Origin of the sequence: Streptomyces sp. NPDC127190 (assembly GCF_042672505.1) — a bacterium.
Classification (GTDB): domain Bacteria; phylum Actinomycetota; class Actinomycetes; order Streptomycetales; family Streptomycetaceae; genus Streptomyces.
In genome coordinates, this window is sequence record NZ_JBHXVE010000029.1 from 1 (window position 1) to 55,068 (window position 55,068).

Here is a 55,068-nt window from a genome sequence, read left to right on the forward strand (position 1 = left end):
CCGCCTCCAGGCCATCGAGCGGGACACCGACGTGGCCTGAGCTGTGGTGCACACAACTTCGTACTCGGCGGTGCACTCAGAGGAGTACCTGGACAGCTGACGTCACAGCCGCTGTCACCGCGGTCAAAGGCCCACGCGCCCACGAGCGCGCTGTGGCGCTCCGGTCGCTCTTTCGAGCCCTGAAACACACCAAGCTCGTCTTCGCCGACCCCACCCGCGGCGTTCGCATAACCCGTCAGGAACGCTTGCCCACAACTCTGGCCCCCGACCGGCTGGCCGGGCTCTTGGAGACCAGCTCCAACCCGGCTACCCGTCTGGTTCTCGCCTTGGTCGCCCTCCACGCAACAAGCGGCACCGACCTGCGCGACCTCGTCCTCTCCGACGTGCTGCTCACCCGACGGCAACTTCTGATCCGCCGCCCCCACGGCCGTCACGTCGTACACCTCGACGACACCACAGCTGCCCTACTGCACGCCTGGCTCCGCTACCGCCATCAGCGTTGGCCACGCACCGTCAACGCGCACCTCCTGGTCACTCAACAGACCGCCAGCGCGACCGATCCTGTCTGCGCGGACTACATCTACAGGCGCTTCGATCCCGCCGGCCTGACTCTGCGAGCAGTTCGCGCCGACAGAATCCTGACGAGGCCCGCGAGACCGAAGATCCCGTCCACCTCGTCCGTGTCTTCGGAATCTCCATCACCACTGCCATGAAGTACATCCACGCTGCCCACCCCCACCGCGCCGGACCTGTTCCTCACTGAGGCAGACGGCCACCCCGGGAAGCACGTGCACCCCCAATAGGGTCACTCCAGGACCCCGACCTGCCTTCACGATGGCGGCAGCCCAGTACTGAGTCTCTCGGCAGGCACTCGCTCGATGCGGGTCCAGCCCCTCCAGCCCCGCTCCTCCAGGACTGCCAATAGCCGCGCGGCGTGCGGTGAGGACTCGACCATGGTCGAGTCCAGCAGGTCGACGAACTGGTCGTCGATGCCGTCGTCGGCACCCACCTCGCCAGCCTCCACGGCGCGAACCATCAAGCACTCCCCTTGGCGGCCCGCATCCCGGCCAGCCACATACGGCAGGCTTTCGCCTCGTCCAGCGAAGGCCAGCGAGTGTGCTGCAGAATGAGCTTGTTCTCTATCTACCAAGATCGGCCAGGTCGTCCGATGGCCTTGAGGTCTCGGGGCGTTTGACGGTCTTACCGACGTCGTAGCGGGGTGCGGGATGGCGGTTCTTGGTCCTGGGAGGTCGTCCGGGATCGGCGCCGCGAGGGTGGGGAACACAAGCCGGGCAGAGCAGGTGGGCCCGGATGTTCCTGAACCCCCGGCGGACCCGGGCCGGGGTGAGGCGTTCGGGCTTGGCCGGCTTCGCTGCTGCGCGCGGAACTGGCCACCGAGGCCGGGCTGCCGGCCGGCGTCGTCAATGTCGTCACCGGCGGGCTGACCGCCGGACAGGCACTCGTCGAGCACCCGGACGTCGACAAGATCGCGTTCACCGGCTCCACCGCCGCGGGCCGGACCATCGGCCGTGCCTGCGCGGAACGCTTCCGGCCCGTCACCCTGGAACTCGGCGGCAAGTCCGCCGCGATCATCCTCGACGACGCCGACCTGGCGCAGGCGGCCCAGCAGCTCGCGTTCCTCAGCTTCGCCAACACTGGACAGTCCTGCTACCTCAACTCCCTTGTCCTGGCGCCGCGTTCCCGCTACGAGGAGGTCGTGGAGATGCTGCGGACCCGCCGGCGCCTTCGTCCTCGGCGACCCGACCGACTCGGCCACCACCATGGGCCCCCTGGTGACGAGCCGTCAGCGCGAGCGCGTCGAGGCCCATGTCGCCGCCGCGATCGAGGACGGCGCCCGGCTGGTGACCGGCGGCGCCCGCCCGGCGGACCTCGCCCAGGGCTGGTACTACGCCCCCACCGTCTTCGCCGACGTCGACCCCGACTCGCGCCTCGCCCAGCAGGAGGTCTTCGGCCCCGTGGTCGCCGTACTGCCCTACGACGGTGACGACGAGGCTGTGGCTCTGGCTAACGACACCGACTACGGGCTGGCCGGCTCCGTCTGGACCCGGGACCAGGAGCGCAGTCTCGCCGTGGCCCGACGTGTGCACACTGGAACCATCGGCGTGGGCGGCTGGATGCTCGAGAACACGGCTCGCTTCGGCGGCCGGAAGGCGAGCGGACTCGGCCATGAACTCGGCCCCGAGGGGCTCGACGCCTACGTGGCGCTCAAGTTCATCAACGTCCCTGCCCTCTAGGCCCTTGGAACCCCTTGAGCCCTCACGAAAGAGCACGTCATGCGCATCCAAGCCGCCCTCGTCGAGGCCCCCGCGGGCCCCTTCACCGTCCGCGATGTCGACATCGAACCGCCCCGGCCGGACGAGATCCTCGTCCGTGTCACCGCAGCCGGGATCGGCCACACCGACCTGACGATCCGGGTCATGTGGCCTGGGTCCATGCCGTCGGGTTCTCCAACGGCGGCCAGATGGTGATCCGGCTCGTGCACGAGGTCCCCCACCTACTGGCGGGGGCCGCGGTCATCGGCGCAACGCAGCCGGTGGAGAGCAACTTCGCCCCAAAGAACCCCCAGGACGAGCCAGTGCCGATCATGTTCATCCACGGCACCAGAGACCCGATCGTGCCCTACGAGGGCGGCATGGCAAGCATGTGGGGCTTCAACCCGCGAGGCATCGGGCTCTCGGCCGTGCAGACCGCCCACTACTACGCCCGGCGCAACGGGATCACCGCCGACCCCGTCCGGGAGCACATCACCCCGGCCAGGAAGAGAACCGGGACGGCGGTGGAGGCGGTCCACTACCGCCAGCCCGGACACGCGCCCGTCTCCTTCTACGCCGTCCACCGCGGCGGCCACACCATCCCCCGGCACGCGCAAGGCTCCGTTCGTCCTGGGACGAACCGACATGGCCTTCGACACCGTCACGGCGATCGCCGACCACTTCGCGCTGCCCGTCAGCTGAGGCCGGCGTACGCCTCAAGACCCACATGTGACCGAGCGCCAACCGCCAAGGCCTGAGCATCACCCAAGCTTCAGAGGGCGGGCCCAGACCATTCCGCCACCGTGTTCAGGGATGACGAGGTGGCCCATCGCTGATCCCTCGCGGCTCCCTCTCGGACCGGCCCAGGTGCTCGACGATCGCGTCCGCCAAAGCGCTCATTCCGGCGCTGTTGGGATGGAAGGCTCCGACGACGCCAGAGGGGCGAAGTCGTTCCGGCAGTCCGGTCACCCATGGTTCGGCCGCGCCGAGACCGTGGGCGTGGCTACGCCGCCGCATCGCTACCAGTTCCGCCCCGGAACGGGCGGCGGCGCGCGTGAACACCTCCGCGACCTGGTCCCCAGTCGGCGGAAATCCTCCAGGTCCCCCGTGTCGAAGGGGGTCGCACGGCTGGGGCGGGTGTCGGGTCCGACGACCGTGAGGTAGTCGACCAGGACCACCCGCGCGTGCTCGGCCCTGCGCCGCGTCTCCTCCACGACGCGGGCCAGACCGGCCGCCGCCCTTTCGACATCGACCTCCGACGGTCGCGGCACTCCGTTGTGCTTCCATGCGGTACCCAGCGGCCGGGAGAGCGCGTAGGACGACAACCGGCCCGCCACACCGAGCCGCACCATGCTGCCGATGTAGCCGAGGTCGTTGCCGCCGGCGGTGAGCGTCACCAGGTCGGCGTCTTGCGGCAGTCCGGCCAGCTGGGGCGGAAAGGTGTGGAACAGCACCCGTTGGGACGTGGTGGTGATCGTGTCCGTCGTCGCTCCGCTCACCGTGAGGTCCGTGAGCTCGGCACCGAGCCGTTCGGCCAGCAAGTGTGGGTAGTTGCGTGCCGAGCGGCGCGCCCGGCGGTCAGCGAGCGGTTCGATGCCCGGCCCCGCAGCGTACGAGCTTCCGAGTGCCGCGATCCGCCGGATCGGGGTGTTAGTCATCAGGGGTTTCTCCTTCGTGGCGGAACGCGCATCTGCGCGGCCCGCGCGAGGGTTGGTGGCCGCACACCTGCCGCATTCACCTTCATGCAGACCATCGCCGGCTTCAGCACACACGTCGCCCGCCTTCGCGGCACCACCGCGATGGGCGTTCGTGACCAGGTCATCGACCTCTTCGTCCACGGACTGCACCCGGGCACTCGGCACGGATGAGCCGCGACATACCCCGGTTCGGCATGGGCGCTCCTCCCGTTGGTCTCGGAAGGCGGTGCGATCGTGGTGCCGGTCGAGTGCCGCCTGGCGGCGGCGCCTCTCGCCGGTCGCGAGGAGCGGACACGGGATCGGAGGAACATGGCAGCGGTCCTCACGATCCATCACTTCGCCCCGGACCAGATAGTTGGTCGCGACATCGACTCGCCAGGCCAGCGAAGCTCCTTCGCCAGGCACGGCGCCACCCACCTGGCGGGCATTTTGACCGCACCAACGCTTTCGGCTGGGAGCCCCAGGTATGGCCCCTGTGACCTCAGTGTGACGCAGCATCGAGGCAGCAGGACTTGGGGCAGCATTCACCACGCCCGCCTCGGCGATCGCCCCGAGTCGGAGATGGTGTCCCAGGCGGAACGACTTCCCAGGGAACGGCCGAGCCGGAATGCACTTCACAGTCAAGGGTTCTTGGCGACCGGGGAACACATGGACTGGTGAGCCAGGCGGCCTGCCGAGTCCTGTCAGAAATTGGTCCCGGGTTCTCGCGCGATGCTGAGACGGTTGATGTCGGTGGTGTGCAGGACGAAGGGGCCCTCGCCAGTGAGACGGGCTGCGGAGATCATGGCGCGTCCCAAGTCGTCGGTGGTGGTCACAAGGTTCGGGATCAGACGCCGTAGCAGGGGGAACAGCCGGCCAGTGAGCCGGTAGAGCACGCGGTAATGCGCGGTGCGGGAAACGGCGCCGCTCACGGGCTGGATGAAGCCGGGGCGAAGCATGTAGGCCGTGAACGGCATTGCCAGCAGCTCGTTCTCGGTGCGGCCCTTGACCCGGGCCCACATGGCACGCCCCTTCTCGGTGCTGTCCGTACCCTGCCCCGACACATACACGAACGTCGTTGAAGGGTTGGCCACGCTCAGAGCTCTCGCGGCAGCGATGGTGTAACCGTACGTGACGCGGGTGTACTCCTCCTCGCTGTGGCCGACGGCCGAGACGCCGAGGCAGTAGAAGCAAGCGTCGACATCCTTCAACACGTGCAAGATGGCCGCGTAATCAGTGAAGTCGGTGTGGATGATCTCCCGCGCCTTGGGGTCCTGAAGGCCGAGCGGCCTCCGGGTGACAACCAGCACCTCGGTGACCCGACTGTCCAACAGGCAGGCGCGCAGCGCGCCGTGTCCGACCATCCCGGATGCTCCGAAGACTACAACGCGCACAACTGCTCCAGGTGAGGGTGGAAGTAAGCGATGGGGCGATCACAGGTTCGAGGAGGGCTGGTTGTCTCGGCCTTGGTGACAAGCCGTTCACCTGGACCAAGTCAGCCGACGAAATCTTCGAACGCCTCGCCGGCTACTTGCACCGCCTGCCGAACCCCAAATCCTAGCTATGCAGCTCTTCCGGGACTCAGGACACTAGCTCGTCATCGATTGGATCAAGCGGTCGAACGCCCGGTCGGGGAGAAACTTGCGCAAGAAGAGCGCGGGCTTCGCCTGGTAGCCGGTGGCGTATCGCGTTCGCGGCCGGGCGGCCGTCGCGGCCTTGACGACCGTCTTGGCGACGACTGACGGATCGGAGAGCCGTTTGCCTGCGAACAGCTTCGCCGTGCCGTCGGCCGTCTTGTTCGCCGCAGCGGCATAAGGGCCCGACCCTGAAGCCTTGCGAAGATTCTCGACGAGCGTGTCTCCGAACGGGGTACGGATTCCACCCGGCTCGATGATGACGACATCGACACCGAAGGGTGCCATCTCGACCCGCAGTGCGTCCGACCACCCCTCGAAAGCGTGCTTGGCAGCGTGGTACCAGGCCGCGAAGGGCGTGTGGAACTTGCCGCCCACCGACGTAATGTTGATGATCGTTCCCGAGCGTGCTGCCCGCATCACCGGCAGGACGAGCTGAGTCAGGCGCGCCGGGCCGAAGACGTCGACCTCGAACTCGTGGCGGGCATCTGCGATGGACACGTCTTCGACCGCGCCGTAGGCCGGATAGCCCGCGTTGTTGACGAGGACGTCGATGCGGCCCTCGCGGTCAAGGATCGTCTCGACGCAGGCCTCGATCAAGGCGTTGTCGGTGAGATCGAGAGGCAGGACATGGATGCCGTGCGCTTCCAGCGCCTTCATCCGATCCACCCGGGGGGCAGCGGCGTACACCGTGAAGCCTTGCTTCTTGAGAAGGCGTGCGGTGGATTCGCCGATTCCGGATGAGGCGCCGGTGACCAATACGGTTCCTGAGCTCATGAGAGTCCTCTTCGGTTTCGTTTGCGACATGCGGGTCAGTGAGCGACTCGGACGGGGAAGGTGACGCCGGTCATTTCCTGGGAGACGGTCCACAGCGGCGGGCGGTGGCGGGGTCGCTGGCCGCGGCCGAGCGGGCGACCGCCGACTACGCTGTTGGCGCCGGTCACGACGGCGGTACGGCCGCTCTGCCGGGGATGTCGGTGGTGTTCCAGGGCTGGGCGTTGTCTGCCACGATCCCAATGTATACGGCGATCACAATGTAATCAAGGACCACAATGTAGCTACTGCTCACACTAGATTGGTCTGGGCCCATTGCAGAGAACCGCTCCCGCCACGAGGGAAACCTCTTTACGGCACTGCTCTTCACGCGGGCCGGACAGACGCTGCGCGAGCGGGGATCGGGCACGCTGTTCCTGCGGGAACGGGCCCTCGGCATCGGGGTGAGCCCCGCCGCGCCCGGTCGCCACTTCAATACCAAGCAAGCTCTTCTGGACGCCCTGACGCTGCCCCGCTTCGAACGCCTGACCGAGGCCATGACGGCGCCTCCGGACGAGGCATGTCAACGGCCATTGAGATGCAGTGGTGTTCCTGGGGTGGGAGGGCAGTTCAAGGGGACCACTCCATTCCCGGCGAGGGCCTCGGCGAGGCGGTGCGAGTCACCGGTGGTGGTCACGAGGTGAGGGTGGTGCATGAGGCGGTCGGTGGACGCGCCCGCGAGAGTCTTCGGCATGATCGTGTCGAAGCCATCTGGGGCTGGATATTGCTGGTCACCGCGATGGAGCGACGCTCGTCGGCAGCGTCGATGATCCGGTAGAACGCCTCGGCGGCGTCCTCGCCGACCGGCAGCAGGCCGATGTCGTCAATGACGATCAGGTCGGCCCGGCAGATCCGGTCGACGGCGCGGGCGGTAAACCCGTCGACCTTCGACTTGATGATGGCGGTGCTCAGCGTCTCCAGGGCGAACCAGGACACCCCCATGTCCTTCTCGATCGCGGTCTGGGCGAGGCCCTCGGTGAAGTGCGACTTTCCCGTGCCGGACGTCGGGGCCGGCGATCACCAGGTTCTCGGCCCGGCCGATCCATTCCAGGGTGATCATGGGGCGTGCTCTATGCGAAGCGATGGCTTGTTGCGCCGCTGTGCAGCAGGACATCGAGGGCTTGGAGAACGCGTTCGCGGCACGAGCGGACCGAACCTACCTCTACCGCCAACGCGACCTCCTCGAACGCGTCCACGCCGCCGCAGCCGCCCCACCGGAAGGAGGCCGGATCGCGGCCGTCGGCCGTGCCTCGCTGCGGGCAGACCTGACCAACGCGCTGGAACGAAACAGGAGGCTGACAGTCCGGGTCCGGCAGTTGGAGCGGCGTCTGTCCGAGAGCCTCGGTGAAAACGCCTGGAAGGAATCCGGCCTTGGCGCGTCCGCCGACATCGACCAGCTTCAACGCCGCATCACATTGCTTGAGCAAGATCTGGCCGACATAAGCGGTCAACTCGATGAGCGGACCGAGGAACTCGATGCGGCGCGAGCGGCCAACCGGAAACTGACCCGGGCACTGAACCAGGTCCACTGACGCATCTGCGCGGCTCCGGCGTCCTTGCTTCAGTGCCCGTTTCTGTAACCAGCCGCCTCTGTCGCCAGTCTGTGAAAAATGACCCTCAGCCAGTTCTGGTTGGTCCTTCTGATCACCCTGTGCGGCTGTACTGCGGCGCGCAGCCGCGCAGGATGGACGCGATCAGGTCGTCCAGGCCGTGCTCGGCCACCTCGGGCGGCAGCATGCCGCTGACCGTCAGGCCGGCGTATCCGTGCAGCGCCGCGAAGACCGGTAGTGCAACGCGTTCCAGCTGCCCTTCGCGCACTTCGCCCCGGCGTTGCCCGTCGCCGATCAGCTCCAGCAGGTGTTCGGACCACAGCTGGGCGGCCGCGCCCAATGCCTCCGACGCCTCCGGGCTGTGCTTGACCGAGAACATCAGGTCGAGCAGTGCGGCGTTGGCCACGGCGAAGCCCACGTAGCCGCGGGCCGCGGCATCCATCCGGGCGGCGAACGTCTCACCGGCACCTTCCTGCGAGGCTGCCAAGGTCTCGGCGAGCCGTTCGAACCCGGTCATTGCCAGGGCGTCCAGCAGTGCCTGCTTGGACTTGAAGTGGCGGCTGGGTGCGGCGGGGCTCACCCCGATCTCTCGGGCCAGCTCGCGCAGGGACAGCGCGCCCGATCCCTTCTCGCGCAACGTCTGCTCGGCCCGCGTCAGGAGCGCGGCGGGGAGGTCTCCGTGGTGGTAGGGGCGGTTCTTCATGCCCTCAGCCTAGCCGGGAATGAGCGACGCCTACATTGTTTATGTTGCCCACATTGTGATCGGTGTATACATTGGAGTCATGGCAAAGCACACGCACACCCAGCCCTGGAACACCACCGACATCCCCAACCAGACCGGCCGCACCGCCGTCGTGACCGGCGCCAACAGCGGCCTCGGCCTCGCCACCGCACAGGCACTGGCCGACGCGGGCGCCCACGTCGTCCTCGCCGTACGGGACACCAAGCGCGGCGAGACCGCCGCCGCGACGGTGAACGGCAGCGTGGAGGTCCGCCGGCTCGACCTGGCCGACCTCTCCTCCGTGCGCGAGTTCGCCGCCGGCTGGCACGGTGACCTGGACCTGCTCATCAACAACGCCGGCGTCATGAACGTCCCCGAGGGCCGCACCAAGGACGGCTTCGAGACGCAGTTCGGCACCAACTACCTGGGGCACTTCGCCCTGACCAACCTGCTGCTGCCGCACATCACGAACCGCGTGGTGTCCCTTTCGTCCACCGCACACAAGGCCCCGGGCAGCCCCCGCATCCACTTCGACAACCTCGACCTGACCGGCGAGTACGACCCGATGACCGCCTACAGCCAGTCCAAGCTGGCGATGCTGCTGTTCACCCTGGAACTCCAGCGACGGCTCACCGCAGCCGGCTCGCCCGTCCGCGCGCTGGCCGCCCACCCCGGCTGGTCCTCCACCAACCTCCAGGGCAACGACGCCAGCACCCTGCGGCGCCTCCTCTGGCGCCTCGGCAACAAGTTCATCGCCCAGGACGGCCCGGCGGGCGCGCTCAACTCCCTCTACGCGGCCGTCCAGGACCTGCCCGGCGGCAGCTTCGTCGGCCCCGACGGCATGTTCGAGATGCGGGGCACCCCCGCCCTGGCCGGCCGCTCGGCAGCGGCTAGCGACCCGGCCTCCGCCCGCCGCCTGTGGACCGCCTCCGAAGAGCTGACTGGCGTCACCTTCCCGGAGACGATCGCGGCAGTTCAGTCCTGAAGCCGTGTCCGGCCCGTCGGGTCGGCGGTCCTGCGGTGGTACGGGTGGCCGCACTCGGTGGCACGGAGGCTCGGGCAACCGGTGCGCCGGCAGCCGCGTCGCGGGGCTCGACTGTCCACCTCGCTTTGTCTTCAGGGCACTTCACGATGGAAGGAAGGCCGAACCATGCCCGAAAACGTAGTTGTCGTCGGAGCCGGGCAGGCCGGCAGTGAGCTCGCAACAACGTTGCGTCAGCGCGGCTGGAACGGCGGCATCACCCTCGTCGGGGACGAGGTGAGCCCGCCGTACCAGCGTCCGCCGCTCTCGAAGGGCTTCCTCCTCGGAAAGCTCTCCCGGGAGAAGCTCTACCTCAAACCCGCCGCGACGTACGAGCGCTTCAACATCGCACTGCGGCTGGGCACATGGGCGGAAACGATCGACCGGGCGGCGAAAGAACTCGTCGTCAGCGACGGCAGCCGACTGCCGTACGACAAACTCGTCCTGGCGACCGGAGGCCGCGCGCGCCGCCTGACACTGCCGGGCGTCGACGTGGACCAGCTCGACAACCTCTTCACCTTGCGCCGGATCGACGACGTCGACGCGCTGCGCCCGCAGTTCGTCCCCGGCCGCAAGCTCGTCCTCATCGGCGGTGGCTACGTCGCCCTGGAGATTGCCGCCGTGGCCACACAGCTGGGCCTCGACGTCACCGTCGTCGAGGCGGCTCCTCGACTGCTGGCGCGCGTGACCGGGCCGGAGGTGAGCGGCTTCCTTGAGGACGTTCACCGCTCCCACGGCGTCCGCTTCCGGCTCGCCGCTACGGTGGCCAACGTGGCCATGGATGCGTCGGGACACCGGGTGACCGGCGTGGAGGTGTCGGCCTCCGGGGTCGTGGAGCGGCTCGACGCCGACCTCGTACTCGTCGGAATCGGCATGGAGCCGAACACCCACCTGGCCTCCGCAGCAGGTCTGGAGGTCGACAACGGCATCGTCGTCGACGAATTCGCACGCACAAGCGACCCGGACATCCTCGCCATCGGCGACTGCGCCAACCAGCCCAGCGCCTACGCCGGCAGGCGCATCCGGCTGGAGTCGGCGCCCAACGCCATCGAGCACGCCAAGGTCGGCGCAGCGACCATCCTCGGCCGACCACAGGCGTCCACGGCAACGCCGTGGTTCTGGTCGGAACAGTACGACCTGAAGCTCCAGATGGTGGGCCTGTCAGCCGGCCACGACCGGTGCATCACCCGAGGCGGCACGGGCACGGCCATGTCCGCCTTCTACCTCACGGGCGACCGGGTTGTCGCCGCCGACGTCATCAGCCGGCCGGCCGACTTCGCCACCGCGCGGCAGCTCGTCACCAGCGGCCGGCCCGTCGACCCCGAGCGACTGGCCGACAGCGAGATCCCCCTGGCCCAGGCCGCACTCTGATCCCGGCCGCGCCCACGGTGCGGTGACTGCTCCGTGAGCCCGCCGACGAGGCCTGCACAAGGGCCGCCTGTTCATGAAACACACCCACGCAAGGAGAGGCAGTTCCACCATGCCCAAGATCACCTTCATCGAGGACGACGGCACCGAGCACGCCGTCGAGGCCAGCGCCGACGAGTCGGTCATGCAGGCCGCGATGGACAACCTCGTCCCCGGCATCGTCGCCGAATGCGGCGGCTACGCCAACTGCGCCACCTGCCACGTCTACATCGACCCGGAGTGGGCCGACAAGCTGCCTGCACCCGAGGAGGCCGAGGAAGTCATGATCGAGGCCGCCTTCGACGTCCGGCCCACAAGCCGACTGTCCTGCCAAATCCAGGTGACCGAGGACACCGACGGCCTGATCGTGCAGCTCCCCGCCTCCCAGACCGGCGCCTGACCCGCCCATTCCTTCCTGCACCACCCTGACGAGAGAGGTGACACGATGACCACAAGCTCCACGACGGGCATCCCCGCGCACGTTCCGGAAGACCGCGTCGTCGACTTCGACTACCTGCGGCCGACCGGCATCGACGAGGACCTGCACCTGGCCTGGAAGAACGCGCAGGACACCCTGCCCGACATCTTCTGGACCCCCCGCAACGGCGGCCACTGGGTCGTCACCCGCGCCGACGCCATCAAGGCAATCCAGCTCGACCACAAACGCTTCTCGCACGCGCGCCTCACGATCGGAGGCGAGTACGTGCGCGAGGGAGCCGTCGTCCAGATGGACCCGCCACGGCACGCCTCGTACCGGATGCTCATATCTCCCACGTTCTCCCCCAAGGCTGTCGCAGCCCTGGAGCCGATCGTGCGGGAGACCACGATTTCGATCGTCGAAGAGCTGCGTCCCAAAGGAGAGTGCGAATTCGTCGGTGACTTCGCCAAGATACTGCCCGTCGTCGTCTTCCTCGGCACCGTCGACCTGCCGCTGGAAGACCGCGACTACCTCCTGCCGCATGCGGAGAAGATGCTCCGGCCGCGCGATGCGCAGGAACAGCGCGAAAGCCACACAGCCCTGGCCGAGTACGTCGCCCGAGCCCTGGCCGCCCGGGCCGAGCAACCGGGCAGCGACCTCCTCAGCAAGATCGTGACGGCGAAGATCGGTGGCGAGCCCATCGCCTTCGAGGCGGCCGTGGCTCTGTCCCAGGTCGTCCTGGCCGGCGGTCTGGACACGGTCGCCTCGATCCTCGGCTTCGTCATACGGTTCCTCGCCCTGAATCCGGGACACCGACGGCAGCTGATCGACGACCCCTCCCTCGTGCCCAACGCCGTCGAGGAACTCATCCGCCGCCACGGGCTCATCAACACCGCCCGGCTGATCACGCAGGACACCGAGTTCCAGGGGATGCAGCTCAAGGAGGGGGAGCAGATCCTCGTCCCCAACCACCTCTACGGCCTCGACGAGCGACAGGTCGACAACCCGCTCGTCGTCGACTTCACCCGGCCTCATCCCGAACAGCACTACGCGGCCTTCGGCAACGGCCCCCACAGGTGTCCGGGCTCCTTCCTCGCCAAGACCGAACTCACGGTGTTCCTCCAGGAATGGCTCGCCCGGATCCCGGACTTCGTCATCAAACCCGGCACGACGCCGCGCATGGCATCCGGCGCCGTCAACACCACCCACGAGCTCCACCTCGCGTGGGACACCGACCCCCGCTGACCCACCGCTCAGCCCACCCCGCCGGCAGATCAGCGCCATCACACCGGTCCTCCGGCACCAAGAACTCAGGAGCAATCATGTCCCAGATCACCTTCACCGATCGTGTTGTCGCGATCACGGGCGCCGGCCGAGGACTCGGCCGCGAGCACGCCCTGGACTTCGCCCGCCGGGGAGCGGCCGTCGTCGTCAACGACCTCGGAGGCACCGGCGCCGGGGCGGGGGCCTCGACGAGCGCCGCCGATGAGGTCGTGGCCGAGATCCGGGCCGCCGGCGGCCGGGCCGTGGCGAACTACGACTCCGTCAGCACCCGATCGGGCGGCCAGGCGATCATCGAATGCGCGATGGACTCCTTCGGCCGCATCGACGCGGTCGTCAACAATGCCGGTTTCCTGCGCAACAAGGTGTTCGAGGACCTGGGGGACGCCGAACTCGACGACATCATCGACGTGCATCTCAAGGCGGCGTTCTACGTCACTCAGCCCGCCTACCGTGTCATGCAGCATCAGGGCTACGGGCGGATCGTGTTCACGTCATCGGCCTCCGGCGCCTTCGGCAGCCCGGAGCAGACCAACTACGGCGCGGCCAAGGCCGGTCTGCTCGGCCTCACCAACTGCCTCGCCTGGGAAGGGCGCAAGCACGGCATCCTCGTCAACGCCGTGCTCCCCACCGCCGGTACCCGGCTGGCCAAGGAGATGAGCCAGCAGTGGTACGAAGAGATGGTCGGAGAGATCCACCCCGACGCGGCCATCCTGGCACCCACCAACGCCCCCTCCTACGTCACGCCCGTCGTGGTCTACCTCGCAAGCGAGCAGAACACGTCCACGCGCGGGTTCTACTCAGCCACCGGCGGCCGATTCGCCAAGGTCGTCCCCGCGGTGACGCACGGCTGGTCCGGCCCGCTGGAGCGTCCGGCCACCGCGGAGGAGATCGCCGAACACTTCGCCGACATCGAGTCCGACGAACACGGCTACGACCTCCCGGAGAACGTGATCGACGAGGGCCGCCCCGTGCTGGCGCGCAGGCTTCAGCAGACGGGTTCCGCATCCGTCGGGGCCTGATCTCCCGTCGCAGGTCGCTATCACTGCTGGTCGCAGCCTTACAACTGAGCACAACACGCAACACCACCCCGTAAGGCGGCCGAAGCCATTGCACCTGGCTTCGGCCGCCGCGCGCAGTCTACGGACGACGCACTCTGTCCGTCCCGGCCCGAACCTCGCCTCCGGCGTCGCGCCAACCGCGTGCAACATCGCCCTGTCCCGTAGGGCGGCCGACGACGCGCCGAAGACCTGTCCGAATTGATCGACGGGGCTTCGCTTTGGTGGAACCCGTGTTGAACACGGATTCCTGACCTTGGACACGCGGTCGCCGGCAGAGTGTTGCGGCTACTAAGTGGGGACGGACAGCTGCTGCATAACGGGCATCGTGCCAGGAGTCGTCCCGATTCACCGCAAGTATCCCGGAGTGCGGACGACACGGCCACCGATCCTCTGCACACACGCCCCCTTACACCAGATCACCCGAGTGGTCGCCATGTCCCCTTCAGGAACAGGCACTCATCGCGATGTCCAGCCGGCGGCGCATCCCACCCGAATACGTGGACACTCGCCGCGCGCCCGCCTCGCTCAACGAGAAACGCCTCAGCAGGTCATCCGCAGTCGCGCCAGGGTCCTTGAGGTGGCGCAGCCTGGCGACCAGGGCGAGGTTCTCCCGGCCGCTGAGGATCTCGTCGACGGCCGCGAACTGCCCGGTGAGACTGATGGACTCCCGCACGTTCGCCGCTTGCGTGGCGACGTCGAAGCCGTTGACGCTCGCCCGCCCCCGCGTCGGCTTTCAGGAGCGTGGCGAGGATCCTCACGGCCGTGGTCTTGCTTGCCCCGTTGGAGCCGAGCAAGGCGAAGATGCTGTCCGGCACCACGTCGAAGTCCACACCGCGCAGCACTTCGAGCTTCCCGTACGACTTCTTGAGACCTTGCACGCGAATCGCCGGACCGGGGATCGATTGGGCTGTCATAGTCATCTGCCTCCTTCGCGGAGCTGTTCCAGCCGACTGCACGCCCGACCACGGCACTCAGATCGCCGACCGGCCAGACACACTGCAGCAATGACGGGCCGCTCGCCCCGAGCTCGTTCGGCCGCGAACCCGCCATACTCATAGGTGTCGGTGAACCACTCACGCGTCGGTTCCTGCGACTCACCGGCCAGAAATCGACGAACCCGCCTGCTTCTCCCGGCGGCAAGACCCGCGGCCCAGAAGGCTTCGCCGCCGCGGCGGTCCGCGAGCTCGCCGAGGAGACGGGCCTGGTCGCCGACCCGGCGGATGCGTACGTGGTGACGATGCTGGTCGACGACAGCCACGGCATTCCACGCCTCACCGCCGTCGTCCGCATCACTGCGTGGACGGGCACCCTGACCAACCCGGAGGAGGACAAGTTCGACCGCTGGGAGTTCTTCGACCTGCACGCTCTCGCCTGTGTCGGAGACATCTTCGTCCCCGCCGCATCCGCGTTGGATGCCGTATGGCCCGGCGTCATCCCGGACCTGCCGCCCGTGATCTCCTACCCGCTCGCCGCCGACCGGCCGCCGGTGCCGGGTGAGCCGGCCGAGGCCGTCCGGCTGCGGCAGGCGATGGCCCAGATGGTGATCGACGGCGGCTGGGCCCCGTCCGAGCCGGTGCGTGACGCGCTGCGGACCGTGCCCCGACACCGCTTCGCCCCGGAAGCGCATATGGCGGCCGCGTACGACGGCGGCGACCGCGCCCTCGTCACCCGCCGCGACGAGACCGGGACGGCGATCAGCTCGGTGTCCGCGCCCTGGCTCCAGGCCGACATGCTCGAAGGCCTGTGCCTGAAACCAGGCGCGATCGTGTTCGAGGCGGGCTCCGGTGGCTACGACGCCGAGCTGATCGCTCACGTCGCCGGGCCCGAGGGGCGAGTGGTGACCGTCGACATCGACCCGTGGGTCGTACGCCGCACCCGCGCCTTCCTCACGGAGGCCGGCAGTGGACGCGTCACCGCCGTCGAGGCCGACGCAGCGCTCGGCGCCCCGGCCCACCTCGTGCCCCGCGGCGGCTTCGACGGCAGCGTGATCACGTACAACTGCTGGGACGTCGCGCCGGCCTGGCGCGAGCAGCTGGCCGAAGGCGGGCACCTCGTCCTGCCGCTGGAGCTGGGCGGCTACACCCGGACGATCGCGTTCGAGCGGCGCGGCGAGGTGCTGCATGCCCGCCGCTTCACCTACTGCGGCTTCGTCCGCGACCAGGGGCAGCAGGCCCATGCCGTCCCGGTCGTCCCTCTCCTCGGCGGCGCGCTGACCCTTCGCTTCGACGACGGCGCCGCCGCCGACACGGAGGGCCTGGAGGAGGCGCTGCGCGGACGGCGGCACGAGGTCGCGACCGGCGTGACCATGGGAGCGGGCACCTATTTCGGCTCCCTTCAGCTGTACGCGGCCACCACCCTGCCCGCCTTCTGCCGCCTGGTTGCCCATCAGGACCCGGGAGATGGGGTGACCGGCGTCGCGGTGGACCGGGACGCACCCGCCATCGTCGGCGACGCCTCGCTCGCCTATCTGATCCAAATCCAGACGAAGGACGGTGACCGCCCGGAGGACAAGGAGTGGGAGTGGGTCGTGCACGCCTTCGGCGCGGGGGGCCCGCAGCTCGCCGATCAGCTCGCGGCCACGGTCCGGGCCTGGGACCGCCATGTCCGCGCCGAGGACAACGACCAGCACGCCGATCCCGTGCTGACGGTCCACCCGGCCGGCACGCCCGACCATCTGCTGCCCGCCGGGGACGTCTTGGACAAGGAGCACTCCCGGCTGGTGTTCCGGTGGCCGGGCCGGGACGGACACCTCCCGGCCCCGGCCCGGGGCGCCGACACGGTCACGGCGACCATGGGAGAAGCATGATCGTCTGGCTGAACGGCCCCTTCGGCGGCGGCAAGACCACCCTCGCCGACGGGCTGTGCCGCACCGTGCCCGGCGCGACGGTCGCCGCCCCGGAGACCGTCGGCGACCTGCTGCGCAGCACGCTCGCCGGACACGCCCTGCGGCCCAGGGACTACCAGGACCTGCCGGTGTGGCGGCAACTGACCGGCGCCTTCGTCGCCGGCCTGGCCCGGCACACAGGCGGCCACGCCATCGACACCAGCTCCCTCACCCCCGAGCAGACCCTCCACACCGACCCGTCCACGCCGGTCGGCGCCCGTCCACGACCTTCCGGGCCGAGCGCGCGGAGCGGGGTCGAGAGCACGGCGGCCGGTTCCCCCTCCGCGGTGGTGTTCGTGCCACCGCACGCCCCCGACGACCAGGTCCGCCCTGGCATGCGGCACGGCGGCGCTTGCGTGAGCCTCTGAGCGCGCCCGCGCCCGGCCTCCACAAGCGCCGCCCGTCCGGAGCGTTCAGCTGCCGGCGCGCGTGTAGGTGAGGAACACTGCGCCGCTCTTGAGGACGGTGTGGTCTGCGAGTGTCCAGGTACGCGGGTCGAAGGCGGCCTTGCGGGAGAACAGCGGGATGCCGTCGCCGATGGTCAGCGGGCCGACTTTGAGGATGAGCGTGTCGATCTCGGCGTACAGGGAGCCCGCGAGCTCGGCGCCGCCCAGCAGCCAGATGTCCTTGCCTTCCTGCTGCTTGAGTTCGCGCACGGTCGCCACCGGGTCGTCGGCGACCAGTTCGACGGCCGAGTCCGGGCTCTCGGTCAGGGTCCGGGAGAACACCAGGTGGCGCAGGTGGGGGTAGGCGTCGGGGATGCCGGCCGCAAGGCCGATCTCGTAGCTGCGCCGCCCCTCCAGCACGGTGTCGAAGTGCGTGCCCTCCGCCGTGACGGACAGTGCCTGCCGGGCCTGGACGGGCAGTGTCTCCGGGTACTCGGCCACGAGGTGCTGTATGTAGTCCTCCGTTATGGGCCAGAAGCCGTTGGGACCGGTGGGGTCCCCGCCGTCCGGGCCCGCGATGAAGCCATCGAGCGTGGTGGCGATGTAGTGGACGAGTTTGCGCATGCCGGGTCCCTCCGTTGGTCACGCTGTCGCGTTGCGGCCCGGCACGGCCGGGTGGCGTGCCAAGATGCGAGGCCGCTGCATGATCATGGCACCCGTCCAGCCGACGCGAGCACCGTGCCGTCAATCTCGTGAGCATTCGTCCGTGTGCTCGGGTCGCTTTGCCCACTGCAAGTGACAGCGTCTGGTGGCCATTTGGGCAGTAGTTGAACCCTGGTGCGGTCGGGGGCTTCGTGCTTCCTGGAGCCGCTTCACCGCCGACCTTCATCGCCCCCGACATCCTCACCGGCGGGCTGTTGGAGTCGCTGTGTGCGAGGAAGACACGGTGGGCGAACACCTACCTCATCGCGCGCTCCCGGCACCAGCGAAGGGAACCTGGGCCGCGGGGGCCGCCTGCTGGCCCGGCGGGTGCCTCCACAGGCCCTGTGTCCGGAGCTTCGGCAGTACGCCCTCGCCGAACCAGTACGCCTCCTCCAGGTGCGGATACCCGGAGAAGATGAACTCCTCGATCCCCAAGGCGGCGTACTCCTTGATCCGTTCGGCGACCTCGGTGTGACTGCCGACCAGGGCGGTTCCCGCCCCTCCGCGCACCAGTCCGATGCCCGCCCAGAGATTGGGGTGAATCTCCAGCCCGTCCCGGCTCCCGCCCCCGTGCAGGGCCAGCATCCGCTGCTGGCCCTCGGACTCGCTGCGGGCGAGCCCCGCCTGCACCTGCCGTACGGTCTCCGCGTCGAAGCCCGCCAGCAGCCGCTCCGCCTCGGCCCAGGCCTGCTCGGAGGTGTCGCGGGTGATGACGTGCAGCCGGATTCCGAAGCGGAGGCTGCGGCCCTGCTGCGCGGCCAGCTTCCTGATCCGGGCGATCTTCTCGGCGACCTGTGCGGGCGGCTCGCCCCAGGTGAGGTAGACGTCGGCGTGGCGCGCGGCGATCTCTCCGGCGATCGGCGAGGACCCGCCGAAGTAGACCTCCGGAATCGGGTCGGGCAGCCGCGCCAGCCTGGCGTCCTCGACCCGGAGATGCTCGCCGTGCAGGTCGACGGTCTTGCCCTCCCACAACTCCCGTACGATCTGAAGGAATTCGCCGGTACGGCGGTAGCGGGCGTCCTTGTCGAGGAAGTCGCCGTAGGCCCGCTGCTCGTGGCTCTCGCCGCCGGTGACGACGTTCAGCAGCAGCCGTCCGCCGCTCTGCCGCTGGAAGGTGGAGGCCATCTGGGCGGCCAGCGTGGGCGAGATGAAGCCGGGGCGGAAGGCGACCAGGAACTTCAGCCGCTCGGTGTGCCGGCTGACCATCGCGGTGGTCAGCCACGCGTCCTCGCACCAGGCGCCGGTCGGGGTGAGCACGCCGACGAAGCCCAGGTCCTCGGCGGCGCCGGCGATCCGGCTGAGATGGGCGACCGTCGGTGGCCGGTCCTGTCCGGAGGCGGTGGCGGGGGTGCCGTGACCGCCGCCGACGACATGGCGGCTGTCACCGTTGGTGGGCAGGAACCAGTGGAAGGTGAGGGTCACGCGGGGACTCCGATCGGCCGGTTGTCGGGGTGCGTCACAGAAGGTGGTGGCGGGGCGGCCCTGAGGCAGCGTCGCCCAGGACCGCCGCGCCACTCAGCCGGTGGCCGCCAGCAGCGTCGTACGACCGCCCAGCGCGGCCGAGAACTGGTCGGTGACCTGGAACAGCGCCTCGGCCGAGCCCGGCGCGACGGTCACCGTGCCGTTGTCGCCCACGGTGATGTCCTTGTCGAGGGTGAACCAGCCGGGGGTGATGTGGGCGGGGCCCATGGAGGCGAGGACCGGGCGCAGGGCGTAGTCGATGGCCAGGACGTGGGCGGTGCTGCCGCCGGTGGCCAGCGGCAGGACGGTCTTGCCCACCAGCGCGTACTGCGGCAGCAGGTCCAGCAGCGCCTTCAGCAGCCCGGAGTAGGCGGCCTTGTAGACGGGGGTGCCGATCACGACGCCCTCCGCCTGCTCGAACAGGGCCGCGGCCCGGACTATCGCGGGATGGCCGAAATCGGCGTGCAGCAGGGCCTCCGGCGGGAGGGTGCGCACGTCCAGCGGGATCACCTCGTGTCCCTGGGCGGTGAGCCGCTGGTCGAGGTGGCGGAGCAGCCGTCCGGTGCGGGAGGTCGGGGAGGGGCTTCCGGAGACGGACAGGATGGTGGCCATGACGGGACCTTTCGGTTGGTCGGGGGGAACGTCCTCGGGACGGGCGTGGGCATCAGCTCGGCGGCTGGGACGAATGCCCCCTTCGGCGCCATTCCTCCGCGAGGAGTTCGTACGAGCGGACCCGGTCCTTGTGGTCGTGGGTGATCGTCGTGATGAGCAACTCGTCGGCGCCCGTGGCCTCCTGGAGCTGTTCAAGCCGGTCGGCCACCCGGCCCGGGGAGCCGACGAACTGGGTGTCGAGACGGTCCTGGACGAGGGCCTGGTCCTCGTCGGTCCAGGTGCGGGCGCGCGCCTCCTGCGGGGTGGGGAACTCGATGGCGCCCTCGGCGGTGCGGATGCTGCGCACCCACGGGCCGTAGCCGGTGGCGAGTTCGCGGGCGGTGGCGTCGTCGTCGGCCACGACGACGTCGGCCGAGACGCTGACGTAGGGCTTGTCGAGCACCTCGGAGGGCTGGAAGTAGGCCCGGTAGCCCTCCACCGCCTCCAGGACCGTGGCGGGGCTGACGTGGTAGTTCGCCGCGAACCGCAGACCGTTGCGGCCCGCGACGGACGCGCTCTCGCCGCCGCTGCTGCCCAGGATCCACACCTGGAGATCGGCGCCCTCTCCGGGCACGACATGCGCTTCGACACCCTCCGGGGAGCGGTAGGTGCCGGCGAGCAGGGCCAGGATGTCGTCGATCTGCTCGCCGTAGTCCTGCGATTCGGCGCCCGGCAGCAGGAGCAGCCTGCGCTGGAGGGCGATGCGGGGGGAGCCGAGCAGCTGCGCGAAGGAGAAGGGGGGCGGGATCAGCAGGCCGTTCGGGGCGCGGCCGTCGACGACCGGGGTGGTCGTGGGCGGCGGTGTGTCCGACGGTCCGGGCGGGCGGCCCCCGGAGCGGCCCAGGCCCAGATCGAAGCGGCCCGGGTGCAGCGCGTCGAGCAGACCGAACTCCTCGACGGTGGACAGCGCGGTGCGGTGACCGAGCTGCACGGCGCCGGAGCCGAGCCGGATGGTCGAGGTGGCGGAGGCGGTGAGGGCCAGGACGACGGCGGGTGAGGTGCCGGCCACGCCGGGGTTGAGGTGGTGCTCGGCGAACCAGTAGCGGGCGTATCCCAGGCGCTCGGCCTGCTGCGCGAGGTCGATCGAGTTGCGCAGGGCATCGGCCGCCGTCGAGCCGGACGGGATGGGTACCAGGTCGAGGACGCCGAGGGCGATGTCAGACATGGACGGACTCCTGGGTGAGTGGTTGCGTCGGAAGCACGGGGCCCCACGCGAAGGGTGGGTCGGGGATCTCGCGCCGCAGCACCGGGGCGACGTCGGACTGGAACAGCTCGAGGGAGGCGCGATGCGCGGCGTCGGACAGTCCGCCGGCGTCGGCGTGGAGATGGAGCACCGTGTGCCCGAACTCCTCGTGGTAGCGCCGCACCTTCTCGATGACCTGCTGCGGGCTTCCGATCAGGGCGGAGCTGCGGGTGACGAAGTCCTCCAGGGTCTCGAAGACCACCGGCAGGCCCGCCTGCTTGGCGTAGGCCAGGTTGGCCTCGAAGACCGGCCGGTAGGCGGCGAGGGCCTGTTGGGAGGTCGGGGCGATGTGGACACCGGCCGTGCCGGCACCGACCGCGATCCGCGCCGGATCGTGACCGTAGTGCTCCCAGCGTTCCCGGTAGTGGCGGATCAGCTCGGCGTACGGCTCGATGGGGTGGGTGACGTTCGCCGAGAACAGCGGGTCGCCGTAGCGGGCGGCCAGGTCGACCGACTCCTTGCTGGTGGCGCTGCCGTGCCAGACCCGGATCGGCTGCTGATACGGTCGCGGCCACACCTCGGCGTCCGTCAGTGGGGGGCGGAACCGGGTGTCGGCGGTGACCTTGTCCTGCCGCCAGGTCTTCCGGAACACCTCGTAGCTCTCGGCGTTGCGCTCCCACTGATCCTCGGGCGTGACCTGGAACAGTTCGCGCTGGGCGGTGCCGTTGCCCTTGCCGATGATCAGGTCGAGGCGTCCGTCGGAGAGGTGGTCGAGGGTGGCGTAGTCCTCGTACGCCCGGACCGGGTCGAGCAGGCTGAGCGTCGTGACGGCCGTGAACAGGCGGATGCGCCTGGTCAGGGCGGCCACATGGCTGAGTACGACGGTCGGGGACGAGGAGATGAAGGGCCGCTCGTGCCGCTCCCCCACGCCGAAGCCGTCGAAGCCCAGCTCCTCGGCCAGGACCGCGTTGTCGAGCACCTCGCGGAAGCGGTCGTGGGTGGACTTCTGCACCCCGGTGACCGGGTCCGGGCGGTGGGTGATGAGGGTGATGGCGAGGAACTTCACGACGCCACCCGGTCCTCGACGGCGTCGGGGTGCGCGAGCCCCAGGTGGTGGCGGAGGGTGGGGCCCTCGTACTCGGTGCGGAAGACGCCCTGTTCCTGAAGGAGCGGGACCACCTTGTCGGCGAAGTCGTCGAGGCCGGTGGGGGTGATGTGCGGCACGAGGATGAAGCCGTCGCTGGCGTCGGCCTGGACGTGGTCGTTGATGCTCTTGGCGATGGTCGCCGGGGAACCGACGAAGGTCTGCCGGTTGCCGGTGTTGATGACCAGGTCGCGGATGGACCAGTTGTTGGCGGCGGCCAGCTCTCGCCACTCACGGGCGGTGGCCAGCGGGTCGCGGTACATGCGCACCTGGGCACGGCCCTTGGAGATGTGGTTGTCGCTGACGTCCGGGTCGATGTCGGGCAGCGGCCCTTCGGGGTCGTAGGAGGACAGGTCCCGGTTCCAGACGAACTCCAGGTGCTTGATGGCGGTGGCGCCGCTGACCTGCTGACGGCGCACCTCCCGGGCGAGTTCCTCGGCCTCGGCGTCGGTGTCGGCGAGGGCGAAGGAGGCGGCGGGCAGGATCAGCAGCTGGTCGTGGCGGCGGCCGTACTTGGCGAGGCGGTTCTTGACGTCCGTGTAGAAGGCCTGCCCTGCCTCCAGGGTGGCGTGCCGGCTGAAGATGGCGTCGGCGCTGGAGGCGGCGAACTCGCGGCCCTCCTCGGAGTCGCCGGCCTGGAAGATCACCGGGCGGCCCTGTGGGGAGCGCGGGACGTTGAACTGGCCGTGGATGTCGAAGTGTTGACCGGTGTGCGTGAAGGAGCCGGCCTTCGCGTCACGCAGGAAGACGCCGGTGGCCTGGTCGGCGACGATCTCGTCGCCGTGCCAGGAGTCGAAGAGCTCGTGCGCGGTGGCGAGGAACTCCTTGGCGCGGGAGTAGCGCTGGTCCTGGGGGAGGAAGCCACCGCGGCGGAAGTTCTCGCCGGTGAAGGCGTCCCAGGAGGTGACGACGTTCCAGGCGGCCCGGCCGCCGGAGAGGTGGTCGAGGCTGGCGAACTGGCGGGCCACCTCGTAGGGCTCGTTGAACGTCGAGTTGATGGTGCCGGTCAGGCCGAGGTGGTCGGTGACGGCGGCGAGCGCGGCCAGCACGGTGAAGGTGTCGGGGCGGCCGACGACGTCCAGGTCGTAGATCTTTCCGCCCTGTTCGCGCAGGCGCAGTCCCTCGGCGAGGAACAGGAAGTCGAATTTGGCGCGTTCGGCGGTACGGGCGAAGTGGGCGAAGGAGCTGAACTCGATGTGGCTGCCGGCCTTCGGGTCGCTCCACACGGTGGTGTTGTTGACGCCGGGGAAGTGGGCGGCCAGGTGGATCTGCTTCAGCGGTTTGCTGGTCATGTCGGTGCGGGGTCCTTCCGGCTCAGGCGGCGGCGTAGCGGTTGGCGGGGCGGTCGAGGCCCAGCAGACCGCGCAGGGTGTCGGCTTCGTAGGCGGTGCGGAAGACACCCCGGCGCTGGAGTTCGGGGACCAGGCCGCGGGTGATGGCCGGCAGGTCGTGTCCGGCGACGGCGGGCCGCAGCCGGAACCCGCTCAGGCCTTCCTCCGCCAACTCCTGCAACACGTCGGCGAGTTGTTCGGGGGTGCCGGCGAAGACGCGGGCGTCGCTGGTGTACGGCTCACCGGCGAGGGCGTCGAGCCGTGCTCGGCGGTCCTCCGCGGCGGTGACCTGGTCGTCCAGGAAGACGACCAGGTCACCGAAGATGTGCAGGGGTTCACCGGCCCGCCCGGCGGCCTCCTGCTCGGCCCGGATCTCGGCGACGATCGCCCGGGCGTGCGCGGTGTCCTGCGGGGTGACATAGCCGACGTCGGCCTGGCGGGCCACCAGCCGGTAGGGAAGGGTCCGGTGGGCGAGGGCGGTGACCAGGGGCTGGCCCTGGGGCGGCCGCGGGGTGATGGAGGGCCCCTTGACGCTGAAGTGCTTGCCCTGGAAGTCGATGTAGTGCAGCTTGTCGCGGTCGATGAAGCGTCCGGTGGCGGCGTCCCGGATCTCCGCGTCGTCCTCCCAGCTGTCCCAGAGCCGGCGCACGACCTCGACGTAGTCCGCGGCCTCGTCGAAGAGTTCGGTGAGGCGTTCCTGCCCGGCCGGGCTGTCCAGTTCGCTCAGCTCGATCGGCGGGAAGGTACGGCGGCCGAAGTGGTCGAACTCGTGCGGCCGGGCGGAGACCTGGACGCGCAGGCCCGCGCGGCCGGTGCTCACGTAGTCGAGGGTGGCGATCGCCTTGGAGATGTGGAACGGCTCGGTGTGGGTGGCGATCACGGTCGGCACCAGGCCGATGTGCCGGGTCAGGGGTGCGATCCGGGCGGCGGTCAGTACGGCGTCCAGCCGGCCGCGGACCTGGTCGGTGCGGCCGTCGAGTTCGCGGTAGTGGGAGGACTGCAGGCCGAGGCCGTCCTCGAAGGTGACGAAGTCGAGCAGTCCGCGCTCGGCCTCGGCGACGAGGTCCGCCCAGTGTCCGGCGGTGAACAGGTCGCGGGGGCGGGCGACTTGCTCGCGCCAGGAGGCGGGGTGCCAGCCGGTTCCGTCGAGGGCGACGGCAAGGCGCAGAGGAGAAACGGGAGTTGAGGACACGAGAGTGCCTTCCTGGAGGTCCGTACGAGATCGCCGGCCCGCGGAGGTCTGGGCGCACGGCGGCTGGGGAAACGGGGTCAGGAGCTACAGAGGGAGCCGGCCACGCGCTGGAGGTCGATGTGGGGCCGGGAGTGCAGGAAGACGGCACGCAGTACACGTGTCATGTCCCGCACCTCCGTCGACGTGGGCCGCGCACTCACCCTCGACAAGGACAACGCCACGGCTATGCCGTTTCTTCCGGCGCGGCGGCCCCGATGTGCCGGACGAGCGAGAAGACCGTGCGGCTGCGCAGGGTGAAGCCGATCGACTCGTACAGCCGGATCGCGTTCGCGTTGGTGGCCGCGGCGTGCAGGAAGGGCTGTTCCCCGCGCTCCTTGATGCCTGCGGCGACGGCACGGACCAGACGGGTGGCCAGCCCCCGGCCCCGGTGGTCGGGGTCGGTGCACACGGCGCTGATCTCCGTCCAGCCGGGCGGGCGCAGCCGCTCGCCGGCCAGGGCGATCAGCCGGCCGCGGTGGCGGATGCCGAGGTAGGTGCCCATCTCGACGGTACGGCGCCGGTAGGGGCCGGGTTCGGTGCGGGCGACCAGGTCGAGGATCTGGGGTACGTCGTCGGGGCCGAGGCGTACGGCCTCGGGGTCGGGCTCGGCGCGCAGGGAGGTGTCCACGAGCTGGACGCCCTGTCCGAGGCTGACGACCTCCCAGCCGTCCGGCGCCTCGGTGACACCTCGTACCGCGGCGGTGCCGCCGGGGCCGACGAGGCGGGCCAGGTCGGCCCAGGCGCGCGGGTCGTCCTCGTCGGAGAGGGCGTGGAAGGGGGACACGTCCTGGTGGTAGCGGGCGGCGTGGCCGATGCGTTCGGCGAAGTGGGCGTGGGGTCCGGTGAGGGCGCCCCAGGCGGGGTTGTCCAGGACGTGCGAGGACGTGGCGTCGACGGTGGTGACGGACATGGCGTGGCGGTCTCCGGGGTACGGCTCGGGGTGTCCGGCGTGCCGGGGACCCCACCGCGAGGTGGGTGGTGGGGTCCCCGGTGCGCGGTGGTCAGGAGTTGTCGAGCGGGAGTCCGGGCGGGTTGACCTGGGACGTGGCGACGGCCTCGTTGGAGAGGTTGTAGGCCTTGAGCCACTCGGCGTACTGACCGTTCTTGATCAGGTGGTTGATGGCGTCGGCGAGCGGCTTGGCCAGGCCGCTGTCCTTCTTGGCGGTGGCCGCGATCAGGCCCTGGAGGCTCGCTCCGGCGCCCGAGTAGGTGCCCGCGGTGCGGGTGGCGTTGGGCGTGTTCGCGGTCTGCCTGTTGTGGTAGGCGATGCCGGGGTTGGGGCCGAAGTACGCGTCGATCTTGCCGCTGGACAGGGCCAGGTAGACGCTGTTGCTGTCCTGGAAGTACTTGACGGTGAGCTTCTTGCCCTCCTTGGCGAGCTTCGCCTTCCACTCCAGGAGGATCTTCTCCTGGTTGGTCCCCGCGCTCACGGAGACGGTCTTGCCGGCGAGGTTCTCGTAGGTGCCGCCGAAGTTCCAGGTGCTCTTCTTCGGCACGGTGAAGGCGAGGTTGTCCTGCCGGTAGGAGGCGAACTCGTACTTCTTCTTGCGTTCTTCGGTGTCGGTGACGTTGGAGAAGGCCACGTCGACCTTGCCGCTGTCGATGCCGACGAAGAGGTTCTCCCACGTGGAGTTCTTCACCTCGGGCTTGAGGCCGAGGACCGCGGCGACCAGGCGGCCGAAGTCGGGCTCCGCGCCGGTGAGGGTCTTCTGGTCGCTGCCCACGTAGGCGAGCGGCGGGAAGCCGGCGGGCAGGGCGCCGATGCCGATCTCCAGCTTGCCGCTCTTCCTGAGGGCGGCGGGCAGTTCGGCGCTGATGGACTTGACCTCGGAGACCTTGATGGTGGTCTGCTGGGCGGCGCCGTTGGAGGCCTGGCCGATGACGACCTCGCCGGACCGGGCGGCGGTGTCGGTGGTGGCCGCGTCGCTGTTGCCACCGCAGGCGGCGAGCCCGGTGGCCAGGGAGGCGACGGCGGTCGCCGCGGTGATGCCGCGTATCAGGCTGCGTCGGGTGACATGGGTGCGCATGGCCGTTCCTTGTCGCTCAGGGGCGGTGATGAGGGTGGTGGCGTGGGGGGAGGTCGTGGGGGCGGCGGGTCACAGGACCTTGCTGAGGAAGTCCCTGGTCCGCTCGTGCCGTGGTGTGTCGAGGACCTCGGAGGGCGGCCCCTGCTCGACGATCTTGCCGCCGTCGATGAAGACGACCCGGTCGGCGATCTCGCGGGCGAAGCCGATCTCGTGGGTGACGATGACGAGGGTGGTGCCGCTGGAGGCCAGGTCCCGGATGACGGCGAGGACTTCGCCGACCAGTTCGGGGTCCAGGGCGGAGGTGGGCTCGTCGAAGAGGATGACGCCGGGGCGCAGCGCCAGGGCGCGGGCGATGGCGACGCGCTGCTGCTGGCCGCCGGAGAGCTGGCGCGGGTAGGCGCCGGTCTTGTCGGCGAGGCCGACCCGGCCGAGGAGGTCGCGGGCCAGTTCCTGGGCTTCGGCCCTGCCGAGCCGGCCGGTGGCGACGGGGGCCGCGGCCACGTTGTCCAGGACGGTCAGGTGCGGGAAGAGGTTGAAGTTCTGGAAGACGAACCCGATCCGTCCGCGCTGGGTGAGGATGGCCCGCTCGCTCAGCTCCTTGAGCCGGTCGCCCTGCCGCTTCACGCCGATCAGCTCGCCGTTGATGCTGACGTGGCCGATCTCGGGCTTCTCCAGGTGGTTGATGACCCGCAGCAGGGTGGACTTGCCGGAGCCGGAGGGGCCGAGGATCACGGTGACCTCCCCCGGACGGACCGTCAGGTCGACGCCGTCCAGGACGCGGTGGGTCCCGTACCACTTGTGCACGTCGTGGACCTCGACGGTGGCGGCTTCGACGTCCGCCAGGGTGTCGGCGGTCTTGGCGGTCATACGGCGGCCTCCCGGCGGATGCGGGCCCGCAGCTCGGTGAGACCGGTGCGGAGCTTCTGGAGGGGCGTGGGCGGCAGGCTGCGGGTGGCGCCGCGGGCGTAGTACCGCTCGACGTAGAACTGGATGACGGAGACGACGCTGGTCAGGATCAGGTACCAGGCGGTGACGACCAGCAGCAGCGGCACGATGTCGCCGGGGTAGGTGGAGCCCATGGTCTGCGCGGAGCCGAACAGGTCCAGCAGGGAGACGTAGAAGACCAGCGAGGTGCCCTTGATCAGGCCGATGAGCTGGTTGACGTAGTTGGGGATGATGGAGCGCAGCGCCTGCGGAAGGACGACTCTGCGGAACTGGTAGCCCTTGGGCAGGCCGAGGGCGGCGGCCGCCTCGTGCTGGCCCTGGTCGACGGAGAGGATGCCGCCGCGCACCACCTCGGCCGCGTAGGCGGCCTCGTTGAGGCTGAGGCCGACGACGGCGACGACCATGTCGGTGGCGAGCTTCGACTCGTCGAAGGAGAAGAAGGCCGGCCCGAAGGGGATGCCGACGCTCAACGTCTTGTACAGGGCGCTGAAGTTGTAGAGGAAGATCAGGACCACGATGAGCGGGATGGAGCGGAACGCCCAGACGTAGGTCCAGCTGACCGCGCGCAGCACCGGGCTCTTCGACAGCCGGGCCAGGGCGAGCAGGACACCGCCGACGAGGCCCAGCACGGCGCTGTAGGCGGTGACTTCGAGGGTGATGAGCAGGCCGTCGAGGATGGTCGGCCGCAGGAACCAGTAGCTCCAGCGGTCCCACTGGTAGAAGGGGTTGGTCACCAGCCCGTGTGCGAACTGGGCGACCAGGACCAGGACGACCGCGGTGGCGATCCAGCGTCCCGGCCGGCGCAACGGCAGCACGCGCTGGGCGGTGAGGGCCTTGGGCGGTTCGGTGGCGGTAGGCGCCTCGGGCAACGTGACGGTGGCGCCAGGGGGTTCGCTCATGGTGGGCTCCGGCTGGGTGGGAACACCCCGGCACCACGCCGGTGTGCGGGGACGCACGGGTCGGCGGGAGACCGGGAGTGGGAAGGGCGACGGCACACCGCGCGGGCGGTGTCGGTCAGGGAGTGCGGGGGCTGGGGGGAGGTGTCAGCCCCGACAGCGGGCACGGCCCGGTGCGGTACACAGTGCGCTGTTGACGCGGAGCAGATCGACGGCGCGGTCGGCGACGAGCAGACTCGTGTACGTCCGTACGCAGCCCGGGGAACGGCGTGCGGCCGTTCTGGGAGCTGCGTACATGGCGTCACCGTCACTGTTCCGGCCCTGTGGGCCTCGCGCTTACCGATGTGTCATCGGCCGGGTCGTCACCTGGGGCACCCCACCGCGGTGCGAGGGTTGCCGGTCAGCCAGCCAGGGCTTGTCGCTGACACTCGTGACCGTTCTGGGCCGTAGTTAAGACAATGGCCCGAACGTATGTCAACGCCCTTCCACCAGGTGGAACGGCTAACGGGCCGAGTGTGCCGCCCAGTCGAGGATCTGGACGGCCGATCCGGCGGCCTCCAGCCCGCGGCACCGGGCGTGGTGGCGGCGGTCGATCCCGTCGAGGTCGAGATGGGCACCGAAGGCCGGGTGGGCGGTCACACGGCGGGCGTAGGACCACAGCGCCGGGTGGCCGGCGATGCGCTGGACCGCGGCGGCGTCGAGATGGTGCCGGTGCACGGTGTCGAGCCGGACCAGGGCGACCCACAACTCGACGTCGGCCGCGGTGACTTCGTCGCGGATCAGGTAGGGGCGGCCGACCAGCCAGCGGTCCAGGGCGCCGAGTGTCTCCAGCAGTGTGGCCAGTGCCATGTCACGTTCCGCCGCGTCCGCTCCCACGGCTCCGGCCCGCTGCGCCGCCCCCTCGATTCCCTCCCTGCACATCTGCTCCACGGCCTCGATCTCCGACTCCGCGCCGCACGGGTAGAGCGAGGGGGCGCAGGTGTCGAAGCGGTGGGCGAGGTCGCGCATGATGTCCCGGTCGTGGGTGCTGACGATCCGCCCGGACCAGCCGTCACTGAGCACCGGCGCCGCGGCCGGACCGGAGTAGCGGTGCGCGCTCGCCTCGTACAGCGGACGCAGGGCCGAGTAGCCGCCCTCGGGACAGTCGGGGACGGCGGGCAGGAAGGTGACCGGACAGATGTCGTCCAGGCCGAGCAGGGTGTGGGTGACGGCGATGCGCAGGCCGTCGGGACACGCGGTCGACAGATGGAGCCGGTAGCGGCCTGGCACCGGGTAGTGGCCGCTGCGTGCGTCCCTGCCGATGCGGCCGAGGAAGGCGGGCGCGGGGCGGACGGAAACGTGGGCGGCCGGCGTGGTGACGGTCATGACTCTCCCCGAAAGCGGGCGCGGACGTCCGCGCGGCGGATGCGACATCGGGCCGGGCCCCGTGGCCGGATCCCCCTCCTTCGCCCGGAGGGCGGGCCCGGCACTCGGTGCCGGGCCCGCTGGGGCTACGGGGATGCGACGACGGAAACCTGAGCGGGGCTCACCTGGGCACGCCGAACGGCACGATGTGCCGTGGGGGGGCGTCGGCGTGGTAGCTGCGCAGGTCAGCCCATGCGGCCGAGCGCGCTGCACACGCGGAGCAGGTCGATGTGACGTCGGGAAGTCAGCAGAGGCGAACGGCTCACTCGGACGGTGACCGGAGCAAGGCGCCTCATGTTTCCCTACCTGTTCGCTAGGATTCCTTACCGAGTGTCGATGCACCGGCCACGGACGTCAAGGGGTCCGTCCCGCATGGCGGACATCCCGATGGACGGCGGCACGCCCGCCGTGGCCGCCCGGTCGGGTGCGGTCGCTCCGGGAGGGGGTCAGGCGTGGGCACTCGCCGGTGCGCTCATGAGGTGACCTTGAGCTTGGAGCTGTCGTAACCGGCGGGGAGAAGGTTGTCGGTGATCAACTCGACGTCGACCTTCTTGGTGATCTGGCCCGCGTCCAGGAAGGCGTCGGCGAGATGCTGCTCCAGTGCGATGTCCGGCTGCTCCACCGGGGTGACCCGGTTCGAGTAGGCGGCCAGGGAGGCCTTGGCGTCGGCGAGCGGGATGCCCTGCTCCTTCGCCAGCGCCTGCGCGTACTTCTCCGGGTTCTTGACGCCCCAGGCGAACTCCCGCGACAGCCTCTTCAGGACGTCCGTGAGGGCCGCACGCTTGGCCTCGTCCTTCAGCGAGGAGTCACTGGCGACGTAGTAGCTGCTCGTCTGGTCGATCGGCGGGAGCCCCTTCACCAGGATCCGGGCACCGTTCTTGACCGCGATCGCGGACTGCGGGTTCCAGATCGACCAGGCGTCCACCTTGCCGGTGTTGAACGCGGTCGCGCCGGCCGCCGGGTCGAGGAAGACCAGCTTCACGTCCTTGGGGGTGAGACCGACGCTCTTCAGGGCGTTGAGGGCCAGACCGTGGGCCGAACTGCCTTGCGGGACGGCGATCTTCTTGCCCTTGAGGTCCGCGGCCGTCCTCAGCTCGGAGCCCTTGGGCACGATGATGTTCTCCACCGCCTGGTCGGGCGTGAGCGAGCGGTTCACGGCGACGATCTTGAAGCCGTACTCCTTCGCGGCACCGGTGATCGGCGGTACGTCGCCGACGCTGCCGAGGTCGATGTCGCCGGAGGCGGCGGCCTGGATGAGCGGCGGGCCGTAGGTGAAGCGGGCGAACTTCACCTTGTAGGGGGCGTTGTCGAACACGCCGGTGACCTTGGCCAGTTCCTGGCTGCCGTCACCGCCGTTGTCGCCGATGGTGAAGGTGTACTTGCTCCACTCGGGGTGCTTGGCATCGCGTGCGTCGGCGGCGTTGCTCAGCGGCGCGGGCGTGTCCGACGACGGCGATCCGCACGCGACGAGGGTGCCCGCCAGGGTGAGCGAGCCGAGGATGGCGATGAGTCCGGTGGTTCTTCTGCGCATGGTCGTCGTTCTTTCTGTGCCGGGTGAGGGTGTTCGCTGAGGTCAGTGGCGGCCGGCGAGGCCGAGGTCTTCCAGGAGCCGGGCGCGGAGCTCCTCGCGGGCGACGCTCGCTTCGCGGTCGGCGGCGGGGAGCCGGACCTCGTGCGAGGTGCCGATGCGGCCGTTGCTCATGACGACGATGCGGTCCGCCAGGGCGATGGCCTCGTCGACGTCGTGGGTGACGAGCAGCATGGCGGCCTGGTGCCTGGTGCGCAGCGCGCGGACGAGGTCGTGCATGCGCAGCCTGGTGATGGCGTCGAGCGCCGCGAACGGTTCGTCGAGCAGGACGAGTTCGGGCTCCGAGACCAATGCCCGGGCGAGGGAGACCCGCCCGGCCTCGCCGCCGGAGAGTTCCTTCGGCCACGCCTTCTCGCGGCCCGCGAGTCCGACCTCGGCGAGCACGTCGCGGGCCCGCTGTTCGGCGTCGGGCCCGTGCAGGCCGAGCGTGACGTTGCGCAGCACCCGCTGCCACGGCAGCAGCCGGTCGGCCTGGAAGACGATCGCGCGCCGGGCCGGGACCTCCACCCGCCCGCCGTCGGGCCGGTCGAGTCCGGCGAGCAGACGCAGCAGGGTGCTCTTGCCGCAGCCCGAGGGGCCGAGCAGGATCACCAACTCCCCGTCGGCGATGGTGAGATCGAGGCCGTCGAGCACCGTCCGGTCGCCGAAGCGGCGGACCACCTGCTCGACGACGACTCCGGTCCGCCGGCGGAACTCCGTTGCGGTCGTGCTGCTCATGACGCCTCATAACCGGGGCGCCACCGCAGCAGCACCCGCTCCAGAGCCCGTACGAACTGGTCGGCGAGCAGTCCGAGGAGCGAGTAGATCACCAGCCCCACGAAGACCTGGTTGGTCTGCAAATACGTCTGTCCCTGGGTGATGAGGAAGCCGAGTCCCTGGTCGGCGTTGACCGTCTCCGCCGCGACGAGGCCCAGGACGCTGTACGCGAGGGAGAACCGCAGGCCGACCAGGAACCCCGGCAGGGCGCCGGGCACCAGCACCCGCGTCACCAGGCGCCAGGTGCCCGCTCCCGTCGTGCGTGCCATCTCGATGAGCCGCTGGTCGACGCCCCGGATGGCGGCGAACAGGTTGAGGTACATCGGCACGCCGGCGCCGAAGGAGATCAGCAGCACCTTGGTGAGTTCGTCGATGCCGAACCACACGATCATCAGCGGCAGCACGGCGAGGAGGGGGATCGTGTTGAGCACCTGCACGAGCCCGTTGAACAGGTACTCGCCGCTGCGCAGCAGGCCGCCGAGCACGCCGGTGACGATGCCCGCCGTCAGGCCGATGGCGAGACCGATACCGGCCCGCTGGAGCGAGATGACCAGGTCGGGTCCGAGAACGCCCTGCTGCCACAGGTCGACGGCCGACCGCACGACCGAGGTCGGCGCAGGAGCGTACGTCTTCGACACCACCCCGGCCCGGGCGAGTACCTCCCAGGCGACGAGGACCGCGACCGGGGTCGTGTAGATGCCCAGAGGCCAGCGCAGGCGCTCGCGCAGTCTGCTGAACGGCGTCCGGCGGCGGGCGCCGCGCGGCAGGAACACCTCCCGTGACCGCGCGCTCGTCGCCCCGGCGGCCGGGCGCTCGGTGGCGGCCGGCGCCTTCAGGCCCAGCTCGGTCATGCCGCCACCGCCAGCACACCGCTGTAGTGCGAGGAGTCGCCGACGAGCTGCTCGCTGCGGCGGCCGTCGACACCGGTCGGCACCTCACCGGCGACCGTCACCCGGTTGAGGCGGCGCGGATGGTCGTCGTAGTTGTCGACCCCGTAGTGCTGGGTGATGCGGTTGTCGAAGATCAGCAGCTGGTTCGGGGACCACCTCCAGCGCAGGATGTTCTCCGGCCGCGTCACGTACGACTGAAGGACGCGCAGCAGATCGGCCGACTCGCCGCTCGACAGGCCGACGATCCGCTTGGCGAACCCGCCGATGAACAGGCCGCGTTCGCCCGTCAGGGGATGCACCCGTACGACCGGGTGCTCCGCCTCGTACGGCGTCGAGACGAAGACGCGGTCGTACTCCTGTTGTTCGGCGGTCGCGGACGGGGGGCGCGCGTAGTCGTACTGGTTGGTGTGCACGACGCGCAGCGAGTCCGCCAGGGTGCGCAGCGCCTCGGGCAGATCGCGGTAGGCCGCGGCGGCGTTGGCGATGAGCGTCTCGCCGCCGTACGGCGGGACCACCACGGACCGCAGTGTGGTGAGCTGCGGCGGGTTGACGACGAAGGTGACGTCCGTGTGCCATTCGTTGGCCTTGGAGGTCGCGCTGTCGACGGCGAGCACGTTGGTCGTGCCGTCCGCGGCGGGCACGTTGGGATGAGCGGTCGTCAGCTCGCCGAACCAGCCGGCCACGCGTTCCTGGCCGGCGTTGTCGAGGCGCACGTCGTCGAACACGATCGCCTTGTGCTCGTTGAGGGCGTCTCGGAGCGTGGTGATCGTCGCGAAGTCCGGCGACGCCGTGAGGTCGACGCCCTCCACGACTGCGCCGATACGGCCGGTGAGCTTGCGGATGGACACAGACATGAGAGGTCCCTCTCGGTCGGACGGGCACACCACGGTGTGCCGGACGTCTTGGTGAGCGCTGACGGTGCGCAGGGCTGATCGACCGGCACGCGGAGTCGTCCGGGCCGGTCAGGAAGGTGTGGGTGGTCGCGGGACCGCTAAGGCCGCTGTCCCGGCGACCGGGCCGGCGTACGCGGACGGCCTCCCCGCTCGTACGGCGCGAAGAGCTACCAGCGGACGGCTGGGCCGGTCCCGTGGGAAGGCAACGCGGGAGAGGCGGATTCACCCGCCTCGGGCCGCGGCGCGCCGACTACGCGCCCGCGCCGCTGCCGGCGACCACTCGCCGGGTCAGCGACAACAAAACGCGCTGGAGACGTGCGCCAGATCGATGTGGCGCCGCCGGGTGAGGTCCACGCGCGGGTTCATGGCAGGGGAGTTCAGCAGAAGCCCACCTGGTCGGTCAATGCCTGCCCGGACGGGTCTTGCATTGCGGACACGCGGTGCCGCACACATCCCGGCCGGAGAGGTGACTCCGCTGTGTCCGACCTTGACACTCGCCGGGGCAGGCGACGTACGTTGAAAGGGAGATCCCTGACATCCGGAGGCTTTGATGCACGTACAGGGCGCGGTACCGCGCGGTGCGTGCACCGGTGCGCGGCTCATCACCCGGCGGCATGTCGACTTCTGCCGTACCTCCTCCGCGGTCTGTCCTTCCGCACACATCTGACACCGGCGGCCGACCCGCCGGCCGTCCTCTCGTGGCCCTGTCGCCGCGAGTCCTCGTGTGTGCCCCGGGTCGTCCCGGAGCCACAGGAACGCGGGTCTACCGCACCGAGTACACCGGCACCCACCGGCACGACCACCTCGGCCTGCGCGCGCCCCTCGGCACAGGAGCACGACACATGGTCGACAAGAAACTGTCACACGCGGACCGGAATGCGGCTGCGTCCGGCGCCCGTTCTGGACTGACATGACTGTTGGAGTAGCGCTCAACGCGGCCGACGCGCCCAACCAGATCGACGCCACCGTTCAACTGGCCCGGGAAGCGGCGGAGTTCGGGCTCACGTCGGCCTGGTTCGGGCAGACCCTCGGCGCGGACTCACCCCAGCTCGCGGCCCTCGTCGGACGCGAAGTGCCCGGGCTACAGGTCGGCACCTCGGCGATCCCCGTCTTCGGCCGGCACCCGCTGCTGGTCTCCAGCCAGGCCCAGACCGCCCAGGCCGCAACCCACGGCCGCTACCACCTCGGGCTGGCCCTGGGCACGAAGCTGCTGACGGAGACCAGCTTCGGCCTGCCCTACGAACGGCCCATCGCCCGGCTTCGTGAATTCCTCACCGTCCTGCGGCAGTTGACCGAGACCGGCACGGCAAACTTCCACGGCGAGCTGCTGACGGCCACCACCCCGACCCCCGCACGGGTCCCGGGCGCGGAGAGCGGTGTGCCCCTGCTGGTCGCCGCGATGGGGCCGCAGGCGCTGCGGGTCAGCGGCGAGCTGGCGGACGGGATCCTGCCCTACCTGGCGGGACCGCGCGCCCTGGCGGACCACATCGCGCCCGCCCTGCACGCGGCCGCCGAGGCCGCGGGCCGCCCGGCGCCCCGGGTCGTGGCGCTGGTGCCCGGTGTCGTCACGGACGACGTGGACGCGGTGCGGGCCAGGACCACCGAGAAGCTCGCGTTCTACGAGCAGTTCCCGTCCTACGCACGCGCCATCGAGCTGTCGGGCGGGCGGCGGGCCGCCGACCTGGCGGTGATCGGTGACGAGAAGACCGTCGAGGCCGAGGTACGGCGCTACCGCGACGCCGGCGCCACGGAGGTCGTGTTCTCGTTCACCGAGATCGCCGGAGAGGCGGACCGCCGACGCACCTGGCGGTTTCTCGGCCAACTGGCCCGCTGAGCAGGCCTGTCTGTCCCCGCGCACCCGACAGCCGCCTCGAAGAACGCACCCCGACACGACTGACGCCCCTGCACTGCACCGAAGCACAGCCCGCCACGAAGGAGACCACCCATGACCACCGAGGCCACCCCCACGGACCTCCATGTCTTCACCGAGACATGGCTGGAGTGGTATCGCGCCCAGGAGGCCCGCCTCGCCGACCCGCACGGCTTCCTGGCGGTCACCGGCCTGCACTGGCTCGACGACCGGCCGCAGCGGTTCCCGGACGCGCCCGGCGCCTGGCACACCGGCCCCGAGGGGGTCGTCGTATCCCTGGACGACGGCGAGGAACTGGTCGTCGACGGAACCCCGGTGCACGGCGAGCACCGCTTCGGTGTGATCCCCGAGCGCGGCGGCGTCAACGCCGTCTGGGGAGACGCCGTGATCGAGGTCGCCCGGCGCGGCGGACAGGACATCGTGCGCCCCCGACACCCGGACGCACCGCTGCGCACAGGCTTCACCGGAACCCCCGCCTACGCCCCCGACCCTCGCTGGGCGGTCACCGGCCGCTACGTCCCCTTCGACACACCGCGGCCGACCACCGTCGGCGCTGCGGTCGAAGGGCTGGAGCACGTCTACGACGCACCGGGCAGGATCGAGTTCGAGCTGGACGGACGGCAGTTGTCGCTGACGGCGTTCCCGGGCTCCGGTGAGGGCCGGCTCCTGGTGCTGTTCACCGACGCGACCTCCGGCGTCACCACGTACGCGGCCAACCGGGCCCTGACCGTGGAACCGCCCGCCGCCGACGGCACGGTCGTCCTGGACTTCAACCGGGCCTCGAACCTGCCGTGCGCCTACACCGACCTGGCCACCTGCCCGCTCCCCCCGGCCGAGAACCGGCTGCCGGTGGCGATCGAGGCCGGGCAGAAGATCCCCCGGGAGCGCGGCGGTTCCTGAGCCCGGCCCGGCCACCGGTCGCGTCACGGCGCCTGCGGGTGTCCATGCCTTCGGTCACGCCCCGTCGATCGGCACGAACGATGCGCGCCGCGCTGGGTACCCGCACCTCCCCGGCCTCAACCCTCGCCGGTAGGGGCCAGAAGTCGGGGTACGCGTGACGGAACGGTTCGACCGAGCGAAGGGATGAGCGAGTGCGTCAGCAGCTGATGTGGATGCTGGTACTGCGGGGTACGGCGGCCTTGTTGTTCGGGATCGCCGCACTGGTGTGGCCGGGGGTGACGGTGCTGGCGCTGGCGCTGCTGTTCGGCGCCTACGCGCTCGTCGACGGCGTGACGCTGCTGGTGAGCGCCTTGCGCAAGGAAGGGGACAAACTCCACCGCCTGGCGCATGCGGTCGGCGGTGTCCTGAGCATCGCGGCCGGCGTGATCACTATCGCCTGGCCCGGACTGACCGCGCTGGCCCTGGTCGCCCTCGTCGGCGCCTGGGCCGTGATCACCGGCATCGCCGAGATCTGGGCAGCGGTGCACTTCCGCCGGGAGCTGCACCATGAGTGGTTGCTGTTCCTGGCCGGTGCCGCCTCCGTGATCGCCGGGGTGCTGATCTGGGCCCGGCCGGACGTGGGCGCGATCACCGTTGCACAGATCATCGGGCTCTACGCGCTGATCTCCGGCGCGCTGGTACTGGGTACGGCCTGGCGGCTGCACGCCACCACCGCCCCAGCGCATACGGCCCGCCACGCCCGGCACGCCTAGCGAGCCCCGCGCCCACTGCGGTCGGGCCCGCGAAGAAACAGGAGGGCCCGACCACCGACTGGACTGGCGCCACGGCTACCCCTGCGCGCTCGCCGTCATGGCACTCGGCGGCGGGCGGCGGCAGCGAACGTTCCGTCGCAACGGCTCGCTGTGACGAGGCCGCCCGCCGCCCCGGCGGCCTTCCTGATCCGCCCCGCATCGGCATAGGTACCCCCGACCGGTGGCACCTGCACTGGCATGCAGGTGATACGAGCAGTGGTGCATGGCGTACGGCGCCCGGGGCAGGCGGTGAGGCGGGCGTGCGCGGGGCCGTGCCGCGAGCGGGACCTGGCCGTGCAGGCGGGAAAGGCGGCGCTGGCCGCGTGGATCGCCTGGGCGCTGGCAGGCTGGTGGCTCAAGGCCCCCATGGCCTTCGTCGCACCCTGGGTGGCGATCGCGCTGGTGGAGTCGACCGTCTTCCGGTCCGTCGCGCATGGACTACAGCAGCTGGCCTCGATCGCCACGGGCACCATCGTGGCCACCGCGGCCGCGCTGCTGCTGCACAACACGATGCTGACGATGGCCCTGGTACTGCCCACGGTGGTGCTGCTGGGCCAGTGGCAGCGCCTTGGCAGCCAGGGCATCTACGCGGCCACCGGCGCTCTGTTCGTGCTCACCAGCGGTTCCGTCAGCATCGCGACCGCCACCGCCCGCATCACCGAGTCCGCCTTCGGTGCCGTCGTCGGCATCACCGTCAACGCGCTGATCCGTCCCCCGCTCTACCTGGGGGACGCCCGGGCCGCCTTGCAGGACGCCACCCGCGAGGCACACGACATCCTTCAGGCGGTGGCCGAAGGCCTGGCCGAGCAACGGTGGAACGCCGACGAGGCCGGCACCTGGCACGAGCGCGCCCTGCGGCTGCAACGCCTGGTCGAACAGGCCCGTACCACCCTTGGCCACAGCCGGGAGAGCCAGCGCATCAACCTCCGCCGCCGCCGCATCGGCGTCAAGTCCGCTCCCGGCGAGGACTACGGCGACGTGGTGCTCGTCCTGGAATACGCCGCGGTCCACACCACCGGTGTCACCCGTACCGTGCTGGAGGCCACCGCCGAAGACCGCCCCGCCGCCCGGCCCCGCCCCACCCTCGCCCGCCACTACGCCGACTTCCTGCGCCGGACCGCTCACGCCCTCCACCTCTACAGCCACTGCCGCTTCGGCCATCGAAGCGACCGCGAGCTGCGTGAGGCCGTCGCCGAGCTGCACACGACGCTCGACGCGCTGCGCCGCCACGTGACCCACTCCGGACCGAACGACCCCGACGAAGTCGCCACCTACGGCGCCCTGCTGTCCCAGGCCCACCGCCTCGCCGACCAGCTCGTCACCTCGCCGTCGTGACCCCGGCCGGCGTGGCACCGAACCGGCGTCGCCACGCCTGTGTCTCTGCCCCCGAGACCTCAGAGACCGGTCTCCCGCAGCAGCAGCGCGGCAATGGCGGTGGCCGTCCCCTTCGGGGTGGTGAGGTCGATGCCGGTGCGCTCCGTGGTCCTGGCGAGGCGGTTGTCGACCGTGTTGGGGTGCAGCCCGAGGACGACGGCCGTGGCCCGGCGGTCCTGGCCGTGGGCCAGGTGGACGCGGAGGGTCTCCAGCAGTTCGGGGCGGTCCGCGACCGGGTCGAGGAGCGCGGCGATCCGGCGGCCGCTCTCGCCGGGCCGGGACAAGTGGTACTCCAGGAGCACGTCGTCCAGCCGGTGCAGTCCCGGAGGCAGACCGCAGGCCCGCGCCACACGCAGGATCTCCCCGGCGGTGCGGGCCGCCCCAGGCACGTCGGCGGGGGTCGGGGCCGGTGCGACGGCGAGTCGCAACGGGCCGCCCGCTGCCCTGGCCAGCCGCCGGACCAGGTCCTCCGGCAGCTCCACCGCCCCCGGCACGATCGCACGGCCGCTGTCCGCCCCGGCGTCGAGGAGGGCGGGCACCTCGCCCCCGAAGGCCTGGTCAAGCGCAGTCTGGAGTCGGCGCAGCCGGCGGCGGACGGCGACCGCGCCTTCGCCCGGCCCTGCCGTGGGCGCGGTGATCCCACCGACCGCGAGGACGAGGCACGGGCCGTCGAGGCCGAGCTGTTCGATCAGGACGTGGCTGGGAGGCAGCGTCCCGTCGAGGAGGCCGCGCACCAGCGAGCGGCGGTGAGCGTGCCGCTCGGCGTCGATCGCGGAGCGCTCGTCGAGATATGTCTCGGCGACGGCGCCCACGAGGACGTGGTGGGAGCCGAGCAGCACGTCGGTGAGTTCCACGAGGGCGGCCTCGTCCCCGGGGCCCGCCGCTTCCCGCAGCGCCTGCCACAGCACGTACACGCCGAGCGCGTGGGTGCGCAGAAGCAGGTGGAGCGGCATGCCCTCCTCGGCGCGCTGGGCGGCGCGCTCGAGGAACAGCCCGTGGTCGCGGGTCGCCGCCGTGTCCGGCTCCAGGACGCGGCGCAGGAAGAGCCGGACGCCGTGCCGTATGGTCGCCGCGATCTCCAGGTCCTTCATCTCGGCGGGCAGCTCCGCGTACCCGGGGAGCGTTTCGAAGGAGTCACGGGTCATCCGGCGGGCGAGCTCGTTGACCCTGGGCTCGCAGCGCAGGGCGAGGGCACGGGCCGCCTCGGACATCTCGTGCACGGTCGCTCCTCCCGGGACGTCGCGAGGTTGTGACGGGTCACAGTACTCACCGCTCGGGGCTGTGACGCGAAGGGGTGCCGCGGCCGACGTGGGCAGCCGAGACTTGTCGTCCTGGCATGGCGCCACACCTCACCGAAGGAGCAGCTGGTATGACCGAGCACAGGGCGACCGGCGGTCCCGAGCCGATGGACTACCTGTCCTACGCCGACCGCGTGTGGCGGGGCGAGGAGACCCTGCTGCCCCACCTGACCGGCACGTTCACCTCGGACCAGCTGATCCCGATCGGCGAACGCACCGGCTTCTTCCCCGCCTTCGCGAACGTGGCCGTGTTCGACACCGGAGCGGGGCTCGTCCTGGTCGACTCCGGCGACGTCCGGACCGCGACGCAGCTGCACACCGCGGTACGGGCCTTCAGCCCCGACCCGGTGCGCGCCGTGGTCTACACACACGGCCACGTCGATCACGTCTTCGGGGTCGCCCCCTTCGATGCCGAGCGGATACGTCCGGAGGTGATCGCCCACGAGGGCGTCGTCGACCGCTTCGACCGCTATGCGGCGACCGCCGGCTACAACTCCTGGATCAACCGGCGCCAGTTCGGCGTCCCCGGTCTGGAGTGGCCGACTTCGTACCGGTATCCCGACACGACCTACCGCGACCGGCTGACGGTGCGTCACGGTGACATGACGTTCGAGCTGTTCCACGCTCGCGGGGAGACGGACGACCACACCTATGTGTGGGTGCCGGAACTCCGCACGCTCTGCACGGGTGACCTCTTCATATGGAACTCGCCCAACGCCGGCAATCCGCAGAAGGTGCAGCGCTACCCGGAGGAGTGGGCTCGAGCCCTGCGGGCCATGGGCGCGCTGGGCGCCGAGGTGCTGCTGCCGGGGCACGGCATCCCCATCGTGGGCGCGGACCGGGTCACGCAGGCCCTGGACGACACCGCGCGCCTGCTGGAGTCGTTGTGCGCGCAGACCCGCGAGCTGATGAACGCGGGGCTGCGCCTGGACGCCGTCATCCACGGGGTGAAGGTGCCCGAGGAGTTGCTCGCGAAGCCGTACCTGCACCCTGCCTACGACGAGCCTGAGTTCGTCGTGCGGAACCTGTGGCGGCTGTGGGGCGGCTGGTACGACCAGAATCCGGCGAACCTCAAGCCGGCGCCGGAGGCTGCGGTCGCCGCGGAGCTCGCGGACGCGGCCGGCGGAGCGCTCGTCCTGGCGGAGCGCGCGGTGCGCCTCCTGGCGGAGGGAAAGCTGCGGCTCGCGTCGCACCTGGCGGAGACGGCCGCCCTCGCGGCACCCGAAAACACCGCGGTGGCCGGGATCCGGGCACAGGTGTACGCGACCCGGGCCGAGCGGGAGACATCGACGATGGCCCGGGGGGTGTTCCACTGGGCGGCGGCGGAGTCGGCGGCGGTCGTCGAGGGGACGGACGTGGCCACCGAACTGACGCGCTCGGCCGAAGGCCGGGCCCGGGCCGCGGGGGCGATCAGCGTGGGTGTGGTCGCCTCTCCGGCCGGTAGCGGCCCCACGGACACGTGCTGCTGACGGGCGCGACGGCAAAAGGCAGCCTGGGCAGACGACTTGACCACTACTGCCCGAAGCCAAGCTGCCGATGCCGTGGGCAGCTGCCGGTCTCGGCAACCTCGTCGTCACCCGGTCCTGCTGGACGCGGCCGGGACCCCTGTCGGAACGGCCGGCTCCACGACGCCCTGCACCATGGCGATCAAGGCGCGGTGGTGTTCCCGACCGGCCACGGTCTGGTCAGCCACCGATGGTGGTCAGACCGGCGATGCCGACGGCGTACAGGACCAGGACGGCGATGCTGTCGACACCCATCCGCAGATACTGCCGCCGTGGCCGGAAGATCAGCCCGGCGATGTAGACGGTGGTCAGGATGATCCCGAGCGCGGTGAGATAGATGTCGGTGTGATGCGCCGCGGGAAGCACCGGCTTGCCGGAGATCACGGTGGCGAGCAGGAACAGCACCGGAAGGAAGGCGTTGCCGCCGAAGATGTCGCTGATGGCGAGCTGGTAGTCGCCCAGCTTCGTCGAGGTCAGCCCGGTGCTGATCTCCGGCAGCGAGGTGGCGGTGGCCAGCACCGTGGCACCGAAGAGCACGCCGCCCAGGCCCTGCCGGGCGAAGAACTCCTCACCGCTTCGCTCGATCACCACACCGGCGACCAGCGTCGCCACCGCGGCGGCGGTGAAGACCAGCACCGCTCGCCCGGTGCTCACCCCCTTGCCGGTGGCGGCCTTCTCCTTCTTGCCCTTGGAGTGACCCCGCGACTCCGGCTGGGCGCCGGGCGCGTCCCCGCCCTCGCGCCACGGCAGCCCCTTGCCGGCCCGGTCCAGCAGCAGCAGACCGACGACCCAGAACACGGCGATGGCCAGGTCTGCCGGGCTGAGCCGGGCGAAGGCCAGGCCACCGGGCAACTGCGTGCCCATGACCACCACGCCGAGCACGGCGATGACCAGCGCGCCCTCCAGAACCAGGACCAGGCTGGCGGCCATACGGGTCAGCGGGGCACGCGGCCGTCCCCCGGCCGCGTCCAGGACGACCAGCACCACCGTCTGGACGGCGATTCCGCCCAGGATGTTGCCCACCGCCACACCGAGCTGACCGGCCACGGCCGCGCTGGCCGTGATGGCGAGCTCGGGCAGGTTCGTGGCGATCGCCAGAAGGATCAAGCCGCCCAATGCACTGCCGAGGTGGAGGCGTTCGGAGAGCACGTCGGTGTTGTCCGACAGCTTGATCCCGGCGTACCAGATCACGGCCGCGCTGGCCAAGAACAGCACCAGCAGTACAGATGAGCTCGGAGATCCCATGAGTCGCCGGGTACCCGAGGCGAGGGGAAGTATCGATCTTCGGCCTCGTGGCCACGCCGAAGAGGCCCAGGGCAGCCCTTGGTTCACACGTTCACATGGTGTTGGAGCCGCTGCTGGTGGGGCGCTGTCCGGTACGGCTGCCGTGCCAGTCGAGGACCATCGCGGTGGCATCGTCAGGCAGAGATCCTGCGCAGGCCTCATGGACCGCCCCCGTCAGGGTTCGCACCACTTCGCGGGGGTGTTCGTCGCGGGTGGCGTGGAGCAGGGCGGGAAGGTCGACCCTGGCGGCTGCGCGTTCCCTCATACCGTCGGTGGTCAGGACCAGGCGGTCGCCGGGCTCCAGACGCAGCCGCTGAGTCTGGTAGGCGACCGGGGCGGGCACGCCGAACGGCATGTTCACTGCGAGGGTCAGCTCCTCCACATCGTTGCCGCGCAGGCGCAGCGGCCAGGGATGGCCGGCGTTGACCAGTTCGCAGGTGCCGGTTTCCAGCTGGATGCGCAGCAGTTGGCCGGTGGTCATGCCGTGGCCGTGGCTGGTGATCGCCTGGTGGGCGGCATGGGCCTGGTCGAGAAGGCTGCGCCCTGCGCGGCGGGCGCCGCGCAGGGCGTTCACGGTCAGTGTGGCCAGCAGCGCGGAGGCGGTGTCGTGGCCCATCGCGTCGGTGATCGACAGGTAAAGGGCGTCTTGGTCGAGGGCGTAGTCGTAGGTGTCGCCGCCGATGTCGTCAGCCGGTACCAGACCACCCACGAGGGTGAACTGCGCGGCCTCGCAGCAGGACGCCGTCGGCAGCAACTGGTGCTGGATCTCCGCGGCCAGGCTCATCGTGGTGGTGCGCCGGCCCCGGTGGTAGAGGTCGGTGAAGCGGCGGTCGGTGACCACGATGTACGCCAGCGCGTGTGCGGCCTGCGTCACCCCCTCCCGCACCGCGTCGTCGGCTTCGGGTACGACCATGTCCAGGACGCCGATACAGTCGCCGCGGTTGGTCACCGGGGCCACCAGCCGACAGCCGCCCTCTTCGTCCCGCTCCTGGTGCAGGCGCTGGGAGCGCAGCACCCGGTCGTAGACGCTGCCCACGAGCCTGAGTCTCTCCGCCGTGCCCCGCTCCTGCGCAGCCGTGCCGGCTCTGGGCAGCCGTACGGCGTCCTGCCCGATCATGTCCACGAGCCAGAACGACACCTCGTTCGCCGAGAACCTCTTCTCCAGGTGGCGGGCCACGACGTCGACCGACTCCACCGGCGCGCCGTCCTCGGCCGCCCGCAGCACCTCATCCAGACCCAACCCCTCGCCATCCAGCACAGGCACCTCCCAGTCCACCATCCCGAATTCCCGGCAGACCGGCCCGGGATGCCGACCATCCACCCGCAGGCTCCTGCCGGCCCGCCGTGACGGGCTACAACTTCGTCGGCCGCCTGCCGGCCGGTACCGGCGACTCCACCAGGCGAGGCCGACCCGCGCGGGGGCCGGACTCGGCGCGGATCCGGTCCATGACTTCCGGCTTTCGGCCTCTCCCCCGGCCACCGCAGCGTGCGCCGGGAACAGCGGGAGGAAGGAGTTGCCGGACCTGTTCCTCGTTCAGGCGCGGCGCCAACCACCAGTTCCAACAGCACGCCGGTGAAGCCCTGATACGAACCCCCGGGCGTGGTGGGCCTTGGAAATCACTGGGTGAGATCGTCACCCCTCTGCGAGGTCCGACACTCGTTCCGGTGACTGCCCAGCGCGACACGCTGATGATCGGTGGGATCCGGTGGTCGATGCCGTAGTAATCAACGAAAGGCTGGGCATCCGTCCGCTCGCTGGCAGTCGTCCGCGCCGAGGCGGCGGGCGGGTCACCGAGCGGCGGCTGCACGAGCGCGCCGTCGCCGCAGCCCTTCCTCTTCATCTCCACACCGATCGAAGGATCTCTCCTGTGAAGCGTCCGACCGCCGTTCTGGCCGCTGCGCTGCTTGCCGCCGGGGCTCTTGCTACTGCCCCTGCCCCCGCCTCAGCCACATCAGCCGCCGTCTGCCCCGCCGGGAACTTCTGCGTGTGGACCGGACCGGACTTCACCGGCCAACGGTTCGTCTTCAGCGGCGACGATGAAGAGTGGGAAGACGCCATGTCGCAGAAGGACGCCTCCTGGGCTAACCACGGCCAGTCCAGCCCCGGAGTCAAGGACCACGTCAAGGTCTACAGCGGGCGCGACTACACAGGCGACGTCACTCTCTGCCTCGCGCCCGGCCAGGAAGTCTCCAACAACAGCGCGGCTGCCGGTCGGGGAGCGTCCAGCGAATGGACGACGTCCTGCTGACCCACGTCCGACCACAACGCCAGGACAGACCCCGGCAGACCGCCCCGGACACACCAGCCTGCTCGGCTCGGACAGCACGTCGACCGAGCAGGCCGCCGCAGCCACCATGCGCCACGTACGGGATCTTGAGGCCGCAAGTAGTCCATGGCAGGCTCATGCCGCATGATCGATGAATTCGCCAAGGACAGCCTGCACGGGAGACTGCGGCGGGACCGCAAGGCGCTGCTCTGGAAGCTCGACGGCTTGTCAGAATACGACGCCCGCCGGCCATTGACAGCGACCGGGACCAACCTCCTCGGCCTGGTCAAACACATGGCCAGCGTCGAGGCCAGGTACTTCGGCGAGGTCTTCGACCGCCCTTCCCCGGAACCGCTGCCTCGGTGGCAGGACCATGACGGCAGCGATCTGTGGGCGACTACGGACGAGACCCGCGATCAGATCGTCGAGTTCTACCGGCGCACGTGGGAACACTCAGACGCGACGATCAATGAGCTTCCCCTCGAGGCCCCCGGCCACGTGCCGTGGTGGCCGGATCCTTATCCCAACGCGAACCTGTTCGCCATCCTGGTTCACGTCCTCGCCGAGACCAACCGGCATGCCGGGCACGCCGACATCCTGCGTGAAGGCGTCGATGGCCGAACCGGGATGCGGCCCGAACACGAGATGACGATCGATGAGGAAGCCCGCGCCGCCTACTGCGCGAAGATCGAGCAGGCCGCCAGATCGGCCGCATCGGTCAAGGCATAGAAGGCTGTGCCACGTGACGTGATGTCCGAGCGGCGTGATGCCGACCGTGGGTGCTGATCTGTCGAAGCGGCTGATTCCTGATGACCTCTGGGAGCTGGTCGCCCCGTTACTGCCGACGTTCACGGCTCGAACCGCAAGGTGGCGGGTCCGCTCCGCGTGACGAGCGGGCCGTGTTCACTGCGGTGGTGTACGTGCTGACCAGCGGCTGTGCCTGGCGTCATCTGCCGCAGACGTTCGGCACATCCTCCGCCACCGCGCATCGCCGCTTCGCGGTATGGACCGGGTCGGCCTGTGGCGCCGGCTGCCTCGGGCGGTGCTGGACGAACTCGGAACCCCGGCATCCCCGCGGTCCGGTCACCTGCCAGCCTTTACCCCAGGGAGCGGCCATTACCTGCGAGGTAATCGCCCTCCTTCCTCGCCCCCGTCTACGTTCTGGTCGGGGCCCCGCCCTAGGACGAACGGAACGAAGGAGCCCGACCATGTCCGCTTATGGCTTCGCCCATCTCCGTAGCCGCCGCCATCACGCCGACATCTTCGAGTATCTGGAGCGCATCCAGGCCACCCTCGACCCCTTCGCAGGCCGCTTCCTCATCCACGGGCCGCCAGCCGAGGTGGTGGAGGGCACATGGCCCGGCACCATGGTGCTGATCGAGTTCCCCAGCCTGACCGAGGCCCGTGCCTGGTACGACTCGCCCGCCTACCGAGACATCCTGCGGCTGCGTACCGATCACATCGAGGGCGATCTGCTGCTGATCGAGGGCGTCGGACCGGACTACCACCCGGCCGAGCGGGCTGCCAAGCTACGCGCCGAGGCCGAGCAGACGGGGCAGCCAACCGCATAGTCACAGGGCCCCTCTCCGCCCGCCGGCTGCTGGCGTACCTGCCGCGTGCGCGGTGAGCGACGGCCGCACTCAGGCCAGGAGGGCAGGTCGACGGCTAGGTCGCAGGACGACGCCTTCGCCGAGGTCAAAGAGTACGAGGGGAGCGCGTTCGACGCGGCCCACCGTCTCAACCCGGCGCGCCGGCCACGCTATGTCGCCGGTCCGGCAGGAGGAACCCTGGGATCCGTGGCCTGACAACCGATCTTGCGGGGTGCCGGGCGAACGCGCGGCCTGGGGTTCACCGGTGGCGGCTGTCCGCCTCCGCCTGGATCAGCATCCGCTTGAGCAGGGCGCTCAGTGCGTCCTGCTCCGCCGGGTCGAGCGGGGCGACCATCGAGTCCTCCGCCTGCCCGCGCAGCTCCATCGCGGCCAGCCAGCGGGCGCGCCCCGCCTCGGTGAGCTCCACGTCCACCCGGCGTCGGTCCTGACTGCTGCGCACACGCCGTACCAGCCCTGACTGTTCCAGCGTGTCCAGACGGCCTGTCATGCCGGCAGGGGACAGCATGAGTTCAGCCGCCAGCTCGGAGGGGGTGGCCCGCCCCGGAGCCTCGCGCGCGACGAGCCGGTGCAGCGTGGCGAACTCGAACTCTTGCAGGCCGACCTCGGCCAGGGCGCGGTCTTTGGCTTGGCCGACATGCTTGGCCAGGAGCTGAATGCGGGTGATGATCCCCTCCACCCGCGCGTCGAACGGGGCCTTGCCGCGCCAGCGTGCAAGGTGCACGTCGACGGAGTCGTCCCCTTCTGCGGGTTCTGCGGGCCGCTCCCGGCCCCGACTCTCGGTGTCCATGCCCTCAGTATGCTACGCCAACTTATATTTCGTTGCCAAATGATTAGCTGGCGAAATACTATCCACGCATGACGCAACCCATGCGCCGACTGCTGGTCGGCCGTACCTGCGCGGCGCTGGCCACCGCGCTGATACCCACCACGCTCACGCTCGCGCTGCTTCGAGGACACGCCGCAGGCTCGACGGGTTCGGCAGGGGATCTGGGCCTGGTGCTGGCATGCGAACTGCTGCCCATGCTGGTGCTGCTGCCGGTCGCCGGCGTGCTGGCGGACCGCTTCCCGCCCCAGCGGGTCGTGCTCGCTGCCGATCTGCTCAGGGGCGCGGCACAGATCGCGATCGGCGCGGAGCTGCTCAGCGGCCTGGTCCGGGTGCCCGACCTCGCCGTGCTCGCCGCGGTCACCGGCGCCGCGGTCGCCTTCGGCACCCCAGCGGTCCGCACCCTGGTCGCGGCGACCGTCGACGCCGACCAGCGGCTGCGGCTGAACTCGCGGCTGGACGTCGCCACCGGCCTGGCCCAGACCGCCGGCCCCGCTACGGCGGGCGGCATGATGCTGATGCTCGGCGCCGGCTGGTCCTCGCTCCTGACCGGAGCGCTCTTCATCGGCTCTGCGACCACCCTGGGCGGCCTGCACACCCGCCGGGCCACCAGGCCGGCCGACGGCGGACACGCGGGGTTCGGGGCGCAGTTGCGCGAAGGCTGGACCGAGACCCGGCGCCACCGCTGGTTCCTCACCAATGTGCTGGGCCATGGAGTATGGCATCTGGCGGCCGGCTTCCTGCTCACCCTGGGACCGCTGATCGCCGTCCGGAGCATGGGAGGTGACGGCGCGTGGGTCCTGGTGGCCCAGCTGGGGACCGTCGGCATGCTGGTCGGTGCCTTTGCCGCAGGACGGTTGCCGATCCGCCGCCCGCTGGTCGGCGTGGCCGTGGGCGCGGCCGTCTTCGCGCTGCCACTGGCGGCCTTCGGGCTGGAACTGGCGCTGCCCTGGGCGGCGTCTGCGTACTTCGTGGCGATGTTCGGCCTAGGAGTGCTCAGCCCGCTGTGGGAGACCGCCATCCAACGCCGCATCCCGCAGGAGGTGCTCGGGCGGGTGGGCTCCTTCGACTCGCTGATCTCGTTTGCCGCCCGCCCGTTGGGCCTGGCCGTGGCTGTTCCGGTTGCCACCCTCGTCGGCACCTCGGCGCCACTGCTGGCAGGTGCGGTGCTCGTGGCAGCGGCGAACCTGGCCGTGCTGCTGCTGCCCGAGGCATGGGAAGACCCGGAGCCGGTCACGGCTCGGGGTGACGCCGGGCGCGAACCTGTGGCCGCGGCGGGCCAGGGTCAGTCGGAGGCCGGCTCCAGGGCAGCGGACAGCAGGTAGCCGGAGGAATGCAGACCCGGTGTCGGCCCGTGCCGTTGCTGACTGGCTGCCGTCGTGCCCATCGTGAGGGCCACGCCGGGGCGCCGATGAGGGTGATTGGGCAACTGCCGTACACAGAACAGGGCGTCTTGGTAGCTGGAAGGGTGTCTACGCCAACAAGCCGTCCAGCGTGGACACTCACGAGGTGGACTGACCACGAAGGTGCACTTGGCGGTCGAGCACCGACAGAAGCAGCTGTCCGTCCTGATCACGGCCGGCCATCGGCACGACAGTCCCCAGTTCCAGCCGGAGGTTCCCGAGCCAGCCGCGGCTACCTGCGCAGACGCAGCATCCGCTGCACGATTCCGGAGAAGTCCGACCAGATCTGTAACCGCAGGAAGCCAGGCGCTCGCGGCGGTCGCCCGCTGAGGTTCGACAAGGCCGACTACCCGCGAGCGGCACGCAGTCGAGGGCGGGATGAACCGCCTCAAGCGCCACCGGGCGGTGGCCACGAGGTACGACAAGCTGGCCGTCCGCTACAAGGCCACAGTCACCATTGCCGTCATCACCGAGTGGCTGTGATCGCTACAGTGGTCCGCCACTTGCTGGGCCGGAGGGCGACCCTCCGACCCAGAAGGTCAGCGCCTTCCGTCCACCTCCCAGCGACCGCCGCATCACATTGACCAGTCGCACCTGCGCCTGAGCCACCTCCGCGCTGGCCCCCCGGAACTCCTCCTCGCCGAGTGGCGTACGGACCGGATCGACCTCCCGCGCGACGCGGTCCAAGAAGCGGTCGACCGACTGCCCAAAGCTGTCGACCTCTCCCGCAACCTCTGCGGGAGCGATCAAGCTGACCCGCGTCAGTACGGCGCTCCACTCGGCCCAGTCGTAGTCCCAGCCGCGACGGTCGGCGTGTGCTCGCTTGATCACCATGGTGAACTTGGCGTAGTGGCTCAGGAGTTCTTGGTAAGCCACCAGCTGCTGATCCCGCGACCACTGATGGTCCTGGCCCCGTCTGGTGACGATCCCGCCTACCAGCACTCCGACGGTCGCCGAGGCCGCTCCAGTAACGGTCGTGATCAGCGCTTCCAGCAATGCCACCCCAGCCCCCGTGCCCAGCAACCTGCGTTCGATCCCCGGTCGGAACGTAACACTGGTGCATCTTGGCGCGTCAGAGCATGCGATGGCCTCATAGCGGGCGATCATCGGCGGCCGGCCGACGCTTTGGAAACATGCTGATTCTGATGCGAAGCCGCCGCCTCGTGCGCGGCTTCGACCAACCAGCCCCGGGCCACCAGCCGCTGCGGATGACGGCCCAGAACGTGTCGCTCGCTTGGTTGCGGGCTCCATCAGGTGGACCTGTCTGGCCTGACAACCAGCTGATCTGTGGTGTCGGTGCCATGTCGGAGCCGTGTCGGCGGGCTGTCGGTCGGATATCGGTGGCTCGTCGGCGGGGGCTGGCACCTTTCCAGAGGCGGCCGGCCGGAGCTCACCGGGCGGCCCGATCCGGAAGGAACCACCATGCACACAGCAGTCACGATCATCGGCGCCGGACTCGGCGGACTCACGCTGGCCCGCGTCCTGCACGTCCACGGGATCCCGGTCACGGTCTACGAGGCGGAGTCCTCCCCCTCGGCACGCGCGCAGGGCGGACTGCTCGACATCCACGACTACAACGGGCAGCTCGCACTCAAGGCAGCCGGATTGATGGACGAGTTCCACGCCATCGTTCTCGAGGGCCGTCAGGCTCTGCGGGTCCTCGACCGGGACGGGACCGTCCTGTTCGACCAACCAGACGACGGCACGGGCGGACGCCCTGAGGTGCAGCGCGGCGACCTGCGACAGATCCTGCTCGACTCGCTCCCGGCAGGCACCGTGCAGTGGGGGCACAAGGTCAGCCGGATCCGTGCGCTCGGCGAAGGGCGCCACGAGGTCACGTTCGCCGCCGGCGGCACCGTCGTCACCAGCCTTCTGGTCGGCGCGGACGGCGCGTGGTCACGGGTCCGGCCGCTGCTGTCGAGTGCCGTACCCGAGTACATCGGGAAGTCGGTCGTCGAGACCTACCTGTACGACGCTGGTACACGGCACCCGGCTGTCGCGAAAGCGGTCGGCGGCGGGATGCTGATCGCTCCTTCGCCGGGCAGGGAGATCTTCGCTCACCGGGAAAAGGACGACACCCTGCACGGCTACGTGGGGCTGTCCAAGCCTCAGGACTGGTTCGCCGCCATCGATTTCGCCGATGCCGCCACGGCCACCGCACGGATCGCGCAGGAATTCGACGGCTGGGCGCCGGAGCTCACCGCGCTGATCACCGACAGCGACGTCGCGCCGGTCCTTCGTCCCCTCTATGCTCTGCCGGCCGCGCACCGGTGGGACCGGGTGCCAGGGGTGACCCTGCTCGGCGACGCCGCCCACCTCGCGGCTCCCAACGGCGAGGGCGCCAACCTGGCCATGCTCGACGGCGCCGAACTCGGCACGGCCCTCGCCGCGCATCCCGACGAGATCGAGACGGCGCTCACGGAGTACGAGCAGGCCATGTTCCGCCGCAGCGCCGAGACCAACACCGACGAGATGCCCGGGGTCGACTCCGCCGACAACACAGCCCAGGGCCTGATCAAAATTTTCGCCGAGAAGGGCCAATGAGCCACTCCGGCCGGGACCGTGGAATACCCGTCGCTTTCTGAGGATCGCCCTGCGAGGCCGTACGGTCCGCAGGGCGATCCTCGGTCCCTTCAAGGACCGGCGTCATTCAACAACCCCGGGCCACCGTAGGCCGGTCGTGGACGTGCTGCCGACCCCACCTCCGAGGCGTTCGCGGCCTGGCTCAAGGACCATCCCGGCACGGAGATCATCAGTAGGCTGCACACCGACTATCAGATCGTGTTGCCACGACAAGGGCGGGGGTTCCGTGTCGGATGCAGTGCTGAATGTCGTGATCGGGCTGATCACGAGCGTGGTCAGCGGCGGGTCCGTCTGGGCCTGGAAGCGTGTGAGCGCCGCTCGCATCCTGCACCAGAAGCAGGCACTCCTCGGCCTGCGGCCCGGCGTACCGTGCGTCATCATCCTGAACAGCCACTGGCAGATGCCCACCGTTACCGAGCATGGTGACGTCTACGCGATCATCGAACTTGCGATGCTCGCCGAGGAGTCAGGGTGTGCGTTCTCTCTCGTTGCCGCAGAAGCACCGGAGCTCAATGGGGATCGCACCGAACTGAGCATCGGTGGCCTGGGGTCGAACCGACGCAACGTCGAGTACCTGGCGAGGCATCTGCCCGGTGTGAAGGTCAATCGACGTGGTGACTTCACCGTCGGTGATGAGCGCTTCCTCCACAAGTACGGTCGAACGGACCATGCGCTGGTCGCGAAGTTCACCCCTTCCCAGTCCGCACAGCCGGTGCTCATGATCATGGGGCAGTCGGCGATCGCCAACCGTGCGGCGGTACACCTGCTCAAGCACGACTACAAGCGTCTCACCAGGGAGATCGACTCCCTCGATCGATTCTGTCTCATGCTGCGCGTCGACGCCGCGGATACCTACGGGTACCAGGCCGTCGAAGTCGCCGGCGACCTGTCGGCTGTCGCGTTCTAGCACAGCCGCGCCCCTGCGGAGGCCGGCCGGCTCCGGAGAACCTTCTCGGCCATCGGTAACGTGACCGCCGTGATGGTGGGCAGCGAAGACACCCGGCTGGTCGTTCTGCGCGGCAACAGCGCCTCAGGGAAGTCGTCCGTTGCCGCCGGTCTGCGCGAGCGGTTCGGCCGCGGCCTGGCCCTGGTCGCCCAGGACAACCTCCGCCGCGTCGTGCTCCGCGAACGCGACCGGCCCGGCGCCGCGAACATCGGCCTGATCGACCTGACCGCCCGCTACGCCCTGGACGCCGGATTCCACGTCGTGATCGAAGGCATCCTCTACTCCGACCGCTACGGCGACATGCTCGCCCGACTGCGCGCCGACCACCGCGGCTCCAGCCACGGCTACTACCTGGACGTGCCGTTCACCGAAACCCTCACCCGGCACGCCACCAAGCCGATCGCCGACGACGTCAACGAGACCCAGCTGCGCGAATGGTACCGGGAGCGCGATCTCCTGCCCGGCGGCATCGAGACCGTCATCGGAGCCGACAGCGCTCTCCACGAGACCGTCGACCGCATCATGAACGACACCGGCCTGGTCCACCTGCCCGCCGTGGACCGCTGACCCGGTATCTGCGACAGAGGCGCCCCTGCGTGTCGTAACGGCCATGTCTGGCTATGGCGGGAAGGCCTGCTGCGCCGTCTTCGAGCGGTGTGTGGATCTGTGTGGGAAACGGAACTTCGCCGCGACCCAGACGATCCTGGAGGCGTCAGGTCAGGGCCGGCCGACCCAGCTGCCGCAGCAGCAGCTGCACCCGGGCGACCCGCATGTTCCGGTGAAGGGAAGAGACGTCATGAGGGAGGTCTTTGAAGGGACTTGCGGACGTCATCGATGCCGTGGGTGTTCCGCCGCCGCTGGCTGTCGGGGCCCGTGAGCATTCGACACACCTTCCGCGCCGAGCGATCCAGCGGGAGCGAACTCCTGAATTCCGGCACGAGGAACTTCTGACGGACTCGCAGGCTCACCGCGCGCGGCCGTTCACCGGCGCCGGTGAACGCCGGGGCACCCTGGCCTGCCCTGCCTGACCCCCGTCGCCGCACAGTAGCGCTCCGGCGGAGCCCTCCCACACCCCCGCCGCCTCCACCTCGCCGGCCCACCTCCCACGGACGCCGGACCGGCGCGCGCCCCGCCGTCGCACACTCGAGCGCCGTACGCCTCACCACCGTACACATCACCGCCGTACGCCTCACCACCGTACACATCACCGTCATGCGCGCCACTGTGGCTCCCCGGCGCCACGAGCCGCGCCCGCCTGCCGCGCGACCGGACCGCCCGGCAGGCGCTCCGGTCACCCCTGCACCGCTCCCCCGCTCCCCCCCCACCGCAACGCCCGGCAGGCCGCGCACTACTACTCCGCCGCGTTCGGCATGCGGCTGGTCGCCTACCGTGGCCCGGAGACCGGCTGCCCCCAGACGGCGTCCTACGTGCTGGTCTCCGGAGGCATCCGCTTCGTCGCACCGGTCGGCGCACCGACGCCGAGCCCGGCGAGCGTCAGTGCCGATCTGCTGCCGCTCTGCCGCCCGCTCGACCGGGTGCGCCGTTACGGCAATACCGCCGACCGTCGGCGCCGCTACGACCGGTGCCGTCGGTGGCCGGACGGCTTCGCGGTGCTGGGGGACGCCGTCGCCCACACCAACCCCGCGTACGGGCACGGCCTGTCCGTCGCGGCGGCCGGCGTGCTGGCGCTCGCCCGCGAGCTCGAACGCCGCGGCCCGGACGCCGGAGGTCTCGCCGGCCACGTCCAGCGGGCCGTCTTCCACGGCACCCGGGCCGCCTGGTCCCTGGCCACCGGCGAGGACGTCGCCGGAGCCCGGCCCAGTCGGGCCGACGCGCTGCCCCCTCGGCTCAGCGACCGGCTACAGGCGGTGTCGGTACGCGCCGACGGCGGCAGGGGCGACGCGGACGCCGTGCTCGGCGCCCTCGTCCGCCTGGGCACCCTGGAAGGGCGGCCGACCGAACTCGCCCGTCCGCGCGCGCTGCGCGCACTGCTGCGCGGCCCGGCGCCGGCGCCCGTCACGACCCCCGAACCTCCGCTCAGCACCAGCGAGTCGGCGGCCCTCGGGCACCGGCCGCGCCCCCTCCGGCACACCCCTCGGGCCCGGGCGCTCCACCCCGCACGAACTGGAGGCCCGTTGATCCCCGCCTCCCGGGCTCTTGTCCAACACGGCGCGGTGCGGGCTGTAT

At 70.2% G+C, this 55,068-nt stretch carries 54 protein-coding genes, 4 pseudogenes and 1 riboswitch (1 of these 59 only partly in view); of the genes and pseudogenes, 26 read left to right on the top strand and 32 right to left on the bottom strand.

The features are described from left to right. Positions 1–829: 829 nt before the first annotated feature. Both ACFVIU_RS32235 and ACFVIU_RS32240 read right to left on the bottom strand, forming a co-directional pair. Positions 830–1,036, bottom strand: a complete 207-nt coding sequence (locus tag ACFVIU_RS32235; protein WP_385846875.1) for a hypothetical protein — start codon at positions 1,034–1,036, stop codon at positions 830–832. 107 nt (positions 1,037–1,143) lie between these two features. Further along, a pseudogene (locus ACFVIU_RS32240) lies at positions 1,144–1,370 on the bottom strand (transposase); the annotation flags it as partial. Between the two features lie 35 nt (positions 1,371–1,405). Between ACFVIU_RS32240 and ACFVIU_RS32245 the strand changes: the two are divergent. The 4 genes and pseudogenes from ACFVIU_RS32245 to ACFVIU_RS32260 form a co-directional block, all read left to right on the top strand. Then, positions 1,406–1,687 (top strand): annotated as a pseudogene (locus ACFVIU_RS32245) (aldehyde dehydrogenase family protein); the annotation flags it as partial. Positions 1,688–1,793: 106 nt separating this feature from the next. Next, complete coding sequence (locus tag ACFVIU_RS32250) at positions 1,794–2,255, top strand: aldehyde dehydrogenase family protein (RefSeq protein WP_385846876.1); 462 nt, start codon at positions 1,794–1,796, stop codon at positions 2,253–2,255. Positions 2,256–2,294: 39 nt separating this feature from the next. After that, positions 2,295–2,489 carry a hypothetical protein gene (locus tag ACFVIU_RS32255; RefSeq protein WP_385846877.1) on the top strand — a complete coding sequence of 65 codons (195 nt, stop codon included), beginning with the start codon at positions 2,295–2,297 and terminating at the stop codon, positions 2,487–2,489. Further along, positions 2,483–3,031: a hypothetical protein gene (locus ACFVIU_RS32260; RefSeq protein WP_385846878.1), complete on the top strand. Its 549-nt coding sequence runs from the start codon at positions 2,483–2,485 to the stop codon at positions 3,029–3,031. The genes ACFVIU_RS32255 and ACFVIU_RS32260 overlap by 7 nt, the downstream gene beginning before the upstream one ends. A gap of 261 nt (positions 3,032–3,292) precedes the next feature. Here the strand turns inward: ACFVIU_RS32260 and ACFVIU_RS32265 are convergent, their stop codons facing one another. Next, positions 3,293–3,931, bottom strand: coding sequence for a GDSL-type esterase/lipase family protein (locus ACFVIU_RS32265; RefSeq protein ID WP_385846879.1), 639 nt, complete (start codon positions 3,929–3,931; stop codon positions 3,293–3,295). An 84-nt stretch (positions 3,932–4,015) separates the two neighbouring features. On the opposite strand from ACFVIU_RS32265, the gene ACFVIU_RS32270 reads away from it, so the two are divergent. Next, positions 4,016–4,141 carry a hypothetical protein gene (locus tag ACFVIU_RS32270; RefSeq protein ID WP_385846880.1) on the top strand — a complete coding sequence of 42 codons (126 nt, stop codon included), beginning with the start codon at positions 4,016–4,018 and terminating at the stop codon, positions 4,139–4,141. Between the two features lie 512 nt (positions 4,142–4,653). Here the strand turns inward: ACFVIU_RS32270 and ACFVIU_RS32275 are convergent. From ACFVIU_RS32275 to ACFVIU_RS32285, 3 genes are all read right to left on the bottom strand, one after another. Beyond that, positions 4,654–5,343: an NAD-dependent epimerase/dehydratase family protein gene (locus ACFVIU_RS32275; protein WP_385846881.1), complete on the bottom strand. Its 690-nt coding sequence runs from the start codon at positions 5,341–5,343 to the stop codon at positions 4,654–4,656. 195 nt (positions 5,344–5,538) lie between these two features. After that, complete coding sequence (locus tag ACFVIU_RS32280; RefSeq protein WP_385846882.1) at positions 5,539–6,360, bottom strand: oxidoreductase; 822 nt, start codon at positions 6,358–6,360, stop codon at positions 5,539–5,541. A gap of 669 nt (positions 6,361–7,029) precedes the next feature. Then, positions 7,030–7,338: an ATP-binding protein gene (locus tag ACFVIU_RS32285; protein WP_385846883.1), complete on the bottom strand. Its 309-nt coding sequence runs from the start codon at positions 7,336–7,338 to the stop codon at positions 7,030–7,032. Positions 7,339–7,496: 158 nt separating this feature from the next. Here ACFVIU_RS32285 and ACFVIU_RS32290 point away from each other — a divergent pair, with 158 nt between their 5' ends. Next, a complete protein-coding gene (locus ACFVIU_RS32290) occupies positions 7,497–7,928 on the top strand; it encodes a hypothetical protein (protein WP_385846884.1) in 432 nt (143 codons plus the stop codon). 112 nt (positions 7,929–8,040) lie between these two features. On the opposite strand, the gene ACFVIU_RS32295 is transcribed toward ACFVIU_RS32290, so the two are convergent. Next, complete coding sequence (locus tag ACFVIU_RS32295) at positions 8,041–8,649, bottom strand: TetR/AcrR family transcriptional regulator (protein ID WP_385846885.1); 609 nt, start codon at positions 8,647–8,649, stop codon at positions 8,041–8,043. 79 nt (positions 8,650–8,728) lie between these two features. On the opposite strand from ACFVIU_RS32295, the gene ACFVIU_RS32300 reads away from it, so the two are divergent. The 5 genes from ACFVIU_RS32300 (at position 8,729) to ACFVIU_RS32320 (ending at position 13,816) form a co-directional block, all read left to right on the top strand. Continuing rightward, a complete protein-coding gene (locus ACFVIU_RS32300; protein WP_385846886.1) occupies positions 8,729–9,652 on the top strand; it encodes an oxidoreductase in 924 nt (307 codons plus the stop codon). Between the two features lie 165 nt (positions 9,653–9,817). After that, positions 9,818–11,059 carry an NAD(P)/FAD-dependent oxidoreductase gene (locus tag ACFVIU_RS32305; protein WP_385846887.1) on the top strand — a complete coding sequence of 414 codons (1,242 nt, stop codon included), beginning with the start codon at positions 9,818–9,820 and terminating at the stop codon, positions 11,057–11,059. Between the two features lie 109 nt (positions 11,060–11,168). Beyond that, positions 11,169–11,495, top strand: a complete 327-nt coding sequence (locus ACFVIU_RS32310; RefSeq protein WP_385846888.1) for a 2Fe-2S iron-sulfur cluster-binding protein — start codon at positions 11,169–11,171, stop codon at positions 11,493–11,495. A gap of 45 nt (positions 11,496–11,540) precedes the next feature. Next, complete coding sequence (locus tag ACFVIU_RS32315) at positions 11,541–12,758, top strand: cytochrome P450 (RefSeq protein WP_385846889.1); 1,218 nt, start codon at positions 11,541–11,543, stop codon at positions 12,756–12,758. 77 nt (positions 12,759–12,835) lie between these two features. Continuing rightward, complete coding sequence (locus tag ACFVIU_RS32320) at positions 12,836–13,816, top strand: SDR family NAD(P)-dependent oxidoreductase (protein WP_385846890.1); 981 nt, start codon at positions 12,836–12,838, stop codon at positions 13,814–13,816. 493 nt (positions 13,817–14,309) lie between these two features. Here the strand turns inward: ACFVIU_RS32320 and ACFVIU_RS32325 are convergent. Continuing rightward, positions 14,310–14,769: pseudogene (locus tag ACFVIU_RS32325) on the bottom strand (ATP-binding cassette domain-containing protein); the annotation flags it as partial. Positions 14,770–14,942: 173 nt separating this feature from the next. Here ACFVIU_RS32325 and fxlM point away from each other — a divergent pair. Together fxlM and ACFVIU_RS32335 are read left to right on the top strand one after the other, a co-directional pair. Further along, on the top strand, positions 14,943–16,661 hold the full coding sequence (gene fxlM / locus ACFVIU_RS32330; protein WP_385846982.1) for a methyltransferase, FxLD system: 1,719 nt from the start codon (positions 14,943–14,945) through the stop codon (positions 16,659–16,661). Continuing rightward, the gene (locus tag ACFVIU_RS32335) at positions 16,658–17,107 is read left to right on the top strand and encodes an ATP/GTP-binding protein (protein WP_385846892.1); all 450 of its coding nucleotides are present in this window, start codon (positions 16,658–16,660) and stop codon (positions 17,105–17,107) included. Before fxlM ends, ACFVIU_RS32335 begins: the two co-directional genes overlap by 4 nt. A gap of 45 nt (positions 17,108–17,152) precedes the next feature. On the opposite strand, the gene ACFVIU_RS32340 is transcribed toward ACFVIU_RS32335, so the two are convergent. From ACFVIU_RS32340 to ACFVIU_RS32425, 18 genes are all read right to left on the bottom strand, one after another. Beyond that, a complete protein-coding gene (locus ACFVIU_RS32340) occupies positions 17,153–17,749 on the bottom strand; it encodes a dihydrofolate reductase family protein (RefSeq protein WP_385846893.1) in 597 nt (198 codons plus the stop codon). 339 nt (positions 17,750–18,088) lie between these two features. Next, positions 18,089–19,249, bottom strand: coding sequence for an LLM class flavin-dependent oxidoreductase (locus ACFVIU_RS32345; protein WP_385846894.1), 1,161 nt, complete (start codon positions 19,247–19,249; stop codon positions 18,089–18,091). 93 nt (positions 19,250–19,342) lie between these two features. Further along, complete coding sequence (gene ssuE, locus ACFVIU_RS32350) at positions 19,343–19,900, bottom strand: NADPH-dependent FMN reductase (protein ID WP_385846896.1); 558 nt, start codon at positions 19,898–19,900, stop codon at positions 19,343–19,345. Positions 19,901–19,952: 52 nt separating this feature from the next. After that, entirely contained in the window at positions 19,953–21,104 is a 1,152-nt protein-coding gene (locus ACFVIU_RS32355) for an LLM class flavin-dependent oxidoreductase (RefSeq protein WP_385846897.1), read from the bottom strand. Next, positions 21,097–22,188, bottom strand: coding sequence for an LLM class flavin-dependent oxidoreductase (locus ACFVIU_RS32360; protein ID WP_385846898.1), 1,092 nt, complete (start codon positions 22,186–22,188; stop codon positions 21,097–21,099). Before ACFVIU_RS32360 ends, ACFVIU_RS32355 begins: the two co-directional genes overlap by 8 nt. Beyond that, positions 22,185–23,558 (bottom strand): NtaA/DmoA family FMN-dependent monooxygenase, encoded by a 1,374-nt coding sequence (locus ACFVIU_RS32365; RefSeq protein WP_385846899.1) that lies wholly within the window; start codon positions 23,556–23,558, stop codon positions 22,185–22,187. The genes ACFVIU_RS32360 and ACFVIU_RS32365 overlap by 4 nt, the downstream gene beginning before the upstream one ends. 22 nt (positions 23,559–23,580) lie before the next feature. Then, the gene (locus tag ACFVIU_RS32370; RefSeq protein ID WP_385846900.1) at positions 23,581–24,789 is read right to left on the bottom strand and encodes an LLM class flavin-dependent oxidoreductase; all 1,209 of its coding nucleotides are present in this window, start codon (positions 24,787–24,789) and stop codon (positions 23,581–23,583) included. A gap of 77 nt (positions 24,790–24,866) precedes the next feature. Next, positions 24,867–24,953, bottom strand: coding sequence for a putative leader peptide (locus ACFVIU_RS32375; RefSeq protein ID WP_385846984.1), 87 nt, complete (start codon positions 24,951–24,953; stop codon positions 24,867–24,869). 59 nt (positions 24,954–25,012) lie between these two features. Next, positions 25,013–25,738, bottom strand: coding sequence for a GNAT family N-acetyltransferase (locus tag ACFVIU_RS32380; RefSeq protein ID WP_385846902.1), 726 nt, complete (start codon positions 25,736–25,738; stop codon positions 25,013–25,015). A gap of 91 nt (positions 25,739–25,829) precedes the next feature. After that, positions 25,830–26,855 carry an ABC transporter substrate-binding protein gene (locus ACFVIU_RS32385; protein WP_385846903.1) on the bottom strand — a complete coding sequence of 342 codons (1,026 nt, stop codon included), beginning with the start codon at positions 26,853–26,855 and terminating at the stop codon, positions 25,830–25,832. Positions 26,856–26,924: 69 nt separating this feature from the next. Beyond that, positions 26,925–27,722 carry an amino acid ABC transporter ATP-binding protein gene (locus ACFVIU_RS32390; RefSeq protein WP_385846905.1) on the bottom strand — a complete coding sequence of 266 codons (798 nt, stop codon included), beginning with the start codon at positions 27,720–27,722 and terminating at the stop codon, positions 26,925–26,927. Next, positions 27,719–28,699, bottom strand: a complete 981-nt coding sequence (locus ACFVIU_RS32395) for an amino acid ABC transporter permease (RefSeq protein ID WP_385846906.1) — start codon at positions 28,697–28,699, stop codon at positions 27,719–27,721. The genes ACFVIU_RS32390 and ACFVIU_RS32395 overlap by 4 nt, the downstream gene beginning before the upstream one ends. 324 nt (positions 28,700–29,023) lie before the next feature. Beyond that, positions 29,024–29,132: riboswitch (SAM riboswitch) on the bottom strand. A gap of 65 nt (positions 29,133–29,197) precedes the next feature. Further along, entirely contained in the window at positions 29,198–30,061 is an 864-nt protein-coding gene (locus ACFVIU_RS32400) for a glutathione S-transferase C-terminal domain-containing protein (RefSeq protein WP_385846907.1), read from the bottom strand. A 224-nt stretch (positions 30,062–30,285) separates the two neighbouring features. Beyond that, entirely contained in the window at positions 30,286–30,396 is a 111-nt protein-coding gene (locus tag ACFVIU_RS32405; RefSeq protein WP_385846909.1) for a putative leader peptide, read from the bottom strand. A 176-nt stretch (positions 30,397–30,572) separates the two neighbouring features. Beyond that, positions 30,573–31,631, bottom strand: a complete 1,059-nt coding sequence (locus tag ACFVIU_RS32410) for an aliphatic sulfonate ABC transporter substrate-binding protein (protein ID WP_385846911.1) — start codon at positions 31,629–31,631, stop codon at positions 30,573–30,575. A 42-nt stretch (positions 31,632–31,673) separates the two neighbouring features. After that, positions 31,674–32,405, bottom strand: a complete 732-nt coding sequence (locus ACFVIU_RS32415) for an ABC transporter ATP-binding protein (protein ID WP_385846912.1) — start codon at positions 32,403–32,405, stop codon at positions 31,674–31,676. Continuing rightward, positions 32,402–33,295, bottom strand: coding sequence for an ABC transporter permease (locus tag ACFVIU_RS32420; protein WP_385846913.1), 894 nt, complete (start codon positions 33,293–33,295; stop codon positions 32,402–32,404). Before ACFVIU_RS32420 ends, ACFVIU_RS32415 begins: the two co-directional genes overlap by 4 nt. After that, a complete protein-coding gene (locus ACFVIU_RS32425; protein WP_385846914.1) occupies positions 33,292–34,188 on the bottom strand; it encodes a TauD/TfdA dioxygenase family protein in 897 nt (298 codons plus the stop codon). The genes ACFVIU_RS32420 and ACFVIU_RS32425 overlap by 4 nt, the downstream gene beginning before the upstream one ends. Positions 34,189–35,137: 949 nt before the next feature. On the opposite strand from ACFVIU_RS32425, the gene ACFVIU_RS32430 reads away from it, so the two are divergent. From ACFVIU_RS32430 to ACFVIU_RS32445, 4 genes are all read left to right on the top strand, one after another. Next, the gene (locus ACFVIU_RS32430; RefSeq protein ID WP_385846916.1) at positions 35,138–36,061 is read left to right on the top strand and encodes an LLM class F420-dependent oxidoreductase; all 924 of its coding nucleotides are present in this window, start codon (positions 35,138–35,140) and stop codon (positions 36,059–36,061) included. Positions 36,062–36,172: 111 nt separating this feature from the next. Beyond that, entirely contained in the window at positions 36,173–36,997 is an 825-nt protein-coding gene (locus ACFVIU_RS32435; protein WP_385846917.1) for a DUF1684 domain-containing protein, read from the top strand. 191 nt (positions 36,998–37,188) lie between these two features. Beyond that, positions 37,189–37,749 carry an HdeD family acid-resistance protein gene (locus ACFVIU_RS32440; protein ID WP_385846919.1) on the top strand — a complete coding sequence of 187 codons (561 nt, stop codon included), beginning with the start codon at positions 37,189–37,191 and terminating at the stop codon, positions 37,747–37,749. A gap of 237 nt (positions 37,750–37,986) precedes the next feature. Then, a complete protein-coding gene (locus tag ACFVIU_RS32445; RefSeq protein ID WP_385846921.1) occupies positions 37,987–39,123 on the top strand; it encodes an aromatic acid exporter family protein in 1,137 nt (378 codons plus the stop codon). Between the two features lie 59 nt (positions 39,124–39,182). Here the strand turns inward: ACFVIU_RS32445 and ACFVIU_RS32450 are convergent, their stop codons facing one another. Beyond that, positions 39,183–40,373: a PucR family transcriptional regulator gene (locus ACFVIU_RS32450; RefSeq protein WP_385846985.1), complete on the bottom strand. Its 1,191-nt coding sequence runs from the start codon at positions 40,371–40,373 to the stop codon at positions 39,183–39,185. A gap of 158 nt (positions 40,374–40,531) precedes the next feature. Between ACFVIU_RS32450 and ACFVIU_RS32455 the strand changes: the two genes are divergently transcribed. After that, positions 40,532–41,929, top strand: coding sequence for an alkyl sulfatase dimerization domain-containing protein (locus tag ACFVIU_RS32455; RefSeq protein ID WP_385846922.1), 1,398 nt, complete (start codon positions 40,532–40,534; stop codon positions 41,927–41,929). 216 nt (positions 41,930–42,145) lie between these two features. Here the strand turns inward: ACFVIU_RS32455 and ACFVIU_RS32460 are convergent, their stop codons facing one another. Then, complete coding sequence (locus tag ACFVIU_RS32460; RefSeq protein WP_385846924.1) at positions 42,146–43,210, bottom strand: sodium:calcium antiporter; 1,065 nt, start codon at positions 43,208–43,210, stop codon at positions 42,146–42,148. 91 nt (positions 43,211–43,301) lie between these two features. Continuing rightward, positions 43,302–44,504 carry a PP2C family protein-serine/threonine phosphatase gene (locus ACFVIU_RS32465; RefSeq protein WP_385846987.1) on the bottom strand — a complete coding sequence of 401 codons (1,203 nt, stop codon included), beginning with the start codon at positions 44,502–44,504 and terminating at the stop codon, positions 43,302–43,304. Between the two features lie 613 nt (positions 44,505–45,117). Between ACFVIU_RS32465 and ACFVIU_RS32470 the strand changes: the two genes are divergently transcribed. The 4 genes and pseudogenes from ACFVIU_RS32470 (at position 45,118) to ACFVIU_RS32485 (ending at position 47,087) form a co-directional block, all read left to right on the top strand. Beyond that, positions 45,118–45,498 carry a peptidase inhibitor family I36 protein gene (locus ACFVIU_RS32470; protein ID WP_385846925.1) on the top strand — a complete coding sequence of 127 codons (381 nt, stop codon included), beginning with the start codon at positions 45,118–45,120 and terminating at the stop codon, positions 45,496–45,498. A 162-nt stretch (positions 45,499–45,660) separates the two neighbouring features. Continuing rightward, positions 45,661–46,245 carry a DinB family protein gene (locus ACFVIU_RS32475; protein WP_385846926.1) on the top strand — a complete coding sequence of 195 codons (585 nt, stop codon included), beginning with the start codon at positions 45,661–45,663 and terminating at the stop codon, positions 46,243–46,245. 80 nt (positions 46,246–46,325) lie between these two features. Then, positions 46,326–46,517 (top strand): annotated as a pseudogene (locus tag ACFVIU_RS32480) (transposase); the annotation flags it as partial. 207 nt (positions 46,518–46,724) lie between these two features. Continuing rightward, the gene (locus tag ACFVIU_RS32485; RefSeq protein WP_385846989.1) at positions 46,725–47,087 is read left to right on the top strand and encodes a DUF1330 domain-containing protein; all 363 of its coding nucleotides are present in this window, start codon (positions 46,725–46,727) and stop codon (positions 47,085–47,087) included. 277 nt (positions 47,088–47,364) lie between these two features. On the opposite strand, the gene ACFVIU_RS32490 is transcribed toward ACFVIU_RS32485, so the two are convergent. Next, positions 47,365–47,913, bottom strand: a complete 549-nt coding sequence (locus ACFVIU_RS32490) for a MarR family winged helix-turn-helix transcriptional regulator (protein ID WP_385846927.1) — start codon at positions 47,911–47,913, stop codon at positions 47,365–47,367. A 68-nt stretch (positions 47,914–47,981) separates the two neighbouring features. Here ACFVIU_RS32490 and ACFVIU_RS32495 point away from each other — a divergent pair, with 68 nt between their 5' ends. Next, the gene (locus ACFVIU_RS32495) at positions 47,982–49,274 is read left to right on the top strand and encodes an MFS transporter (protein ID WP_385846928.1); all 1,293 of its coding nucleotides are present in this window, start codon (positions 47,982–47,984) and stop codon (positions 49,272–49,274) included. 564 nt (positions 49,275–49,838) lie between these two features. Here ACFVIU_RS32495 and ACFVIU_RS32500 read toward each other — a convergent pair. Further along, the gene (locus tag ACFVIU_RS32500; protein WP_385846929.1) at positions 49,839–50,354 is read right to left on the bottom strand and encodes a hypothetical protein; all 516 of its coding nucleotides are present in this window, start codon (positions 50,352–50,354) and stop codon (positions 49,839–49,841) included. A 420-nt stretch (positions 50,355–50,774) separates the two neighbouring features. Between ACFVIU_RS32500 and ACFVIU_RS32505 the strand changes: the two genes are divergently transcribed. The 3 genes from ACFVIU_RS32505 (at position 50,775) to ACFVIU_RS32515 (ending at position 53,448) form a co-directional block, all read left to right on the top strand. Beyond that, a complete protein-coding gene (locus ACFVIU_RS32505) occupies positions 50,775–51,896 on the top strand; it encodes an FAD-dependent oxidoreductase (RefSeq protein ID WP_385846931.1) in 1,122 nt (373 codons plus the stop codon). Between the two features lie 265 nt (positions 51,897–52,161). Further along, the gene (locus tag ACFVIU_RS32510; RefSeq protein ID WP_385846932.1) at positions 52,162–52,842 is read left to right on the top strand and encodes a hypothetical protein; all 681 of its coding nucleotides are present in this window, start codon (positions 52,162–52,164) and stop codon (positions 52,840–52,842) included. Positions 52,843–52,914: 72 nt separating this feature from the next. Next, positions 52,915–53,448: a kinase gene (locus tag ACFVIU_RS32515; protein WP_385846933.1), complete on the top strand. Its 534-nt coding sequence runs from the start codon at positions 52,915–52,917 to the stop codon at positions 53,446–53,448. A 1,619-nt stretch (positions 53,449–55,067) separates the two neighbouring features. On the opposite strand, the gene ACFVIU_RS32520 is transcribed toward ACFVIU_RS32515, so the two are convergent. Next, position 55,068: a 1-nt sliver of a hypothetical protein gene (locus ACFVIU_RS32520; protein WP_385846935.1), read on the bottom strand. 1,133 nt of this gene lie beyond the right edge of the window; just 1 of its 1,134 coding nucleotides falls inside the window; the start codon falls outside the window, past its right edge; its stop codon straddles the right edge of the window (only 1 of its three bases is visible, at position 55,068).

Bases quoted from the DNA above. Each gene is read 5' to 3' on its own strand.
- ACFVIU_RS32395 (WP_385846906.1), bottom strand. From the start codon at position 28,699: ATGAGCGAACCCCCTGGCGCCACCGTCACGTTGCCCGAGGCGCCTACC.
- ssuE (WP_385846896.1), bottom strand. From the start codon at position 19,900: ATGGCCACCATCCTGTCCGTCTCCGGAAGCCCCTCCCCGACCTCCCGC.
- ACFVIU_RS32410 (WP_385846911.1), bottom strand. From the start codon at position 31,631: ATGCGCAGAAGAACCACCGGACTCATCGCCATCCTCGGCTCGCTCACC.
- ACFVIU_RS32335 (WP_385846892.1), top strand. From the start codon at position 16,658: ATGATCGTCTGGCTGAACGGCCCCTTCGGCGGCGGCAAGACCACCCTC.
- ACFVIU_RS32340 (WP_385846893.1), bottom strand. From the start codon at position 17,749: ATGCGCAAACTCGTCCACTACATCGCCACCACGCTCGATGGCTTCATC.
- ACFVIU_RS32300 (WP_385846886.1), top strand. From the start codon at position 8,729: ATGGCAAAGCACACGCACACCCAGCCCTGGAACACCACCGACATCCCC.
- ACFVIU_RS32375 (WP_385846984.1), bottom strand. From the start codon at position 24,953: ATGACACGTGTACTGCGTGCCGTCTTCCTGCACTCCCGGCCCCACATC.
- ACFVIU_RS32385 (WP_385846903.1), bottom strand. From the start codon at position 26,855: ATGCGCACCCATGTCACCCGACGCAGCCTGATACGCGGCATCACCGCG.
- ACFVIU_RS32400 (WP_385846907.1), bottom strand. From the start codon at position 30,061: ATGACCGTCACCACGCCGGCCGCCCACGTTTCCGTCCGCCCCGCGCCC.
- ACFVIU_RS32425 (WP_385846914.1), bottom strand. From the start codon at position 34,188: ATGTCTGTGTCCATCCGCAAGCTCACCGGCCGTATCGGCGCAGTCGTG.
- ACFVIU_RS32455 (WP_385846922.1), top strand. From the start codon at position 40,532: ATGACCGAGCACAGGGCGACCGGCGGTCCCGAGCCGATGGACTACCTG.
- ACFVIU_RS32305 (WP_385846887.1), top strand. From the start codon at position 9,818: ATGCCCGAAAACGTAGTTGTCGTCGGAGCCGGGCAGGCCGGCAGTGAG.
- ACFVIU_RS32450 (WP_385846985.1), bottom strand. From the start codon at position 40,373: ATGTCCGAGGCGGCCCGTGCCCTCGCCCTGCGCTGCGAGCCCAGGGTC.
- ACFVIU_RS32310 (WP_385846888.1), top strand. From the start codon at position 11,169: ATGCCCAAGATCACCTTCATCGAGGACGACGGCACCGAGCACGCCGTC.
- ACFVIU_RS32505 (WP_385846931.1), top strand. From the start codon at position 50,775: ATGCACACAGCAGTCACGATCATCGGCGCCGGACTCGGCGGACTCACG.
- ACFVIU_RS32460 (WP_385846924.1), bottom strand. From the start codon at position 43,210: ATGGGATCTCCGAGCTCATCTGTACTGCTGGTGCTGTTCTTGGCCAGC.
- ACFVIU_RS32415 (WP_385846912.1), bottom strand. From the start codon at position 32,405: ATGAGCAGCACGACCGCAACGGAGTTCCGCCGGCGGACCGGAGTCGTC.
- ACFVIU_RS32490 (WP_385846927.1), bottom strand. From the start codon at position 47,913: ATGGACACCGAGAGTCGGGGCCGGGAGCGGCCCGCAGAACCCGCAGAA.
- ACFVIU_RS32260 (WP_385846878.1), top strand. From the start codon at position 2,483: ATGGTGATCCGGCTCGTGCACGAGGTCCCCCACCTACTGGCGGGGGCC.
- ACFVIU_RS32270 (WP_385846880.1), top strand. From the start codon at position 4,016: ATGCAGACCATCGCCGGCTTCAGCACACACGTCGCCCGCCTTCGCGGC.
- ACFVIU_RS32515 (WP_385846933.1), top strand. From the start codon at position 52,915: ATGGTGGGCAGCGAAGACACCCGGCTGGTCGTTCTGCGCGGCAACAGC.
- ACFVIU_RS32430 (WP_385846916.1), top strand. From the start codon at position 35,138: ATGACTGTTGGAGTAGCGCTCAACGCGGCCGACGCGCCCAACCAGATC.
- ACFVIU_RS32235 (WP_385846875.1), bottom strand. From the start codon at position 1,036: ATGGTTCGCGCCGTGGAGGCTGGCGAGGTGGGTGCCGACGACGGCATC.
- ACFVIU_RS32390 (WP_385846905.1), bottom strand. From the start codon at position 27,722: ATGACCGCCAAGACCGCCGACACCCTGGCGGACGTCGAAGCCGCCACC.
- ACFVIU_RS32320 (WP_385846890.1), top strand. From the start codon at position 12,836: ATGTCCCAGATCACCTTCACCGATCGTGTTGTCGCGATCACGGGCGCC.
- ACFVIU_RS32435 (WP_385846917.1), top strand. From the start codon at position 36,173: ATGACCACCGAGGCCACCCCCACGGACCTCCATGTCTTCACCGAGACA.
- ACFVIU_RS32495 (WP_385846928.1), top strand. From the start codon at position 47,982: ATGACGCAACCCATGCGCCGACTGCTGGTCGGCCGTACCTGCGCGGCG.
- ACFVIU_RS32420 (WP_385846913.1), bottom strand. From the start codon at position 33,295: ATGACCGAGCTGGGCCTGAAGGCGCCGGCCGCCACCGAGCGCCCGGCC.
- ACFVIU_RS32255 (WP_385846877.1), top strand. From the start codon at position 2,295: ATGCGCATCCAAGCCGCCCTCGTCGAGGCCCCCGCGGGCCCCTTCACC.
- ACFVIU_RS32265 (WP_385846879.1), bottom strand. From the start codon at position 3,931: ATGACTAACACCCCGATCCGGCGGATCGCGGCACTCGGAAGCTCGTAC.
- ACFVIU_RS32365 (WP_385846899.1), bottom strand. From the start codon at position 23,558: ATGACCAGCAAACCGCTGAAGCAGATCCACCTGGCCGCCCACTTCCCC.
- ACFVIU_RS32445 (WP_385846921.1), top strand. From the start codon at position 37,987: ATGCAGGTGATACGAGCAGTGGTGCATGGCGTACGGCGCCCGGGGCAG.
- ACFVIU_RS32475 (WP_385846926.1), top strand. From the start codon at position 45,661: ATGATCGATGAATTCGCCAAGGACAGCCTGCACGGGAGACTGCGGCGG.
- ACFVIU_RS32405 (WP_385846909.1), bottom strand. From the start codon at position 30,396: ATGAGGCGCCTTGCTCCGGTCACCGTCCGAGTGAGCCGTTCGCCTCTG.
- ACFVIU_RS32355 (WP_385846897.1), bottom strand. From the start codon at position 21,104: ATGTCTGACATCGCCCTCGGCGTCCTCGACCTGGTACCCATCCCGTCC.
- ACFVIU_RS32380 (WP_385846902.1), bottom strand. From the start codon at position 25,738: ATGTCCGTCACCACCGTCGACGCCACGTCCTCGCACGTCCTGGACAAC.
- ACFVIU_RS32315 (WP_385846889.1), top strand. From the start codon at position 11,541: ATGACCACAAGCTCCACGACGGGCATCCCCGCGCACGTTCCGGAAGAC.
- ACFVIU_RS32280 (WP_385846882.1), bottom strand. From the start codon at position 6,360: ATGAGCTCAGGAACCGTATTGGTCACCGGCGCCTCATCCGGAATCGGC.
- ACFVIU_RS32485 (WP_385846989.1), top strand. From the start codon at position 46,725: ATGTCCGCTTATGGCTTCGCCCATCTCCGTAGCCGCCGCCATCACGCC.
- ACFVIU_RS32285 (WP_385846883.1), bottom strand. From the start codon at position 7,338: ATGGGGGTGTCCTGGTTCGCCCTGGAGACGCTGAGCACCGCCATCATC.
- ACFVIU_RS32295 (WP_385846885.1), bottom strand. From the start codon at position 8,649: ATGAAGAACCGCCCCTACCACCACGGAGACCTCCCCGCCGCGCTCCTG.